The sequence below is a fragment of the Neobacillus novalis NBRC 102450 genome (genome assembly GCF_001591805.1).
In the GTDB taxonomy this organism is placed as follows: domain Bacteria; phylum Bacillota; class Bacilli; order Bacillales; family Cytobacillaceae; genus Neobacillus; species Neobacillus novalis.
On record NZ_BCVP01000007.1, the window covers coordinates 230,685 to 271,183 of the forward strand.

Annotated in this window: 36 protein-coding genes and 1 tRNA gene (1 of these 37 only partly in view); 9 read left to right on the plus strand and 28 right to left on the minus strand. The window is 39.9% G+C overall.

Going from position 1 to position 40,499, the window contains the following annotated elements; genetic code table 11:
* The 12 genes from BANVL01_RS05680 to BANVL01_RS05735 all read right to left on the minus strand — a co-directional run.
* Positions 1-92, minus strand: the beginning of a protein-coding gene (locus BANVL01_RS05680; RefSeq protein ID WP_066096862.1) for a LacI family DNA-binding transcriptional regulator. Its footprint begins 907 nt before the window's first position; only the first 92 of its 999 coding nucleotides appear in the window; it begins with the start codon at positions 90-92; the stop codon falls past the left edge of the window.
* A 19-nt stretch (positions 93-111) separates the two neighbouring features.
* A complete protein-coding gene (gene uxaC / locus BANVL01_RS05685; protein WP_066091044.1) occupies positions 112-1,518 on the minus strand; it encodes a glucuronate isomerase in 1,407 nt (468 codons plus the stop codon).
* Between the two features lie 166 nt (positions 1,519-1,684).
* Entirely contained in the window at positions 1,685-2,842 is a 1,158-nt protein-coding gene (locus BANVL01_RS05690; protein ID WP_066091047.1) for a response regulator transcription factor, read from the minus strand.
* On the minus strand, positions 2,835-4,637 hold the full coding sequence (locus tag BANVL01_RS05695; protein ID WP_066147735.1) for a sensor histidine kinase: 1,803 nt from the start codon (positions 4,635-4,637) through the stop codon (positions 2,835-2,837). The genes BANVL01_RS05690 and BANVL01_RS05695 overlap by 8 nt, the downstream gene beginning before the upstream one ends.
* A 187-nt stretch (positions 4,638-4,824) precedes the next feature.
* Positions 4,825-5,922 (minus strand): glycoside hydrolase family 88/105 protein, encoded by a 1,098-nt coding sequence (locus BANVL01_RS05700; protein WP_425311866.1) that lies wholly within the window; start codon positions 5,920-5,922, stop codon positions 4,825-4,827.
* Between the two features lie 147 nt (positions 5,923-6,069).
* A complete protein-coding gene (locus BANVL01_RS05705) occupies positions 6,070-7,410 on the minus strand; it encodes an ABC transporter substrate-binding protein (RefSeq protein ID WP_066091053.1) in 1,341 nt (446 codons plus the stop codon).
* A 46-nt stretch (positions 7,411-7,456) separates the two neighbouring features.
* Positions 7,457-8,293 carry a carbohydrate ABC transporter permease gene (locus BANVL01_RS05710; protein WP_235845490.1) on the minus strand — a complete coding sequence of 279 codons (837 nt, stop codon included), beginning with the start codon at positions 8,291-8,293 and terminating at the stop codon, positions 7,457-7,459.
* Position 8,294: 1 nt separating this feature from the next.
* Complete coding sequence (locus BANVL01_RS05715; RefSeq protein WP_066091056.1) at positions 8,295-9,242, minus strand: carbohydrate ABC transporter permease; 948 nt, start codon at positions 9,240-9,242, stop codon at positions 8,295-8,297.
* Positions 9,243-9,408: 166 nt separating this feature from the next.
* Entirely contained in the window at positions 9,409-12,126 is a 2,718-nt protein-coding gene (locus tag BANVL01_RS26555; RefSeq protein ID WP_066091059.1) for a fibronectin type III domain-containing protein, read from the minus strand.
* A 318-nt stretch (positions 12,127-12,444) separates the two neighbouring features.
* Positions 12,445-13,749, minus strand: coding sequence for a Gfo/Idh/MocA family protein (locus BANVL01_RS05725; RefSeq protein ID WP_066091062.1), 1,305 nt, complete (start codon positions 13,747-13,749; stop codon positions 12,445-12,447).
* A gap of 157 nt (positions 13,750-13,906) precedes the next feature.
* Positions 13,907-14,149 (minus strand): DUF2584 domain-containing protein, encoded by a 243-nt coding sequence (locus BANVL01_RS05730; protein WP_066091065.1) that lies wholly within the window; start codon positions 14,147-14,149, stop codon positions 13,907-13,909.
* 35 nt (positions 14,150-14,184) lie between these two features.
* Positions 14,185-14,973, minus strand: coding sequence for an alpha/beta hydrolase family protein (locus tag BANVL01_RS05735; protein ID WP_066091068.1), 789 nt, complete (start codon positions 14,971-14,973; stop codon positions 14,185-14,187).
* Positions 14,974-15,085: 112 nt separating this feature from the next.
* Between BANVL01_RS05735 and BANVL01_RS05740 the strand changes: the two genes are divergently transcribed.
* Genes BANVL01_RS05740 through BANVL01_RS05750 form a run of 3 tightly spaced genes read left to right on the plus strand, consistent with a single transcriptional unit; the run spans position 15,086 to position 17,689 of the window.
* Positions 15,086-16,102: an ABC transporter substrate-binding protein gene (locus BANVL01_RS05740; protein ID WP_066091071.1), complete on the plus strand. Its 1,017-nt coding sequence runs from the start codon at positions 15,086-15,088 to the stop codon at positions 16,100-16,102.
* A gap of 23 nt (positions 16,103-16,125) precedes the next feature.
* Positions 16,126-16,902: an ABC transporter ATP-binding protein gene (locus BANVL01_RS05745; protein WP_066091075.1), complete on the plus strand. Its 777-nt coding sequence runs from the start codon at positions 16,126-16,128 to the stop codon at positions 16,900-16,902.
* Positions 16,883-17,689, plus strand: a complete 807-nt coding sequence (locus BANVL01_RS05750; RefSeq protein ID WP_235845491.1) for an ABC transporter permease — start codon at positions 16,883-16,885, stop codon at positions 17,687-17,689. Before BANVL01_RS05745 ends, BANVL01_RS05750 begins: the two co-directional genes overlap by 20 nt.
* Before the next feature lie 21 nt (positions 17,690-17,710).
* Here the strand turns inward: BANVL01_RS05750 and ytkD are convergent, their stop codons facing one another.
* On the minus strand, positions 17,711-18,190 hold the full coding sequence (ytkD, locus tag BANVL01_RS05755) for an RNA deprotection pyrophosphohydrolase (RefSeq protein ID WP_066091078.1): 480 nt from the start codon (positions 18,188-18,190) through the stop codon (positions 17,711-17,713).
* A gap of 86 nt (positions 18,191-18,276) precedes the next feature.
* Positions 18,277-18,600 (minus strand): hydrolase, encoded by a 324-nt coding sequence (locus BANVL01_RS05760; RefSeq protein WP_066091081.1) that lies wholly within the window; start codon positions 18,598-18,600, stop codon positions 18,277-18,279.
* Positions 18,601-18,813: 213 nt separating this feature from the next.
* Here BANVL01_RS05760 and BANVL01_RS05765 point away from each other — a divergent pair, with 213 nt between their 5' ends.
* Positions 18,814-19,071: a DUF6154 family protein gene (locus BANVL01_RS05765; RefSeq protein ID WP_066091084.1), complete on the plus strand. Its 258-nt coding sequence runs from the start codon at positions 18,814-18,816 to the stop codon at positions 19,069-19,071.
* A gap of 115 nt (positions 19,072-19,186) precedes the next feature.
* The gene (gene ytzI / locus BANVL01_RS26560) at positions 19,187-19,357 is read left to right on the plus strand and encodes a YtzI protein (RefSeq protein ID WP_082804876.1); all 171 of its coding nucleotides are present in this window, start codon (positions 19,187-19,189) and stop codon (positions 19,355-19,357) included.
* A gap of 40 nt (positions 19,358-19,397) precedes the next feature.
* Here the strand turns inward: ytzI and BANVL01_RS05770 are convergent, their stop codons facing one another.
* A complete protein-coding gene (locus BANVL01_RS05770; RefSeq protein WP_024030136.1) occupies positions 19,398-19,871 on the minus strand; it encodes an S-ribosylhomocysteine lyase in 474 nt (157 codons plus the stop codon).
* Between the two features lie 141 nt (positions 19,872-20,012).
* Between BANVL01_RS05770 and yidD the strand changes: the two genes are divergently transcribed.
* Positions 20,013-20,258, plus strand: a complete 246-nt coding sequence (gene yidD, locus BANVL01_RS05775) for a membrane protein insertion efficiency factor YidD (RefSeq protein WP_066091088.1) — start codon at positions 20,013-20,015, stop codon at positions 20,256-20,258.
* Here the strand turns inward: yidD and BANVL01_RS05780 are convergent.
* Positions 20,233-20,805: a beta-class carbonic anhydrase gene (locus BANVL01_RS05780; protein WP_066091092.1), complete on the minus strand. Its 573-nt coding sequence runs from the start codon at positions 20,803-20,805 to the stop codon at positions 20,233-20,235. The two genes, yidD and BANVL01_RS05780, sit on opposite strands and share 26 nt — an antisense overlap.
* A gap of 204 nt (positions 20,806-21,009) precedes the next feature.
* Here BANVL01_RS05780 and BANVL01_RS05785 point away from each other — a divergent pair, with 204 nt between their 5' ends.
* Together BANVL01_RS05785 and BANVL01_RS26565 are read left to right on the plus strand one after the other, a co-directional pair.
* The gene (locus BANVL01_RS05785; RefSeq protein WP_066091095.1) at positions 21,010-21,951 is read left to right on the plus strand and encodes a metal ABC transporter solute-binding protein, Zn/Mn family; all 942 of its coding nucleotides are present in this window, start codon (positions 21,010-21,012) and stop codon (positions 21,949-21,951) included.
* A gap of 113 nt (positions 21,952-22,064) precedes the next feature.
* Positions 22,065-22,223, plus strand: a complete 159-nt coding sequence (locus tag BANVL01_RS26565; RefSeq protein ID WP_066091098.1) for a DUF1540 domain-containing protein — start codon at positions 22,065-22,067, stop codon at positions 22,221-22,223.
* Between the two features lie 232 nt (positions 22,224-22,455).
* Here the strand turns inward: BANVL01_RS26565 and menC are convergent, their stop codons facing one another.
* From menC to BANVL01_RS05815, 6 genes are all read right to left on the minus strand, one after another.
* Complete coding sequence (menC, locus tag BANVL01_RS05790; protein ID WP_066091101.1) at positions 22,456-23,562, minus strand: o-succinylbenzoate synthase; 1,107 nt, start codon at positions 23,560-23,562, stop codon at positions 22,456-22,458.
* Entirely contained in the window at positions 23,559-25,040 is a 1,482-nt protein-coding gene (locus BANVL01_RS05795) for an o-succinylbenzoate--CoA ligase (protein ID WP_066091104.1), read from the minus strand. Before BANVL01_RS05795 ends, menC begins: the two co-directional genes overlap by 4 nt.
* Before the next feature lie 68 nt (positions 25,041-25,108).
* The gene (menB, locus tag BANVL01_RS05800) at positions 25,109-25,927 is read right to left on the minus strand and encodes a 1,4-dihydroxy-2-naphthoyl-CoA synthase (RefSeq protein ID WP_066091108.1); all 819 of its coding nucleotides are present in this window, start codon (positions 25,925-25,927) and stop codon (positions 25,109-25,111) included.
* A gap of 14 nt (positions 25,928-25,941) precedes the next feature.
* Positions 25,942-26,748, minus strand: a complete 807-nt coding sequence (menH, locus tag BANVL01_RS05805; RefSeq protein WP_066091111.1) for a 2-succinyl-6-hydroxy-2,4-cyclohexadiene-1-carboxylate synthase — start codon at positions 26,746-26,748, stop codon at positions 25,942-25,944.
* Positions 26,749-28,497, minus strand: coding sequence for a 2-succinyl-5-enolpyruvyl-6-hydroxy-3-cyclohexene-1-carboxylic-acid synthase (menD, locus tag BANVL01_RS05810; RefSeq protein WP_066091114.1), 1,749 nt, complete (start codon positions 28,495-28,497; stop codon positions 26,749-26,751). It abuts the gene before it with no gap.
* 1 nt (position 28,498) lies between these two features.
* Positions 28,499-29,899 carry an isochorismate synthase gene (locus BANVL01_RS05815; protein WP_066091117.1) on the minus strand — a complete coding sequence of 467 codons (1,401 nt, stop codon included), beginning with the start codon at positions 29,897-29,899 and terminating at the stop codon, positions 28,499-28,501.
* Between the two features lie 345 nt (positions 29,900-30,244).
* Between BANVL01_RS05815 and BANVL01_RS05820 the strand changes: the two genes are divergently transcribed.
* Positions 30,245-31,183 (plus strand): 1,4-dihydroxy-2-naphthoate polyprenyltransferase, encoded by a 939-nt coding sequence (locus tag BANVL01_RS05820; protein WP_066091120.1) that lies wholly within the window; start codon positions 30,245-30,247, stop codon positions 31,181-31,183.
* Between the two features lie 35 nt (positions 31,184-31,218).
* Here the strand turns inward: BANVL01_RS05820 and BANVL01_RS05825 are convergent, their stop codons facing one another.
* The 6 genes from BANVL01_RS05825 to BANVL01_RS05850 all read right to left on the minus strand — a co-directional run bounded on the left by BANVL01_RS05825 (position 31,219) and on the right by BANVL01_RS05850 (position 40,489).
* Entirely contained in the window at positions 31,219-33,612 is a 2,394-nt protein-coding gene (locus BANVL01_RS05825) for a glycogen/starch/alpha-glucan phosphorylase (protein ID WP_066091123.1), read from the minus strand.
* Positions 33,602-35,053 (minus strand): glycogen synthase GlgA, encoded by a 1,452-nt coding sequence (gene glgA, locus BANVL01_RS05830; RefSeq protein ID WP_066091126.1) that lies wholly within the window; start codon positions 35,051-35,053, stop codon positions 33,602-33,604. The genes BANVL01_RS05825 and glgA overlap by 11 nt, the downstream gene beginning before the upstream one ends.
* The gene (locus tag BANVL01_RS05835) at positions 35,050-36,081 is read right to left on the minus strand and encodes a GlgC family sugar phosphate nucleotidyltransferase (protein WP_066091132.1); all 1,032 of its coding nucleotides are present in this window, start codon (positions 36,079-36,081) and stop codon (positions 35,050-35,052) included. Before BANVL01_RS05835 ends, glgA begins: the two co-directional genes overlap by 4 nt.
* Positions 36,082-36,119: 38 nt before the next feature.
* Positions 36,120-37,265: a glucose-1-phosphate adenylyltransferase gene (locus tag BANVL01_RS05840; protein ID WP_066091135.1), complete on the minus strand. Its 1,146-nt coding sequence runs from the start codon at positions 37,263-37,265 to the stop codon at positions 36,120-36,122.
* Complete coding sequence (glgB, locus tag BANVL01_RS05845; protein ID WP_066091138.1) at positions 37,195-39,156, minus strand: 1,4-alpha-glucan branching protein GlgB; 1,962 nt, start codon at positions 39,154-39,156, stop codon at positions 37,195-37,197. The genes BANVL01_RS05840 and glgB overlap by 71 nt, the downstream gene beginning before the upstream one ends.
* A gap of 1,261 nt (positions 39,157-40,417) precedes the next feature.
* A tRNA-Glu gene (locus tag BANVL01_RS05850) sits at positions 40,418-40,489 on the minus strand.
* Positions 40,490-40,499 lie beyond the last annotated feature (10 nt).

A 40,499-nucleotide genomic window follows, 5' to 3' on the forward strand; every position in this document is an offset into this window, starting at 1 on the left:
GGCTCTTTAATTAATGGGCTGTTGTTTAATGCCCTTGATACAGTTGTGTGTGATACATTTGCCAATTTGGCAATATCTTTAATGGTTACCATCGGTAAAGTTCCTTTTCTGCTATTGTGGAAATTGAAAGTATTCTTTTGCATTATTATAGGCAATTCCCTGAACGATGCTGCCTAATAGTTCGATATCTTGTGGAAATTCCCCGTTTTCGACCCATTCCCCGATTAGATTACAAACAAGTCTTCTAAAATACTCATGTCTTGTATAGGAAAGAAAACTTCTTGAATCTGTCAGCATGCCGATAAAACGACTAAAAAGACCGATACTGGACAACGCCTTCATCTGTTCAAGCATACCTTCTTTCGTATCATTAAACCACCATGCTGTACCAAATTGGATCTTACCCGGTGTTTTCCCGTCCTGGAAGCTATTAATAATACTTGCAATTACAGGATTATCATTCGGATTTAATGAATATAGAATCGTCTTTGGCAGTTTGTTTTCTTTCTCTAAAGCATCGAGAATTCTGCATAATGGTTTTGCAATTTGATCGTCGTTCATTGAGTCGTAGCCGGTGTCAGGACCTAGTTCCTTAAACATTCTGCTATTATTATTGCGGTTCGCGTTAATATGGAATTGCATCGCCCAGTCTAACTCTGCATATTTTTTACCCAAATAGATTAACGTGTACGTTTTAAATTTATTTTCATCGATTAAAGGAATTTTATTCCCTGTTAATCTTTCGCTAAAGATTCTCTCCACTTCATCCTGTGCAGTTTCCTCAAACACGATGGTATCAAGAGCGTGATCGGAAACCCTTCCGCCTGCGGAGTGGAAAAACTTCACTCTCGCCTCTAGTGCCTTTAGGAAATCAGCATAGCTGTTAATTGTTAATTCTGATGATGTTTCCAGCTGTTTTACCCAATCAAGAAAACCGTCACGATTAATTTCCAAGCCTTTGTCAGGTCTGAATCCCGGAACAACCTTTACATTAAAATCATCTTTTTCTCTTAATAATAAATGATATTCTAAGCTGTCAACTGGATCATCCGTCGTACAAACTACTTGGACATTTGATTTTTCAATTAAATCTCTCGCGCCAAAGCCTTCGCCATTCAATAATGCATTAGCTTTTTCCCAAATCTCCGGGGCACTCTTTTCATTCAATATATCATGGATACCGAAGAAACGCTGCAATTCTAAATGGGTCCAGTTATATAATGGATTGCCGATTGTCATTGGTACTGTTTTTGCCCAGGCAATAAATTTGTCATAATCGTCTGCATTTCCGGTTATGTATTCCTCGGAAATGCCGTTTGCCCGCAACGCTCTCCATTTATAATGGTCACCGTAAAGCCATGCCTCTGTAATATTTTTAAATCTTTTATTTTCATAGATTTCCTTTGGACTTAAATGGCAGTGATAATCAATGATCGGCATTTCCTTTGCATAATCATGGAATAACGTGATAGCGGTTTCATCCTTTAATAAAAAATTTTCACCCATAAATTTTTCCACAGTTTCATCATCCTTTATTTCAGTTTATCAATAATGTTCACGTTAACATTTCTAGATTCATTTTACCTTTTAATAGCTGTTTATTCAATATCAAAAAATTTTTAATGGCGCATATTTTTTAAAATAATAAATGGTCCTTGTACTAGGACCATTTACATTTGCCTATCTATATTAATTTCTTAAATTGGGCGGGTGAATAGCCGGTATACTTTTTAAAACAAATACTAAAATATTGCGGATTTGAGTACCCGGTTTTGGAAGCAACTTCATAGGTTTTTAAGTCGCTCTGGCGAATGAGTTCCATCGCTGCCTTCATCCGTGTTTCCACAAGAAAATCCCCAAAGTTAAATCCTTTTTCTACTTTAAAAAGGTTGCTTAAATAGGCAGGATTAACATGGATAGCCTCTGCTACCTTTTGTAAAGATATTTCCGCCAACTGGTAGTTGCTTTCAATAAAGGCAATTGCTTTATCTACCAGTGAGGACTTTTTGTTTTCATTTAGCTTATTCGCATTAACGGAGAGGTCGATTGCTATGTTTTTTACCATTTCAAAAATATCTGGAATCGTTTTCATTTCAAGGATTTCCGATTGATATTGTGAACTAGCTGGACTTTTGCCAGATCCTTTTAACCATTTAGCCGATTCATCCACAATAAGTCCAACCATCCTGATGGTCAACAACTGGACTTCTTGCAGTGAAGCACTGCTGTTTTTCAATAATTGGTTTTTTATACCTTCAAGATAATCATTCACTTTTGAGGATAATCCTAATTCGATTAGCTTGGTCAAATTTCCTTCCAAGAATGTTGGACCGTCCATTATTATGCCAAATAAGCTAAGCTCCTTTTTTAGTTCCTCATTTGTGAAATGGGTAACGGCTAATTTTTCAAGAAACTTTTTTTGATTAAAAGGGCTGCTTTCATTCATTCGCTTTTCTTTTTGCTCTTCCTGTTCCCACTCCTCCGCGGCTTCTTTAATTTTTTGGATTAAGCTTTCGGAATCCACCGGTTTTAACAAATAATCAAATGCCCTAATTTTAATTGCCTCATGGGCATATTGAAAATCTTCATATCCAGTCAGAAAGATAAATTTAATCTTTGGCATTTTATCTTTGCTCATCCGTGCCATTTCTAAGCCATCCATAAATGGCATTTTAATATCTGACACAACAATTTGTGGTCTTTCTTTTTCAATCAGCTCCAACCCTTTTTCGCCATCAGCTGCTTCACCTACTAATTGAAAGCCATGTTCTTCCCAGGGAATGACACTTGATAGCCCCCTGCGAATGATGCGGTCATCATCTACGATTGCAACCTTATACATTCGTTAGCCCCCCTTTTAGTTTAGGAAAAACGACCAAACAGTTTGTCCCAATATTTTCCCCACTTTCTAATACTAGTCCATATGGTTCACCGAAATGCATTTGCAGTCTTTCATGTACACTTCTTAGTCCAATCCCGATCGTAGGCTGACCCGATCTCTTTTCATATAACTCTTTCCTAACAGCTTGAAGTTTTTCAGTGCTCATTCCTGTACCATTGTCGATGACCTCAAGACAGATATTTTCCCCTGATTCATAGCCCTTGATGGTAATCTTGCCTTTTCCACGTGTTTGTTTTACTCCATGGTAGATCGCATTTTCAATTAATGGCTGCAGTGTGAGCTTAATAATTTTATAAGTTAGAATCGTTTCTCCTATTTCGATTTCATAGGAAAAATCATCGCCATATCTCATTTCCTGGATATATAAATAATTTTTTATATGTGTGATTTCTTCGTTTATTGTAATGATTTCCTGCCCCTGGCTAATGCTAATTCTGAAAAAGTTGGATAGGGCGGTAATCATTGAACTGGCATCCTTATTTAATCCCATATCACAAAGGCCTTTTATTGAATAAAGCGTGTTATATAAAAAGTGCGGATTTATTTGCGCATGTAGTATCGCAAACTCCAATTGCCGCTTTTCCTCCTGCTCCAACCTTATTTGATTTAGCAGGTCGTTTACCCTAACCATTAGATCCTCGATTGCAATATTCAGAAATTGGATTTCCTGTGGACCGCGATGATCATATTTTAATTCCAGGTGATTTTCGCTAATTAATTTGGTCTGATTCACCAAGGATGAAACCGGATTGGATATATACCTGGCAAAAAAGTTAGCAAGTAAGATGGCGATGCCTGTAAGTGTAATAATCACAACAATCGTTACATATTTTATATAGTTGGCCTTTTTTAAAATTTCATCTACCGGAAAAATCGCCGCAATCTTCCACTTATTAATTCCGATTGTATCGTATACGACCATCATTTTCTTGCCATCGATGTTTTGAAACTGATATTTCCCACTTTCCTCTTCTAAACCTCTTAGATAGGCAGCATTTTCTGCATCCAAACTATACTCGCCTGTTACATTCTTGGAGTTCATATATCCATCAGGACTAAGCAGTGTAATATAACCCTGTTCACCGATAAGGGATTTATTTAAAACCTTTTCGAAAAAGTCATTTCGCAAATTAAACAAAAGAACTCCGTTAGCCTTCGATTGATTGTTTCCTATCAGTTTAAACAAACTGACAACCTTGGCATTGCTTTGGAAAATATCATCTGTATGAACATTCTGCCAATAAAATCCTTCTCGATTGCCATTGTAGCGATTGTTATATTGACTATAGGGAAACTGATTGTTTTTTAAAGAATAATCACTTCGATACAACGAAAATGTTCCATGATGCATATCAACGAAAATCGAATCAATGACGGTGGTGTTATTTAAGTGAATAGTCTTAAGCAAATTACTCATATCAATATAATCAGTTGGCCTGATTTCAGCAGATTCTGAGTTTATGATCGATAAAGTTTGCGGATTATTTGAAAACGTTACCAATTGTTCGAACACATCTGACAGCCGATTTTCTAAATAAGCCTTAGTCTGAAAAACGGTATCATCAATATTTTTATAAGCATTTTCCTCGAGCTGTGCGGCAGCCAGCATATAAGATACCCAGCCCATAATTGCAATAAAAATAATAATAACAGGCAGAAATAAGGAGATGATTGTCGACCTTAAAGAAAATAGAAAATACTTTTTTATCAATATTTTGATTCGTTGTCTGAACATGGCAGCCTAACGACTCCTCTGGATGAAGAAAATTATTGTAGTCTTATAGTTTATAAGATACTAAAATATTGTTATCTGGTAAATAGATATATTTATGTATGGCTTAAAACTCCAAATAACCTAAAGACGGAAAACCCATAACAAGAACCTTGCATGGGTTTTCTCCAAGATGGAAATAATTATTTTCTTATTCGATTATATTAGCGACTGCCATACTTGCCAGAATAAAGGCACCTACTCCATGTAAATCATTTTCAGACACAGGTCGTGAAACATAGTAATCGTACACACCTGCTGAAGTGCCGATGCAGATGCCTTTCATTTTCCACGTATCATTGTCGCATTCAATCATCTCATCTAAAAGGCCTTGGTAGGCTTTGACAGCGATTGTTATATACTTTTTATCTACATAGCCATTTTCTACTGCTCTAGCAATCGTATAAACGAATAGACTGGAGCAAGAGGATTCTAGCCAATTGTCAGTTTGGTCTACCTTATCGACAATCTGATACCATAAGCCTGTCTTTTCATCTTGAAACTTGGCATAGCCGCTGATTAGTTTTTGCAGTGCTTCAATCAGAACTGTTCTTCCTTCATGATTCTCAGGAAGGATATCAAGAATATCAATTAATGCGGTGCCATACCAGCCAACAGACCGGCCCCAAAATTCCGGTGAACAGCCTGTTTCCGGATTTGCCCAAGGCATACTTCTAGTCTCATCCCAAGCATGGTATAACAGACCTGTTTCTTGATCCGTCATATACTTTCTCATCAAGCTTTCCTGGTATAATACCATGTCAACTAATTCAGGCTCGTTAAATGCTTGATCAAACATTAGGGCAAACGGCCCGGCCATGAATAAACCGTCAAGCCACATCTGATACGGATATTTATCTTTATGCCAAAAGCCGCCTTCTTTTGTTTGATTAAGGGTGGTATACAAGTTTCTTAGCTTAGTTGCTGCTTTTTTATAGCGTTCATCCTTCGTCTTCTTATATAACGGGAAAAGTAATATCCCTACCTGAATGGAATCCAGTTCATCTCTAGCAAACAGAAAATTGCCGTCGGCATCCACAAACGTATCGACATAGCCTTTAATATAATCAAAATATTCCTGTCCACCGTTTTTCTCCCAAACCCGTTGCATCCCGTAAAGGAACACACTTTGATGATAATGCCAGGTATTTGCCGGCGGTAGATTTGCTGGCGTAAATGTATTCATCAAGACCTGGCATGCCCGTTCTGCCATCGATATCGGAACTTCTGCACTTAATTGTGATAATATGGTTTCCTGGTTGTTTGTCATTTGGAGTCCCCCTGAATAATGATATTGTTGGTTTTTCTCACCTTAAGTGCCATAGATTAGAGGTCCTTATGGTAATAGCGAAGCCGTCTAGAAATGTATTTTCAAGACGGCTCGTCATTTTATATCTTATTTCTTAAAGTGTTCGTCGTATTGAGCTTGGGCTTTTTCCATTGCCTGTGCCCATTCATTTAAAAATTCTTCAATTGTCATTTTTCCGCTTAAAACAGCTTGTGTTCCAGGATCAACAACTGTATCCAAAATCGATCTGTATTCTGGGAGATAGAACGGCGGTTGGTATAGCACTGTGTCTTTATCATCATATACCTTGAACGCTGTTTGGATATGCGGTGATTCCTTAATCCAATCTTCTCCTAGTACTTCTGAGTTCGTAGGGATTTGTCCAACTTGTTGGTTCCAATAGCTTTGGCTATCTTTTGAATTTAAGAAACTTGCGAGTTTCCAAGCTGCATCCGGATGCTTCGTTCCTTTAAAAACACTAATTCCAATTGTATTTCCGCCTTCAGCGACATATTTTCCATCTGCAGTCTTCGGTAATGGAATGGCTTGGAATTGATCGGGCTGTAATGCCTTGCTATGCTCACCAAATGAACCGATATTATGTTGAACCATCGCAACTGCACCAGTATCGAATCCGGCAATCATTGCTTTATAATCGTTCGTAATATCACTTTGTGGTGTGAACTTTTTATATAATGCAAAGTATTTCTTTAAGAATTCAGCATGTTTTGGATCATTAATGGTGCTTTTTCCGTCTTTAATATAATCATTGATTCCTGAGTAAGCATACATCATCCGTTGTAATTGGAAAGAACCGCCGGCTCCGCCGCGAATCGTATAGCCGTATCGATTTTTATCTTTATCGGCCAGCTTTTCTACAGCACCAAAGAAGTCATCCCAATTTTCAGGAATTTGTACATTTGCTTCCTTAAACCAGTCTGGACGCACCCAAAGAATGTCTAGGTTTTGGGTATATGGAATTCCATATAACTTGTTATCTGCGACGATTTTCTTATTAAAGTCTAACGAACCTTTGTTGATTTTTTCCTTGTCTTCCCATTTATCAAAATAGGAGTCAAGTGGCAGTAATGCCTCACGTAAAGAAAACTCAGGCAGCCAGCTTGTCTGCACACTTGCAACGTCAGGAGTGTCATTTGCTGCGATTGCGGCGTCATACTTTTGTTTTGCGGAATCCTTTGGTAATCCCACATATTCAACCGTAATATTCGGATTTTTATCATGGAAACGTTTAATTAATTCTTCCCAAATAGGTGTCCGTTGTGGACCAGCATTTTCATCCCAAAAGGTTAATGTTACCTTTTCATTGGGATCATCTTTCTTTTCCTTAGCTCCAGCATTTGCATCCTTTGTGTCTTTACTACAGCCGGCTAGTAGTAATGAAGCAGCCATTGAGGTAGCAGCGACTGTTTTAAGTAACTTCTTATACAAATTAACTCCCCCTATATCTTTTTTTATTTTCTTAATAAACTGCCAATCATCCTTTTACTGCTCCACCTAAGCCGTTAACTAAATGCTTTTGGGCATAAGAGAATAGGATGACGGCAGGAATTAAAGCGATTACACTTCCCGCTGCTAAAGCACCGTAGTTAATATTGAACTCACCCATCATATAACTTAATCCAACTGGAAGGGTAAAACGTCCCTGTTGGTTGGTAAGCATTAATGCGAGTAAAAACTCATTCCAAGTATAAATGAAAGTAAATACCGAGGTCGCGACAATTCCTGGAACTAGTAATGGAAAAATGACGTAACGCAGTGCCTGCATACGATTGCAGCCATCAATCATCGCTGCTTCTTCAAGCTCACGCGGCACATTTGAGATAAAGCCATTCATCAAAACTGTTGTAAATGGAATCTCAACTGCAGCATAGGTGAGAATCAGTGAAAGCGGATGACTAATTAAGCCTAAGTGTTTAAATACGATAAATAACGGAATAATCAGCATCGATCTTGGGATAAACTGGGTGCATAATAACATTAGAAGGAATGCACGCTTCCCTTTAAAACGATATCTTGCTAGCGCATACCCAGAAAGAATGGACAGGATAATCACGATCACTACAGTACAAATACCTACAATTAAGCTATTTTTAAAGTACGTAGCAAACCCGACATTGGTCCAAGCTGAAACGAAATTTTCGATTGTTGGAGATGCAGGTACATATTGCAGTGGTCGTTTGAGTATATCTCCCTCATGCTTAAAGGCCGTATTAATTGTCCAATATAGAGGGAAGACAGTAAACATCAGCATGATTAAAATCGGTATATTAAAGGTAAATAATTTATCAAGTCTTTTTTGTGCCCCGTTCACGTTAGCCCTCCTCTCTTTCAAACCGTGTTATTTTCAAATACACAATCGCAAAGGTTAATAGAATTCCAAACGAGATGACAGTAAGTGCTGATCCATAACCGAAATTACTGCCGTGAATGGCCTGTTTGGCAATATACATCGTAAGAGTTGTTGTACTGCCTGCAGGTCCGCCGCCTGTTAGGTTAAAGATCAAATCAACATTGTTAAATTCCCAGATAACACGCAGAAGTGTCGTCAAAATAATCGTGTTTTTCAATTGTGGAATCGTGACAAAAATGAAGCTCTTCCATCGTCCTGCACCATCAACCCGTGCCGCCTCGTAAAGTTCTTCAGGTATACTTTGAAGTGAAGCAAGTAATGTAATGGCAAAGAAGGGAATTCCTCTCCATAATTCGGCAATAACAACGGAGATAAATGCTGTACTGTTATTGGCCAGCCATGCTTGGTTTTCATGGATAATCCCGAGTCTCATCAACATATCATTAATAACGCCCATATGTTCATTATACATAAGTGACCACATAACGGATGCGAGCACCCCTGAGATAGCCCAAGGTATAAAGGCTGCAGCCCTGACAAGTCCTCTAAATTTAAATGTCTTATTTAATAAAATCGCAGCAATCATACCAAAAATTAACTGGAGACCAACCTGTGACACGACCCATTTAAGCGTCGTCAATAGGCTTGGGAAAAAAAATTTATCCTCTGTAAAGATTTTGATAAAGTTATCAAACCCGGCAAAACTATCGTAAAAAGGAGCAGCCAGGTTGTAGTTTTGCAAACTGTAGTAGAAAACCGTTCCGATCGGATAAAACAGAAATGCAACTACCATAAGGGTTGAAGGTAAAATAAATAAGTAAGGAATCCACTTTTCAGTTTTAAATTTTTTTCTTGGTTTACTTTGCTCAGGGGAGATAACATTTAGGTCTAGTTTTTCTTGTAAGCGCATATTATTAATCCTCCTTTCTTTTCTCATTTTAATCGAAAACGCTTACATTAAGAATTCAAAATCTTTGGGTAAGTGTTTAATATTTTTATATATTTCTGTATCTTTTTACTCTTTTAGTCAATAAAAAGAGCTTCCCGAAAACTTGGGAAGCTCCTGAAACCACTATTTATTTCTTTTTAGCATTCTGCGGGCCTTTTGTTGTTATCGTTAAGCTTGGGCCGGTGCCTGTCCATTTACCGGCGGCATCACCAGCTTCAATCTTAAATGTATAGGTTGTATTAGGTTCCAAGCCCTCTACTCTGTAGCTTGTTCCTGCAACTGACTTTTCAGTATTGATTGGGGTAAATTTAACTTTCCCTTCCAACGGTTTTCCGTTCTGATAAATCCTATAGCCAATGATCGCTTTGTCATCACTTGCAGCTGTCCAGCTTAATTTTACACTTGTTTGCGTGATGGCTTGGGCTTTGACTTCACTTTTCGCTGCCCATATAGGCGCTCCTGTGTCATATACTGCTTTTGTAGTCAGCTGTAAAGCGGTATCATACATCGTTCCATTACCTGCTGCATCAACCGCTTTTATTTTTATAAGATAGCTAGTATCTGGCTTCAATCCGGTAACTGTATAAGCATTTACATTACCATCAGCCGTTCCTGCCAGTTGATTATTCACATAGATTTCATATCGCTGTATGCCGTATTGATCCGAAGCGGGCAGCCAATTAATTTTGGCCCATGAAGTCCCGAGACTGCCGGATACTGCACTAAGGGTGAGGATATTATCTCCAGTAGGTACAGAAGGAGCGACTTCATCCTTTGAACCGGTTGTTTTCACTTGTAAACGTGGTCCATTTTCCGTCCAATTTCCGGTGGCATCCGCAGCTTCTACTTTGAAGTTATAGGTTAATGCCGGAGAAAGCCCTGTTAGTTTAAACGTTTGAGTAGACCCGTTGACTGTTGCTAGAAGCGTTTCCCCATCATAGAGATTGTAGCTCTTAACGCCCGTCGCATCCTGAGCTCCTTCCCATTTTAATGTAATGGATACATCATCTGTATTCACTGCCTCCAATTTGCTATCTTTTGACCAAACAGGGGCACTACTTGCATCACTGGAAACCGGTGTTGCTGTTGTCTCACCTTTGAATGATAATCTAGTAGAATTAGTGATGGCCCATGGATTTTTTGTATTGTTAAATTTCACATTAGTAAATGAACTATTTTTTAAATAATTAATCTTAGTCGCCTTTGCATTCATAAATACTACATTTTCAAAATGGATGTTCTCATGAAATTGATCCGTTACGCCTTCCACTTTGATTGCTTCTTTTCCGGTACCATCTACGGTAATATTTTTAACGACAATATCCTTAAATTGCCCCTTTACTGCAGCTGGCTCCACTTCAATGGCAGCATTAGCATCCGAGTAAGCAGAAGTAAAGATAAACCCTTCTTTGGCAATATTCTTCATCGCATTGTCCCTGAAGACAATGTTTCTAGCACCGCCGCCATTATCCGGGTTTGTTTTGCAGCGAAGGCCAACCTCCGTTTTATAAAGGACATTATCTTCCGCCAAGATGTTTTCAATCCAGGCACCTGTATGGCTTCCAGTCACAACCGCCCCATGCCCTTCTCTGAAGTAATTATTAAATATCCAGGCATTTTTGGTGGAATCTTCGTGTTCGCTCGATGCTCCGAGTCCTGCAGCAAAATTCATCGCATCGTCCCCTGTATCGAAGACATTGTTAAATACAGTAAGGCCATCACCATGGGCAAATTCAATTCCATCCGCGTTATTCACATCATAGGTTAATAGCTTTACTCCATTAACAGTGACATTGTTGCTGTTTAAATTAACTAACGTATGATTGGACGGGTTAAGCGCCGTAAACCCATTGTAATAAACATTATTAACCCCTCTAAGAGTAATCAGGTTCGACCTCGTTGGATATGGCTTCTCACTCCCTAATTCTTCAGCCCGTTCTACTTGTACTTTTGCGAGAATACCATTTTCATAAACAGTAGTGGAACTGCTAGTTTGGGAAAGCGGAAAGCCGTCCGGGTCTGTGCCATTCTGTTTCCAGCCATTCCCGTCAATCGTTCCTTTTCCAACAATCCTTATATTTGAAAGACTGCCGTAATCATAGGTGTGCGCATTGATGAGAGAATAGAAGCGCTCGTCAGTGGAATAGTCATATAACAAATAGTGATATGGGTAGTCATCAGCATTTTCAGAGCCAAGCAGGGTGGCCCCTTCGGCAACCTCAAGGGTCATATTGCTTTTCAGCCAAATCGCCCCTGTTTTAAAAGTTCCTTCAGGGATTATCACCTTTCCGCCTGGTGTACATTCATCAATCGCCTTCTGAATTGCCTCAGTATTTAATGTTTTGCCATCACCGACGGCACCATAATCTTTAACATTGAACACTTTTGGCACCGCTGTTGTCGATTGGCTTACAGTATTGCTATCGTTGGATTCATTGCCATTTCTATCAACAGCCCTAACCGTAAATTGATAATTGGTTTTAGGCTTTAGATCTGTTGCTGTGAAATTGTGCATAACAACTTTCACATGCCCGCTATTGTTCGGATCTGCATAGAATTTGTCTATATGTGATTTAGCAGGGGAAATGGATTGATTATTGGCGCTGCCAATCTTTTTACCATCCATATATACATTGTAGTCAACAATGTTTTCATAGTCCGCTGGTTTCTCCCAGACCAATGTAATACTGTTTTCATCGTAGGCTAATGCAGGTACCTTAAGGTTTTGTGGTGCTGATATCTGCGTTTCTGCATTAGCTTTCATTACGAAACCGCTTACATTAAACAGTGAATTAAGCATGAGTAAAACAATTGATAAGATTGATAGATTCCTAATAAATCTCAACTAGTATTCCTCCCTAATTTATGATGCACTCAAATGAAATAGCAGCGTGGTTTTTTACCTTATCTTATTCCGCTTTGCTCATTCCCCCCTCGTGTGCATGTTAAAGTTCACCTGTTATTATATAAAAACGGAATCTTTTAAAAATATAAAATCTTTATATGTTTGTTAAATATTTTAAGTAATTTTTTCCTCATTATTCCAAATTGCCTACCTTTTTCCCGTATTTTACATTTTATCAATACTAAAATACTAAGGCGGAAAATGGGGGTCTTTAGACCAAAAATTCCCTGCTTCTTCAATTAGAAGCAGGGAAATAATTCATGAATATTTTATTTCAATTGTGGACCTAAGCAGTTCGTTTATTCGAAACGGCTTGTTCTCCTTGCATGACCTCCATACTGCTTCCCCTACCGCAATCGAATAGGCTCCGGCTTCTGCACCTGCGAGAATTTGATAGGACCTATTAGGATCCACGCCCAAGAAGAGATCTTCCTGCAGCAATGGGTCTCCTCCCCCGTGTGAGCCTTCATTTTGAACGACATGGATGGTCTCTTTCGCTCCGAATAAAGGATAATATTCTATCGTTTGTTCGGGGTATGGAAACGAAATGCGGCTTGGTTCATGGTATTCCGTTGTTTCAATTCTCCCTTTTGTTCCATTGATGGCAAGACGATATCCTTCATATGGAGCGGAAAAATTAACGGAATAGTTTAACAGCGCACCTTTATCGTATTTAACAATTGCTGAGTAAGTATCTTCAATTTCGATTTCATGATCAAAGATACAGGCGTCCGGGCGGTAATCCGTATAATTATCAGCTGACTTTTCAATATTATCCGCTTTAATATGATCATCTTTAACAGCGATATTATTTCTGCGGTTTGACCAGCGCATATAATACTGACAGTTATATTTTTCTTGACATGTACTACAGTGTCTATTATCTGCTACGCTAGGATTAAATTCTCCATCTTTGCCATAGTAATTTAATGCCCCATAAGCAAAGACTTCTTCCGGTTTCTGGTCTAGCCACCAATTGACCAAGTCGAAATGATGGGAAGATTTGTGGATTGACAAGCCACCGGAATACTCTCTGTTTCGATTCCATCTCTTAAAATAACTGGCCCCATGATACGTATCAATATACCAATTCAAGTCAACGGATGTAACTCGGCCGATTTTACCTTCTAAAATCAGTTCTTTTATTTTTCGATGGAATGCACCGTAGCGATAATTGAAAGCAACAATTACTTTTCCTTTGCTGCGTTGCTCTGCCTCCATCACCCTAACGGCATCATTCGCATTTGTTACCATCGGTTTCTCTGTAATGACGGTTAAGTCTTGTTCAAGGCCTTGCAAAATATAGTCAATATGGGTATCATCCCTGCTAGTAACGACGATTGTGTCAGCGTTTGTTTCCTTTATCATCTGATTAAATTGATCTGCATTATAGGACGGAATTGAAAACAATTCGGGAAAACTATCTTTACAAAGCTCAATTCGTCGATCATCTGTATCTAAAAGTCCCACAATTTTATTTTCATGAGCAAAATCAGTTAGGATTGGTTCAATAAACATTCCCAAGGCGCGATTACTTAGTCCGCAAACGACTATTCTTTTCATCCTTCATCCCCCAGCTCTTTTTCCTATTAATCACTTATAATTTAGCAAATTAATTAGAATTAGGGCTTATTTAGAAAAAACACACAAAAATATTACATTAAATTCAAAAGATTTTATATCGTAAACCAAAAGAAAAAGCAGGTTCAACTGCCCCTGCTTAATTCGTCGAATTTAATGAAATTAGTTGATAAGTTAGTGTCGTGCTGCTCTTCTGCCACTCGACTTTTTTAATTAATGCTGTACCGTTTGAATCACTATCCTTCGTTTTTCTAACTTCAATCGGAATTTCAATTGGATAAAGTCTGTATCCTTTTTTTTTCAATACAAAGAGATTTTCCTCTACCCTTGTCTCTCTTCCCTTCGTTACAATCATCGTATTGAGTTCAAGAGGCATACCCATAAAAAATCCGCTCCTCTGCTTATATTAACTCTATATTACCATCTTTTGTGCTGACTTTTCATCCACTTTGCTAAATCTTCAACGACTTTTCGATTTACTGCAGGTGGAAAATAATGCGTTAACTCCGCAAAATACCAACATTCAACCATTTTATCTAATGCCCTAAGTCTTCTTTCAAGCCGGTAAGCGTGCTCGACGGACACATTATCGTCGAGAGCGCCATGAATGATCAATACTGGAGCTGCTAACTTTTCCATCTCATAAAGGGGAGTCCTGTCGTGATAGCGCTCCGGATATTTGTCAGGCGTTCCACCGATTACTCTCTTCATCATTCTTCGTAAATCTTTCCGTTCCCTATAGGTCAGGCTCATGTCACTAACCCCGCCCCAGGTAACAATCGATGCCGCTTCTGGAAATTGAATCCCTGTTAAGAGTGCCATCACGCCACCGCGTGAAAAACCAAAGACATGAATATCGCGAACTTTTGGTAAAGACTTTAATAGTAAAAAGGCGGAAAACGCATCCTCCCTGTCCTCTCCGGCAAAATCCTCATTCCCTTCGCCGCCTTGATTGCCGCGATAATACGGAGCAAATACAATAAACCCTTCTGAGGCAAACTGAGCAATCCGCGCCGGCCGGACTTTCCCGACATTTTTGATCCCGCCTCTTAAATAAAGAAAGCCGTCAGATACTTCTTCATATTTAGGTTCTGCGAGCAGTCCTTTTACTTTTAATCCATTAGAAATATAGGTGATTTCCATCAATTCCACCGTTGGATTAGGGGAAGGAAATCGGTTAATAGCCACAATTTTTCCATCATTCATCTTATATCGATCCCTTTTAAAAAATTTTGTGGAACTGGGCATTCACACATTTTTTTTTGCTTCATACGATAATCTTAGAAATTTAGCCCAGATTTAAGGAGGTTCAGTTTTTATGAAAAAATCAGTAAAGTTCAGTTTTTCCTTCCTTCTAATTGCTATTCTGATGTTTTCCTTAGCTGCTTGCAACAGTAATGACGATACGAAAATAAAGAAATTACAAAAAGTTCGGATTGCTGAAGTAACGCGCTCTATTTTTTATGCCCCGCAATATGTTGCTCTGGCAAAAGGATTTTTTAAAGAGGAAGGTTTAGATGTTACACTAACGACGACTCCTGGCGGCGACAAAACAATGACGGCGCTGATCTCAGGGGGAGCCGATGTTGCCCTGGTCGGTTCTGAAACATCGATTTATGTATATGCGCAAGACTCTAATGATCCGGTCATCAATTTTGCCCAATTAACGCAAACAGACGGCACATTCCTTGTTTCCCGTGAAAAAATAGATAATTTTTCATGGGATTTGTTAAAAGGAACGACCTTCCTCGGTCAGCGTAAAGGCGGTATGCCGCAGATGGTCGGTGAATTTGTTTTAAAGAAGCATGGAATTGATCCACACAAGGATTTGAACCTAATCCAAAATATCGACTTCGCGAACATTGCAAACGCCTTTGCCTCCGGTTCAGGGGAATTCGTGCAATTATTTGAGCCAACGGCGAGCATTTTTGAAAAAGAAGGAAAAGGGCATATTGTCGCTTCTTTTGGAAAGGAATCAGGCCATGTTCCATATACAACCTTTATGGCAAAAGAAAGCTATATGAAAGCAAATAAGGATACGATTGAAAAATTCACAAGAGCTGTTTACAAGGCACAGCAATGGGTGGAGTCGCACAGTGCTGAAGAAATCGCCAAAGCAGTTGAACCGTATTTTCCGGATACAGACCCCCAAATCATGAGAACTGTTGTTGAGCGCTATAAGAGTCAAGGCTCATTCGCAACCGACCCCATTCTAGATGAAGAAGAATGGAATAACTTGCAAAATATCATGAAAGAAGCGGGCGAACTTCCAAAAGAAGTCGATCATAAAACGCTTGTTAATACCGAGATTGCCGAAAAAGTCATGAAAAAATAACTTGAAAGGGAGGCCGTCTTTTTATGAGTTTCTTAACCGTTCAAAAAATTCACCATACTTATTTCACCAAAGACACTTCTGCCACGGCCCTCTCCGATATTTCACTTGCGGTTGAGGAAGGGGAATTTGTCTCCATTCTCGGCCCAAGCGGCTGTGGAAAGACGACCCTGCTCTCCATCATTTCAAGCCTGCTGCCACCAACCCAAGGAACGGTTCTGTTAGAAAATAAACCGATTTCAACCGCCAAAAATGACATAGGCTATATGCTCCAGCAGGATTATTTGTTACCCTGGAAAACGATTGAAGAAAATATTTTGTTAGGTCTTAAATTATCAAAGCAGTTAAATGAAAAGACAAAATTAGCAGCACTCAGCTTATTAAAGCAAATTGGCTTGACCGGAGTCGAGAAACAGCTGCCAAAGCAATTATCAGGCGGGATGAGGCAGAGGGTCGCACTTGTTAGAACGCTCGCTACAGAACCTAAACTGTTGATGCTTGATGAGCCCTTTTCAGCTCTCGATTACCAAACAAAACTAAAGCTCGAAGATTTAGTTTCACAGACCTTAGATGAGTTTGGCAAAACAGCCATTCTAGTTACGCATGATATTGGCGAAGCCATTGCCATGAGCGACAGGGTCTTTTTATTCTCGCCGCGACCGGGAAGGCTCCATAAAACATTTCATATTCCCGAGGAGTTGCGGAAGGTACCCCCTTTTGAAGCAAGAAATCATGAACTATATTCGAGCATCTTTCAAACGATATGGAAGGAGTTGGAGTCTCTTGATCAGAGAAACGAATAAGGTAGACCTCCTTCATAAAAACTACCTTCAATCATTAAAAGTAGAAAAAAGATGGGTTCGGTTTTATCAAGGAATCATTTTCCTGCTCTTTTTTTCCAGCTGGGAGATTTCAAGTCAGAATCGCTGGATTGATCCGCTCATATTCAGTTCCCCGTCGAAAATATGGAACCTATTAATCGCTAAAATGCAGGATGGGTCGCTGGTAACCAATTTAGGCGTAACCTTAACAGAAACCGTATTTGGCTTTATTTTGGGTACCCTACTTGGAACGATATTGGCCGCTATCCTCTGGTGGTCGCCGATGATTTCAAAAATACTCGACCCCTATCTAGTCATCTTAAATGCGATGCCTAAAGTGGCATTAGGTCCGATATTGATTGTCGCGATGGGTCCTGGGTATCCCTCGATTATTGCAATGGGTGCGATTATTTCGATTATCATAACGACCATTGTGGTTTATACCTCCTTTAAGGAAGTTGACCCCAATTATGTAAAGGTGCTGCAAACGTTTGGAGCGACAAGGTTTCAATGCTTTAAAGAAGCGATTATGCCGGCGAGCTTTCCAACCATCATTTCAACCTTGAAGGTCAATGTCGGCCTATCATGGGTCGGTGTCATCGTTGGTGAATTCCTTGTATCGTCTAAAGGACTGGGATACATGATTATTTACGGCTTTCAGGTCTTTAATTTCACGCTCGTTTTCCTATCGCTTTTAGTTATCGCCGTTTTCGCCACGATAATGTACCAGCTCGTGGAACTTCTTGAAAAAAAACTAATCAAGGAATAGCAGTTTGGCGCGAGCTCCCTGCTATTCTTTTTCCTTTTGCAGTGTTTGAATGTGAGTAATACATTCCTCAACGACTCGGTCCTTCATAATGAAGCTGTATTCTTCCCCAAATCGCAATTGTAGAATATCGCCGTTGACGGTAACCGGGCCATTTGTTTCGTGATAACTACTTGTTTCATCTATCCTTTTTACCTTTCCCCAAAAAACAGACTTAACAAAGGGGCCCACCACGTCTTGAACTCTGTACTGCGCCAATAAGTTTAAATCAGCAAGAATAGCTCCGGTCTCTTCATAGGCCTCACGTCTTGCAGCCTCCTCAAGGGTTTCGCCAGGTTCCCTTTTGCCGCCAGGAAACTCTAGCCCTCTTTGTTTATGATTGGTTAAAAGCCATCCTTCTCCAAATTGGCAAATAACCAAAACATGTTTTGCTTCCTCTTCGAAGGCCCCTTGTGAAAATGACAGTTCCACCTTGTTTCCGTTATCATCTAAAAACCGTATCATTTCAATTCCTGCCTCATATTATTAATTCTTTTATTATAACGGAAAAAAGGAAAATCCTTAAATAATTTGGATTTTCCTTCTAGCCGTTAATCTCCATTCGGCAAAATATTCATATTTTCAATATGGCTTTTGGCTTCATCATCACCCAGCTTATGTAGCATGCCATATACTTGCTGTATTGTACTGTCGTACGCATCGTTTGAGCGGTCATGGTGATATTCAAGATAGGGTATATGGGCTCTGAAAAAGTTTTTCCACTCGGTCGAATAATTTTGATTAAACAACTCACGTAACTCGGTAATTTCTTCATCAGTTGCTTGTATTTTATAGCTCCATGTTGAACCTGTGGCACTTTGGGAGATTCCCCCAGTACCAACATCAATATAATAGGTCTTCTTCTGCTCTTCCATTATGTCATCCCCTTTTCTTTTTATTAATCCACAAACAGATAAAATTTATTCTTTTTCAAAATTCGACTCATTTTTTAGAAATGAATACGTTATAATAAACATACAATCGAGAAAACAGATTTTTCAGTTAATTCAAGATGTGAAATGGAGGGATTATTTAAGCTTTTTAAGGGAATGGAATAAGTATGAGTAAAAATTTAGGAGGTGATACAAATGAAATTAGTCGATGAATTATATGAAATGTACCGGAACAAGCTAACCGGCGATGAAGAGGATATTGATATGCTTGCCTTTGCCTTTTTAGAAGAGATGTCGCAAGAAGACCTGCTTGCATTAATCCAGGAAATGGATAAACAAGAACTTTATGACCTAATGGGTTTATACCTTATTGAAAGCTTAAAGGGGAAATTCGCTAAAGAGGAGTACGGCCAACAACGCACGAATACCTACTATCCTAGAAATATTCATTGATTTTACATACCAAAATAAGAGGAAGCTGAAAACAGCTTCCTTTTTTATGCCTTTTGTACTTAATATATGAGTTTTTCATGTTACAATGTAGTGGTAAAGGGGGCACTAGAAAATGTTGAATACGATATTAGTAATTAGTATTATTATTGTCATTGTCGTTTTGCTTCTCGCGGTTATTACCACTTCAAAAGCCTATACGTATAAACATACTGTTGATCCATTAGAAAATAACCCATATGTCGACCTAGAGTTGACAGAACAAGAACAAGACCAAAAGAAGGCGTAAAAAAATTCCTATTCTTAGCGAATAGGAATTTTCCATATTATTAGGCGAATACTTGTTTTAAATCGTCTTTGCTTTGCTCAAGCCAGAAACGCATTAATCGTTTCGCACCTTCTAAATCATGGAGCTTTGCTTGGCCGCATTGGCGCTCATTTGCCGCTGGAATTTCGGTAATTTCAACCGCATCCTTCATAGTATCCTCAAGCAGATCAATAATTTCCTCCACAGTCGGCTCGCCGCTGACTACTAGGTAATACCCAGTCTGGCAACCCATAGGCGAGATATCAATAATATCGAAGTGGTCATACTTCTCAGAATGGTTGCGCAAATTAAAGGCAAGCAGGTGCTCTAGTGTATGAATCACATCAGGCTTCATTGCCTGTTTATTTGGCTGGCAAAAACGGATATCATATTTATTCACAACGCCGTCACTTCCTACCTTATGGACACCGCAATGTCTTACATAAGGGGCTTTCACAGCATTATGATCTAAATCAAAGCTTTCAACTGAAGGCATGAATATCACTCCTTATTTCATCTATTCCCTATCATACTATAAATTCCGAGTTTTTTCATCCACTTAATCAATTTTACCAATTTAGACTAAAAAAAAATTATATGGTATCGTGTAAGTAATTAGTAAGAAGGAGATCATTCGATGTTGAAAAAAGTCTTTCTATCCATTATTCGTTTTTACCAGGTTGTTATTTCACCCTTAAAACCACCAACATGCCGATTTTATCCAACGTGTTCGCATTATGGCTTAGAAGCAGTTCAGCGCTTGGGTGCTTTAAAGGGAGGCTGGCTTACCATTAAGAGAATAGCAAAATGCCATCCTTTTCATCCAGGTGGTTTAGACCCGGTTCCTGAGAAAAAGCCTACGCCTGATAACCATCAACAATGAGATCAAGCTTTCCTGTTTTAGGGTCAATGACCAATCCATGTACCGGTACACCATTCGGCATTAACGGATGATGTTTAATAATGTTAACGCTTTGCTCTACACTTTCTGTCACATTATCAAATCCATGAAGCCACTGTTTAATGTCGATACCGGAATAATCTAGCGTATCAATCGTTTCTTCGGAAATGCCTCGTGCTTTCATACTCTCAATCACGGGCTCTGCTATTAAGCCGCTCATTCCACAATCATAATGAGCAATAACTAAAACTTCCTCTGCCTTCAATTGATATATCGCAATCAAAATACTCCGCATAATACTTCCAAAAGGGTGTGAAACAAGCGCTCCAGCATTTTTAATCAGCTTGGCATCACCATTTCCCAAGTTTAGAGCCTTTGGCAATAATTCCAGCAATCGTGTATCCATACAAGTGAGGATCACCATTCGTTTATTAGGAAATTTGGTTGTTTCATATTTCTCATATTCATGAGCTTCTACAAATTTCTTATTATGGTCTAGAATTTCATTTAATAATGTTAATTTGTTCATATAAAATTCCACCTTTCTTTTTCAGCATACATAAAAGACAATGTTTATTTCAAATTTTATACTTGCATTTTGGCGATTTTTTTTGTAAGATTACTAAGGAAATCGGAATCGTTCCGTATTACACATTCATTTCTTTTCTAAATATAAAAAATTTTTCGACTTTAAATCGTAATTAATCCGATTTAAAAACTTTAAGGAGCCTTTATGAAAAAAATTATTCTTTTTATTTTTTTACCATTGAGTCTGATATTATCCGCCTGTACAAATGATAAAGATTTGTCACATACAAATAAAGACCAGTTAACAATCTATACAACAGTGTTTCCTTTGCAATATTTTACTGAACGGATTGGCGGCAAATATGTCGACGTAAAAACAATCTATCCTCCAGGTGCCGATGAACATACCTTTGAACCATCTCAAAAGGATATGATGAACCTAGCAGATTCAGACTTATTTTTCTACATTGGGCTCGGACTTGAAGGCTTTGTAGAAAAAGCAAAAGGAACGTTGAAAAACGAAAATGTCTCCTTAGTGCCTACTGCCGATAAGCTGCAGTTACCAAAAGATGTTCATGCAGATGAAGAAGATGAAGATGGGCATGATGACCACCACCATGGGGATGTAAACCCGCATGTATGGCTTGATCCGCTTTATTCAAAGGAAATGGCGGCAGTTATTCGTGATCAATTAGTTAAAAAAATGCCACAAAACAAAGAACTTTTCACTGAAAACTATCAAAAACTTGCATCAGAATTAGATGAACTAAACGCTCATTATGAACAAACCATTACGAATGCAAAGCATAAAAAAATTATTGTTACTCATGCAGCGTTTGGCTATTGGGAACAGCGTTACGGGATTGAACAAATAAGTATTTCAGGGCTTTCGACGACAAATGAACCGACACAAAAGGAACTAGAAAAAATTATCTCTGTCGCTGACCATGAGGGCTTACACTATATTCTGTTCGAACAAAACGTGCAATCTAAACTGGGCAGGGTCGTTCAAAAAGAAATTAGTGCTAAAGCATTACCAATTCATAATCTCGCTGTATTATCCAAAGATGACATTAAAAATAAAGAAACTTATTTTTCTTTAATGAATAAAAATCTTGAGTCATTAAAAACAGCTTTAAATAACTAAATTTTGGTTTGTTAGCCAATTCTCACATCAGTTTCCTTTCATTTTCGGGCATGCTGTTATCGAAATCAGCAAATGCTATGTCTGTATTACCGAAACTTTAAGGAGTGATACGGATGGCACAAGATGTTTTATGTGAAGTGAATAACTGTACGTTTTGGGCTAATGGCAATAAGTGCAGTGCCGATAGAATCTACGTTGTCAGCCATACTGGACAGACGGCTGATTCAACTAAAGAAACCGATTGTCAAACTTTTGAAGCAAGTGATTTATAGAAGAAATGAACCAGGCATCTTATCCGCCTGGTTCTTTTTTTTGCTGTGTTAAAAGTGAATGTTGATTTCCGTTCCAGGCGCTTCGCTTTCCGCGGGGCGGGCGGTGAGCCTCCTCGGCGCTAAAGCGCCTGCGGGGTCTCACCTGTCCCGCTGATCCCGCAGGAGTCTCGCGCCTTCCACTCCAATCAACATTGTGATCAAAATCAACAATATTCTTTAACTCAGCCTTTTTTTAAAATACAAATTTCCTCTTGGATAATAGTGTTTCTTGAAGTCTTTTTTCATTTATTTCAAACCCGATACCCGGGGCCTTTGGTACGGTAATATTGCCATTTTCAACGGTTACGTCTGGAGCGATAATGTCTTCTTCCCAAAACCGGCTGGAGCCGGATATATCACCTGGAATGGAGAATCCAGGAAGTGAAGCGAGTGCAATATTATGAGCACGGGAAATGCCAAATTCAATCATCCCGCCGCACCAGACAGGAATTCTCTTTTCGTAGCAATAATCATGTATTCGTTTGGCTTCATACAGCCCGCCAACCCGGCCTACTTTAATATTAATCACCTTACAGCTCCCAAACTCAATTGCCTTTCTAGCATCATCAAAGCTACTGATGCTTTCATCTAGGCATATAGGCGTCTGGATTTCTTTTTGCAGCACAGCGTGTTCGATGATATCGTCATGTGCCAGCGGCTGCTCGATCATCATCAAGTTAAATTCATCAAGAGCCTTTAGATGGTCAATATCTTTTAATGTATAGGCCGAATTGGCATCTGCCATAAGCGGAAGGTCAGGATAATGGCGGCGAATTTCTGCGAGAAAAGAATAATCCTGATTTGGATTTATTTTCACTTTGACACGCTGATACCCCTCTTCGATATATTGTTCAATTTGCTGCAGTGCTTTGGCTGTTGAATCGGTTGCAACGACGACGCCAGACGCAATAATTTCGCGTGTGCCGCCAATCATTTTAGAAAGAGGCTCTGAGTGGCTCTTTGCATCCAAATCCCATAGGGCCGTTTCCAAGGCTGCCTTTGCCATATTGTTTCTCCTTATCGAACTGAAAAGATGTGACGCCTCCTCAGGACGATTAATTGGATGTTTTTGCAGCAAGGGAATCAAAATATCCTTTAACATATGCAAACTAGTTTCGACCGTTTCTTCGGTATACCATGGCGTAGAAAAAGCCACACCTTCGCCAAACCCTGAAAGGCCATCCGTGTTGGTTACCTTTACAATGATGCCCTCGCGGTCTTCCACGGTTCCTAAATGGGTTAGAAATGGGGACTTTAAGGGCATGCGAATCACATAAAGCTCAATTGATGCTATCTTCATTTATCAGCCACCCGCTCCCTCAGCTGTCTTCGCAGCAGTTTTTTCGCTGCATTTCTAGGAAGCTTTTCAATAAAGTAAAATGCCTTCGGCACTTTGTACTTTGCAAGTCTTTCTCGGCAAAATTCTTGGAGCTCATCCGCAGATACCGTATTGTTTTTTACGATAAAAGCAATCGGCACTTGCCCCCATTTCGGGTCATCAATACCTGTCACCCCTGCATCAGCAACTGCAGGATGAGCTAACAGCGTTGCTTCGATTTCAGCTGGATAAATGTTTTCTCCGCCGGAAATGATTAAATCAGAACGACGATCGAGGACATACAAAAACCCTTCCACATCTAAATAGCCTATATCTCCGGTGGAAAACCAGCCATCATGAAACTTTTCTTCCGTTGCTTCTGGACGATTTAAATAACCTGGTGTAACATTTGGTCCTTTTACGGTTATTTCACCAGCTTCCCCGGCTTCTGCTGGTAAGCCGTTATCACGGACAATTTTGAGCTGTGCAGGGAACAAAGGCTTTCCAGCGGAACCGAGCTTTGTTAGGCTATATTCTGGAGAAAGTGTTACGATTTGCGAGGAAGATTCAGTCATACCGTACGTTTGAAAAACTGGAATATCCTTCTCCACACATGCCTGTAATAATGGTAACGGTGCAGGACCACCACCTAACAGCATACAGCGGAAATGCTCCGGAAGCCTCCTGTCTTCAAGCTTTTCAACTATCCGTGAAAGCATTGTTCCAACCACTGACATGATAGTAACCTTTTTTCCGGCAATATCAGCAATCGTCTGTTCCACATCAAAGTGTTCATGAAGAACAATCGGCATCCCATAGATGACACTGCGCATGAGAATCGAAAACCCGCTAATGTGGAAAAGCGGAACCGAACAAAGCCAGGAATCACTCTCCATAAAGCCCAAATTTAATGCCGAGCCAACAGAACTCCACCAATGGTTTCCATAAGTCTGAAGAACACCTTTTGGGTTCCCGGTTGTGCCCGATGTATACATGATGGTACAGATTCCCGAAAGGCTAATTTCATCTTTAATAGCTGGCACTGCTGGTTCCATTTGAAAAAGCCGCTCTTTTGTAATGGTGTTCAAACCGGTAATTTGTTTGTGAATTTCAAGTTCGATTTCGGCAAAAGAATCTTCAAGGATCAGGGATGCTGCTTTCGAATCATTCAATTGCCAAACAAGTTCGGCAGGGGTTAAACGATTATTCAAGATGACCGCTTTGACCCCTAATAGCTGGAGGGAAAACAAAATGACCACGGTATCAAGATGATTTTTCAATAATACGCCCACAAACTGGTCTTGTTGAATACCAAAAGCCTGAATCTGGCCTGCTGCTTTAAGAGAGCGGTAATAAAGTTCTTTAAATGTTAATGTTTGTTCCTTAAAATAAACAGCTGTTCTTTCAGGGGTAAGAAAAGCTCTATTCTTTAAAAAATTCGGCATTGTTTCGTTTTGCATTTTGGCACCTTCTCTTTTATATAAAAACAGCCTGATGGATACCATCAAGCTGTCGTAAAAGCTTAAAATCAAGGAAAACGCGGGAATTGACCGAAATCAGGCTTACGCTTTTCTTTAAAGGAATCACGGCCTTCTTTTGCTTCTTCTGTTGTATAGTAAAGCAGTGTCGCATCGCCAGCCAATTGCTGCAGACCTGCTAAGCCGTCTGTATCTGCATTCATGGCTGCCTTCAAGAAACGAAGCGCAGTCGGGCTCTTCTCAAGAATTTCTTCACACCATTGGAGGGTTTCCTCTTCTACCTTTTCAAGAGGAACAACCGTGTTAACTAAGCCCATATCAAGCGCTTCCTGGGCACCGTACTGACGGCATAAGAACCAGATTTCACGCGCCTTTTTATGGCCGACAATTCTTGCCAGGTAACCTGAGCCGTAACCAGCATCGAAGCTGCCCACTTTTGGTCCTGTTTGGCCAAAAACAGCATTGTCCGCGGCAATCGTTAAGTCACAAACGATATGAAGGACGTGGCCGCCGCCAATCGCATACCCCTTAACCATGGCAATAACCGGCTTTGGAATAACACGAATTAAACGCTGCAGATCCAGAACATTAAGACGCGGGATTTGATCCTCACCAACATAGCCGCCATGACCGCGGACACTCTGGTCGCCACCGGAGCAAAATGCCTTTTCTCCAGCACCTGTTAACACAATAACCCCAACATTTGAATCATCACGTGCATATGCAAAAGCATCAATCAATTCCATAACCGTTTTTGGTGTAAAAGCATTATGTACATGCGGGCGGTTAATTGTGATTTTTGCAATTCCATTATACGTTTCATATAAAATTTCATCATATTTGCGTCCTGCAACCCATTCTACTGTCAAAATAAAAACCTCCTTTATTTATGTAAAAATCCACTTACTATTGTACCAAACTTTTGCCGTTCTTCCACATGAATTGCATGACCACTGTTTTCAACGGTAATCCAAGTGCCGTTTTTTAGATTTTTCAGCATTGCTTTGGCAATTCTGCAGAACTTTTCATCTTCTGCGCCTGTCACCAATAATACCTCACATTCCAGCTGCATTAAAGGGGCCCACCAAGAAGGCTGTGAGCCGGTTCCCATGCCAAGTAAACTATGGGCAAGTCCTACAGGAGAATTGGCCAACCGAGTAGCCCTAATTGATTCATTAATTTTCTTAGGAAGCCGCTTCATCGTTGAAAATAGGGGAATCTCTTCCCAATAATCCACAAACGGCTTAATGCCATTTTCACTAATAAATTTTGCTAATTCGGCATCTTTCATACGGCGAAATACTCTCTCTTCCTCTGTCATGAGGCCGGGAGAAGCACTTTCTAATACTAATTTTCGCACCCTGTCGGGAAACAAAACGGCAAAGGTAAGGGCCAGCCTGCCCCCCATCGAGTAACCAAGCAAATCCACTTGATGCACATCCAACTCATCAAGGATACTCTTTAAGTCATTCGCAGCGGATTCGATTTGATATCGATGAATCTCCTCCGGCGACTCGGTTTTTCCATGTCCGATAATATCAGGGACAATTAAATTCGAGTGCTGACCCCAGTCATGACAAAACGATGTCCATGTGGATGCATCACCGGTAAATCCATGCAGCAGTAAAAGTGGAAAACCATCACCGCAAACTTCGACATGATAGCGAATCCCGTTAATCCACGCTTCCATTTACTTTGCCCCATAGACAAAATTTGATATTTCCTGGGAAACGGAGCGCCAAAATTCGCGGTGCTCGTCTCGATTACTATCTCTTTTTGTCACAACTTCGAAAACATGGATTCCTGTACTTTCTATCGTGTTTTTCATTTCTATGTCTAAGTGGTCCCAATCTGTAATTTTTGTGAAATTTCCATCAAACATCCGAACAGCGTGCTCAAATTCAAGATTTAGCGGCGTACCAAACAAAAGCTCAAAGTTTTTAGGGTGTTCTGATTGTGGCAGAAAAGAGAAAATTCCGCCGCCATTATTGTTTACAAGAATGATATGGATATCAATATTGTATAGCTTAGCTGCAATGAGTCCATTTAAATCATGGAAAAAGGTTAGGTCTCCGAGAACCAGATATAAGGATTTCGAATATAAAGCAGCTCCTAAGGCGGTTGAAACCGTACCATCTATCCCATTGGCCCCCCTGTTTGCCATGACCTTAATTGATTTCTCATTATTGAGGAAAAAACTATCCAAATCGCGGATTGGCATACTATTTCCCACAAACAGGGTTGCCCCCTCTGGCAGCATATCCGCCAATTGATAGAACAATTTACCTTCACTTAATTCGGTTAAGTCTTTAACAAGAGACATATTTTCTTTTGTAAGCTGGTTGACCCTTTGCCAATCCTGCAAAAATCCGGATGGAGAGTTGGTATCTAGCAAGCTTAACAGCTGTTCGCAAAAGATGGTCTCATTGCAAAAAATCATTTCTGTGGATAATGCTGACGGGTCACGCCAGCCGCCGCCGCCATCAATAACAAATTGCTCTGCACCGTGGTTTTCTTTTAAGAAAATCGTTAACGCTTTCGAAATGGGCATCGCCCCGAATCGTAAAACAACATCCGGCTGTAGAAAGGTTTTCGCGTCTTCATTTCTTAAAAAAGTATCATAGGTGTCAATTATATTTACCTTACTGTGGCTGCCGCTTCTAAGTTGTGATAAAGGGTCCGCTAAAATCGGAAAGTTTAAAGCCTGGGAAAGCCTAGTTACAGCCATTGTAAATCGATTATCGGCCGTGTTACCACAAACGATAATACCTCTTTCTTTACCCTTTATCTTTTCAGCAATGTCTTGAAAATGGTTATGTTCTAATGTTAAGTCTCCGTTTTGCACCTTTACATATCCTTTTGGCCGTTCCTCCAGCTGGAAGAGTTCCTCATCCAGTTTTGGAATGAGCGGTTCGCGGAATGGAAAATTCAAATGAACAGGTCCGGCGGGAGCCTGTGCGGCAATGGCTGCTGCCCGTGCACAAACGGTCCGGACATAGCGGATTATCTCCCTATTTCCCTCTGGTAACGCCATTTCGGCAAACCATTTTACATGCTGCCCATATAAATGGATTTGATTTATCGCCTGCGGTGCACCTACTTCTCTTAGTTCATGGGGCCGGTCAGCCGTCAAAACCACGAGCGGGACCCTGGAGGAATGCGCCTCGACAATCGCTGGAAAATAGTTCGCTGCAGCTGTACCTGAAGTACAAAGAATGGCAGCTGGCCTGTTTGTCGCCTTGGCAATTCCTAAGGCGAAAAAAGCAGCGGAACGTTCATCCACATGGATATGGACTTTTAACTCAGGATGTTCGGCCATCACCATTGCCATCGGAGTAGATCTCGATCCTGGACTGACAACAACATCGGTAATTCCTGAAGAATAAAGCTCTGCCACAAAGGCAGCAATATAAGCGGTTAATGATTCTTGATGACTCATATTATTTTCCTCCAAGAGCTCGAAGCATCGGTGTAAACTTCAAACTCGTCTCTAAATATTCACTTTCTGCTTCCGAATCGGCAACGACACCACAGCCGGCAAACAATGATGCCTCTTCCCCCTGCAAGAGCCCGGAACGGATAGAAACAGCAAATTCACCATTGCGCCGATAATCTGCCCAGCCTAATGGTGCTGCATAAAAACCACGGTCAAGCAGTTCTACCTGGCGGATTTTTTCAACGGCTGCCTCTTTAGGGAGCCCGCCGAGAGCAGGTGTCGGATGAAGTCTTTCCACCAATAACATTAGTGAAGTATCTTTATGGCACTTACCGATGACTGGTGTATAAAGGTGCTGAATATCCCTTATTTTCATAAGCTGCGGCTTATCAGGCAAGATTATTTCATGGCATGATTCTTCTAAAGCTTCCTTAATCATTTCTACTACGTACTGATGTTCAATAAGGTTCTTCTGGTCCGTTAATAATTTCTCCCCTAAAAGCCTATCTTCCTGTTCCGTCTCCCCGCGGGAAATAGAACCGGCAAGACAAGTAGAAAAAATTTCATTCCCCTGCTTTTTAACAAGTCTCTCTGGAGAAGCCCCAATAAAACAATCGCCATTTGATTCAAAGGCAAAGATAAAGCTTTCTTGCTGCTGTGAGAATAAACGATCAAGTACATTCTCAGCCTCAATTTGTCCGTCAAAAATGAGCCGGAGCTCTCTGGCAAGGACTACCTTTTTTAAGGGGCCGTTTGTTAATTCTTTCACAACCCCATCAACAGACTCTTTCCATTTTTCCGGCATAATTTCATTGGTCCTTATTAGAGACGTCGACTTTGCTCGATAATTAGTGGTTATAGAATGCAGAATCAAATTTCTCTCTTCGATTATCTTACTAAATAAGGATAGATCATCATGGGAGGTACAAATGGCATTGGTTGTTAAATAAGCCTGCCCTCTAATGATACTCAATAAATATTTGGGTATATGGAACAAAGAATCGGCAAATTTGGACCAGAGCTCTGTTTTTTCTTTTAATGGATCAAAGGAAAATCCACCAAACATAACAGGACCAACAGCGATTTCAGTATATGTATTAAAAATGAGACTATCCTTTAAAAATTTCTCCCACTCTTTTTCAACATGAAAAAAGCGGTCAGTAACCTGATCCGACTGAATTTGTTTAGAAATTCCAAGTCCAACAAGGACAATTTCATCTGTTGGATCTTTCCAAAAAAAACGTTCCCCACAAAAGCGTTCTTTTCCTGCCTTAAAAAAGGCCAAAGGATTAACCGTGTCAATTTTATGAACTTCACTTACCAAAATAGGCCTGCCTAGTTCTTTTGCACGCTTAACAGCCAAAGCACCTCTTTCGTTTATTTCTGTTTCTTGAATGGTAACCAAACAAATCCCTCCAAAACAGCCGAAATGACTGTTATCCATTCATTTTATTGCTTATCTTAAGTTACTACCTTCATTGTAATGAAGTCAATAATAGTTGTCACTATCTATCCTTATTATATATCAAATCTTCACCTTGTGTTGACAAATGAACTTTTCAGTATTTTCATTATTATTATTTTCCCTCGAACCATTCAATAATAATCAGGCAGGGATTATCTTCTAATTTTGATAGCAAAAATCAATTGACACTAGTACGGGAATTCCATACACTAAGGGTTGGGCAATGACCTTTATCCTATTAAAATGAAATATTATATAGAAATTTTTAAAAAGGGAGAGAACAATATGCAGCCTAATTTACAGCAAAGTTCGAAACCTGCTGTTGAGTCAAATCGCGGTGTTCAAGTTTGGTGGCAAATGACGCGTCCCCACACGTTAACCGCTGCCTTCGTACCAGTATTACTTGGTACCGCATTAGCTCTTCGGAACGGGAAAATTCATTTCGGGCTTTTTCTTGCAATGCTGATCGCCAGTTTATTAATTCAAGCAGCAACCAATATGTTTAATGAATATTTCGATTTCAAACGCGGCCTTGACACTGAACACTCAGTCGGAATTGGCGGGACCATTGTCCGTGACGGAATCAAGCCAAAGACAGTTATCAATCTTGCTTTTGGCTTTTACGGTATCGCCTTATTATTAGGGATCTATATTTGTGCAAACAGCAGCTGGTGGCTCGCCATTGTTGGCCTAGTTTGTATGGCTGTTGGCTATTTTTATACCGGTGGGCCATTTCCGATTGCCTATACACCATTTGGTGAAATTTTTTCCGGTTTCTTTATGGGAATGCTGATTATCTTAATTTCATTCTTCATTCAAACGGGAACAGTTGAGCGCACAAGTATTCTTGTATCGATTCCGAGTATGATTTTGGTTGGTATGATTATGTTGTCTAATAATATCCGTGACCTCGATGGTGACAAAGAAAATGGCCGGAAAACAGTTGCTATTTTATTAGGAAAAAAGCAGGCCATTAACTTACTAGCAGGAATGTTCATTTTCTCTTATTTATGGGTTCTTGCCCTTATTATCAGCGGTGTGACGCCCGTTTGGACAGCCATCGTGATCCTAAGTGCACCAAAAGCAATTAAAGCGACAAAAGGTTTTATTGGAAACAGCTTACCAATCCAAATGGCACCTGCGATGAAAGCAACAGCGCAAACTAATACGATTTTTGGATTTTTACTCGCAATTGGAATTTTCATTGGACACTTTGTATCATAAGAAAAAGGCTTCTGCCATGTGGCAGGAGCCTTTTCTTATAAGGGTTTTATTCCCCATATGTCATCCGCATATTCCTGAATGGTGCGGTCACTTGAGAAATAACCGGCGTTCGCAATATTCACTAACGACTTTTGCTGCCATATGCGCTGATTCTTATATGTTTCCCCAATTTTCTCCTGAATGTCGGCATAGGAGGCAAAATCCTTCAGGACAAAATATTGATCATTCTCCTCCAAAAGGGAATCAAAGATTGGTTCGAATTCATTATACACCCCTGGGAAAAATCCATTCACAAGCTGGTCAACAGCTTGACGGATCCGATTATCATGATGATAGTATTCAACCGATTGGTATCCACCATGTTGATAATAGTGAAGAACTTCCTCTGCCGTTAACCCAAAAGTAAAAATATTTTTATCCCCGACCAACTCACGAATCTCAATATTTGCGCCATCTAATGTCCCCGCCGTCAGGGCACCGTTAATCATAAATTTCATGTTGCCCGTTCCCGAGGCTTCCTTACTAGCCGTGGAAATCTGCTCACTCACATCTGCTGCCGGAAAGATTTTTTCAGCAAGTGAGACACGATAATTCTCAAGGAAAATTACTTTCAGTTTGTCGTTCACTACTGGGTCATTATTAATTTTTTCAGCAGCGGTATTGATTAATTTGATAATTTTTTTGGCGTAATAATAACCAGGTGAAGCTTTAGCTCCAAAAATAAACACCCTTGGCACAAGCGAAAAACTTGAATCTTCCTTTATCCGATTATATAAGTGCATGATGTGTAAAACATTTAGCAGCTGGCGTTTATAGGCATGAAGCCGTTTCACCTGGACATCAAAAATCGCACCAGTGTCCACAGCTGTACCAGTCTTATCAAAGATGATCTTAGCCAGGGTTTGCTTATTTTCCTGTTTTATTTTTAACAGCTTTTCCAAAAATGCGGCATCATTTTGATAATTCAGAAGCTGATTCAAGTCGGTGGCTGAATAGGTCCAGTCGGGCCCAATCGTTTCCGTAATAAGGGAGGATAAGTTCGGATTTGCTTTTAACAGCCAGCGCCGGTGAGCGATCCCATTGGTTTTATTATTAAATTTCTCGGGAAAAAGCTGAAAGAAAGGTTTCATCTCCCGTTTCTTTAAAATCTCCGTATGCAGCTTTGCAACACCATTGACACTAAAGCTGCCGACAATAGCCAGATGAGCCATTTTGACATATTCATCAGCAAGAATCGCAAGTCTCGCAATCCGCTCCCAATCACCTGGCGTCTGATCCCACAGCTGTTGGCAGAATCGCTCATTAATTTCTTCAACAATCAGATAAATACGCGGCAATAGCGGGCGGAAAATGCGAATCGGCCATTTTTCTAATGCCTCTGATAAGGTTGTATGATTCGTATAAGAAATCGTATGTGTCGTAATCTGCCAGGCCTGTTCCCATTCAAACCCCTCCACATCGATTAGGATTCTCATCAGCTCTGGAATCGCAAGGACTGGGTGGGTATCATTGATGTGAATACAAACATGTTCATGGAGCTTGTTCAAGCTGCAGTGCTGTTTTCGGTAGTTTTTTAAGATTGATTGAATACTTGCCGACACTAAAAAATATTGCTGTTTAAGCCTTAAAATTTTCCCTTCATCGTGGGTATCATCCGGGTATAAAAACTCGGAAATTGCTTCTGTTTCCCGCTTATATTTTAAGATATCCTCATGGAATGGAAACTGGGACGGCTCCGCGTTCCAAAGTCTTAACGTATTAACGGTTTTTGCTTGAAACCCGAGTACTGGCATGTCGTGTGGGACAGCAGTGACCGTCTCTGCATTCAGATGATGAAAGACGAGTCGGCCGTTTTCCTGCTTTGCTTCCACCTTGCCCCAAAACGGAATTTTCACAGCACAATCCGCCTTGCGGATCTCCCAGACATTGCCGCTCCGCAGCCATTGCTCAGGCAGTTCGACTTGATAGCCATCGACAATTTTCTGCTCAAATAAGCCATGCTTATAACGAATACCGTGTCCGTGTCCAGGAAGTTTCAGCGAAGCTAGTGAATCTAAAAAACAGGCGGCCAGCCTTCCTAGGCCGCCGTTTCCTAAGCCTGCATCTGCTTCTAATTCCTCAAGCTCCCCCAAATCAATCCCCAGTTCCTGAAGACCAGCCTGCACCGTTTCTTCCACACCGAGGTTGATTAAATTTTGTCTTAAGAGTTTACCTAATAAATATTCAATCGAAAGGTAGTAAACTTGCTTTCCCTTTGCCGCGAGATATTTTTCATTGGTTGTAATCCAATCATGGCTAACAAATTCACGAATCATCTGGCCAAGAGTTTGATAATAGTCTCTTAACGTGGTTTCCGAAAAGCTCCTCCCAGATAACATCTCAAGCCTTTTTAGAAAATTCCCCTTAAATTCGGCTGTACTAGAAAACATGGGTTTCACTCCTCGAGATGAGTTCCGCATATAGCTGGTTATAGCGAAAAGCAGACTGTACCCAGCTATAATCCATCTCCATTGCTTGTTTTACAATCGATTCCCAAGTATCGGTATCATGGTAAAAACTTATTGCCCTTTGAATGGTCGCGAGCATTTCATGGGCATTGAAGTTTCGAAAGGAAAATCCATTTCCTTCGCCAGTAAATTCATTCCAGGCCTTTACCGTATCGTTTAAGCCGCCCGTCTCACGAACAATTGGAATTGCTCCGTATTTCATCGCAATCAACTGGCTGAGACCGCATGGCTCAAATAGGGATGGCATTAAGAACATATCTGCCGCTGCATATAGCTTATGTGCGAGTTCCTCATTAAAACCAGTATGAACCTTTAACTTCTCCGGGTAAATGCGGGCAGCCTGCCTTAAATGTTCTTCATTTTCAAAATCACCGGTACCTAAGATAATCACCTGTAAGTCCTCCTGCAATATTTCCCGGAGGACGCATTTAACTAAATCAAGCCCCTTTTGCTTTGTAAGCCTGGAAATCATCACTAATAAAGGAGTGCCTGGCTTTTGCCGCAAACCAAACTGTTTTTGAACTTCTCGTTTATTAATAAGCTTATTGCGCTGATCATCAGCTGAAAAGGGTTGATAGATCAATGGGTCTCCAGCTGGATTATAGAAGTCCTCATCGATTCCATTTAAAATTCCAACAATATCCTCATTTCTTTCTCTTAATAAACCCTCTAATTTTTCCCCGTAAACTTCAGTTTGTATTTCCTCTTTATAGGTCGGACTCACCGTCGTAATTTTATCAGCAGCGACAAGCGCTCCCTTCATAAAATTGATATTCCCGAAAAACTCTAAATGGCCTGGGTGAAAGGATTGATGATCCATCCCTAACAAATCTCCCAACACCTCTTTCGGAAAAACGCCTTGGAATTGCAGATTATGAATCGTAAATACCGTCCGCATTAGACCGTAGCCTTTTCTCTTGTAATACTCCGTCCTTAATAGATAGGGTATCATGGCGGTGTGCCAGTCATGGCAGTGGAGCACATCTGGGAAAAAGTCCAGCTCCGCCAGTGCTTCTAAGACGGCTCGATTAAAAAAAGCAAATCTTTCTCCATCATCAAAAAAGCCGTATAACTGTTCACGTTTAAAATAGTATTCATTATCGACAAAATAATAGGTAACCCCCTGATGTGTAAGCTCCTCGATACCGCAATATTGATTTCTCCAACCGACAGGAACAAAGAATTCTTTGAGCTTCTTCATTTCTTTCTTATAGTCATCAGAAATGGTTCCGTACTTAGGAAGAATGACCCTGACATCTGTTCCTAGACTTCTTAATTCTTTGGGAAGCGAACCGGCAACATCGGCAAGTCCCCCCGATTTTGCAAATGGCCCGCATTCTGAAACGGCAAATAATACTTTCACGAGTTCATCAACGCTCCTTGCTTTGTCCCCTTACGAATCACATAAGGTGAACGGGTTGTTCCGGTTAATTGAGTTCCGGCATCCACTTTCACATCTTTATCTAAGATTACCGAATCTAAATAACAATTTTCCTCAATTTGGCACTTTTGCATAATAATGCAGTTCTTAATAACTGCTCCCTTGCCTATCTTTACGCCGCGGGAAACAATGCTATTTTCCACCGTCCCGAAAATTTTGCACCCATTGGCAACCATCGCATTTTTTACACTTGAGCTTTTACTATATTTGGTTGGCGGCTCATCCTTTACCTTTGTAAAGATTGGCTGTTCTTTGATAAACAATTGCTTCCAAATATTGGATTCGAGCAGCTTCATACTAGTAGAAAAATAGTTTTCAATCGAATCTATCATCACGGTATAACCGTTATAATCATAGTGACAAATGGAATAATCGTTTTGAATAGCCGTTACAACATCCTTCATACAGGTATATCCTGTTTCATGTCTTGTTTCAATAAGTTTAATTAGTAAGGAGGTTTTGATTAAATACATTTCCATCGATCTGCCATCCTGGTGATGGATTTCGGTTATATCACATTTTGCCTGACTATGCCAATTTAATATGGGTCTAAAATCCATATTAAAAATCGTGTAACAGTTGGCGATAATCGAATACTCTTGTGTACTGCGATAAAAATAGTCCATATTGGCTGCAAAATGTTCAAACGATCCTATTTTATTGCCATCGTTATCGACAATCGGAGATGGGAAAAAGAAAAGGCCGTCCCTCTTGCGATTCAGATCCCAGTTTTTCCCCGAACCTAAATGATCCATTAGCGAGCGGTACTGCATTTTGGGAAAAATGGCCACACTGCGGATTCCTGAATTCACCATATTTGATAGAACAAAATCAATAATGCGGTACCGCCCCGCAAAAGGCAATGCGGCAAGTGATCGATGTGTTAAAAGATCTTCCAAATCCTCATGATAAGTAGTGGCATCAATAACGCCTAAAAGCTTTCTTTTCACTCCAAATTCCCTCCTGTTTTCCAACTAAAGACTATTATTTAATAGGCAGTGTAAAACTCGCTTAACATTTCTTCCGTAACAAGAATAATTTCATCATCAAAAGAGCGAATCACAGTCCCGTCTGGTACCTTTACCTCACACGGTACAATAGCTTTTTCAATTAAACAGTTTTTTCCTATCGTGGCATCCGGCATAATGACCGACTCTTTAATCATGCTGCCTTTTCCGACCGTTACGCCTTGAAATAATACTGATTTTTCGATGTCCCCTTCGATGGTAGAGCCTTCATTAATCAAAGATTCTTTAACAATGGCATCCGTAGAAATATACTGCGGCGGCTGATTCGGATTAACAGAATAAATTCTCCAGTCATGATCAAACAAATCTAACTCACATTCTTCATTTAATAAATCCATGTTCGCTTCCCAAAGACTTTGAACCGTACCGACATCCTTCCAATATCCTTTAAAAGGATAGGCGAACAATTTCTTATTTTCCTCAAGCAGCATCGGAATCACATCTTTCCCAAAATCGTGGCTCGATTCAGGATTGCGATCATCCATTTCTAAATATTCCTTCAGTATATTCCAACTAAAAATATAAATACCCATAGATGCTAGATTGTTTTTCGGATTGCTGGGCTTTTCCTCAAACTCTACTATTCTTAAATCCTCATTGGTATTCATAATCCCAAACCGGCTTGCTTCCACCCAGGGAACCTCAATTAAGGAAATCGTGACATCGGCCCTTTTTTCAATATGATATTCAAGCATGCTCTCGTAATTCATTTTGTATATATGATCACCTGAAAGGATTAATACATAATCAGGCTGGTATTGCTTTAAATAATTCATGTTCTGATAGATTGCACTAGCCGTTCCGGTATACCACTTTACTTCCGAAGATTCACTATATGGCGGTAAAACAGTTACCCCGCCATCTTTACGGTCAAGATCCCAGGCGCTCCCTATTCCAATATAAGTGTTTAACACCAGCGGCTGGTATTGAGTTAGAACCCCTACCGTATCGATACCTGAATTGGCACAATTACTTAACGTAAAATCGATAATTCTATATTTTCCCCCAAAGGGGACAGCCGGCTTCGCCAGATCCTTAGTCAGCGAATTTAGCCTGCTTCCTTTCCCCCCTGCTAACAGCATGGCTACGCACTTTTTCTTTGCCATTTCCTTTTCTCTCCTTTCGTTTATTAACGGGTCTGATTATTTGAAAACCAAATGGGGGAATGGATAAATTAAGTGAAAAAGGCTGGCCATGAAATGGCTCTTCCAACGCCAATATCGTTTTTTTATTTATCAATCCCGTCCCGCCGTATTCTTCTTGATCACTAGTAAAAATTTCTCGATATTCACCCGATTTAGGGACTCCAATCCTATAAACCGGATAGCTAATAGCTGTAAAGTTGCAAATAATGATGAGGTTATCCGCTTCTTTCTTCCCTTTTCGGATAAATGAGAAAATTGATTGCTTGCTGTTGTTGGCGTCAATCCACTCAAATCCATCCTGCAAATGATCCAATTCATATAGTGCCTTTGAACGGTTATACAGTTTAATCAATACTTTTACATATGCATTTAAATTGTGGTGCATGTCATAATCCATTAAGTTCCAATCAAGCTGTTCCTTATCCTTCCATTCGGAAAACTGGCCAAATTCAAAGCCCATAAATAGAAGTTTCTTTCCTGGATGGGCAAACATATAACCAAGTAACAACCTAAGCTGGGCAAATTTTTCCTGATAATCTCCCGGCATTTTATCTAGGAGCGACTTCTTCCCATGAACCACTTCATCGTGGGAAAATGGCAGCATAAAGTTTTCTAAATAGGTATATAAAAGTGAAAACGTGACTTTTGTATGAACCTCTGAGCGTGAGAATGGCGGAGTTTCTGCATATTCCAGCATGTCATTCATCCAGCCCATATTCCATTTGTAATCAAACCCAAGCCCGCCGTACTGAACGGGTACTGTTACTTGAGGGAAGTCGGTTGAATCCTCTCCTATCATTAAAAAATGCGGATCATATTCATGGACTTCCTTATTTAATTTTTGTAAAAAGTTAATTCCAAATGGATTTTCGCGTTTGTGTCCAGAAGAATTCGACCAATAAATGATATTAGCAACGGCATCCATCCGAAACCCATCAATATGGAAATAATCTATCCAAAAAAGTGCGTTTGAGATAAGGAAGCTTTGTACCTCTCCCTTTCCAAGGTCAAAGTTTGCAGTCCCCCATACTACATTTTCTCTATCACCAGCATGGCTGTAAGAATAAATATGTGTTCCATCAAAGCGGTATAAACCATGCGCATCCTTGCAAAAATGACCAGGAACCCAATCAAGGATAATTCCAATCCCATGCTGATGACATTGGTCAATAAGGTATCGAAAGTCGTCAGGTGTACCATACCTGGATGTGGTTGAAAAGTAACCTGTCCCTTGGTATCCCCACGAATCGTCGAGCGGGTGCTCGACAAGCGGCAATAATTCTATATGGGTAAAGCCATGCTCCACTACATATGGAATAAGTTCTGTGGCCAATTCTTTATAGGTAAGAAAGCTGCCGTCAGGTTTTTTTCGCCAGGATCCAAGATGGATTTCATAAATAACTGCAGGCTCTGATAAGAGGTTCCGTTTTTCCCTTCGCTTCATCCAATGGTCGTCTTCCCACTCATAACCGTTTAACGAATAAACAACTGAAGCAGTATTTGGCCTTAATTCCGAATAAAATGCAAACGGATCTGCTTTTAACAATCGATCCCCTGCTTGTGAGAAAATTTCATACTTATAAAGACTTCCTACTAGTTCTTGGTTTAAAACTAGGATCCATACTCCTTCATCATTAACCTTTTTTAATTCATATCCTTTACCATTCCAGTTATTAAAATCGCCCGTAAGCCGTACCTGGCTGGCATTCGGGGCCCATACGCAAAAACGTGTATAAACCTTGTCGGAATCCTTAAAGATATGAGCGCCAAAAAGCTGATGACTTTGAAAAAAATTCCCCTCGTGAAATAAGTGCAGCTGATAATCAGTCGGAAATAACGTGTTCACTGTCATGGCTCTCCTCATCCTCAATGAAAATATGTATTTCAAAGACCAATTATAAGTGCAAATGAAGCATATTCCTCGAAAAACTTTTTTATCTTTTCTGACAACAACTGATGAAAGATGTTATAATGAGGGATTTTTCAGCATATTTCAGCACAGAACGACACAAAATCCTGCAACATTCGACAGGAATCTTTAAAGTTTTTTATTATTTTTTTTAATAATTTGAGCAAAAAAATTATTTGATTATTAACAAAAGAATAGTCTGAAATTAGAACAATTATGGAGAATGTAAGCGGTACCAATATATTTAGGAAAATAGTTGAAGGAAATATAATATCTTAAAATAATGATTTTTCCATGAAAACACCCAGCTGATAGATAAAGAGTGAGGATAAATCTGGGACAATCAAAACGTGAACAAGAAAAACGGTGTGTTGCTGCCGTTTCTTTGTTAAACGGCACTTGAAACGTCTTAGAGTGCCCGTACTTGTCTTTTTCCCTTATTCACTGGCACTGCGAACCTCTTAGAGTGCCCTTAAAATGTTCCATTTTGATGTGCTTTTCTTAAAATACATTCCAAAATGAAAGTCGTATTGGCATGGTTATTGGAATATAAAGTAAAACTCGCCAGAGTAAATGGCAAGTTTCTTTATTAGGAATACAAAAACCTTATTTATATAAAATGTTACTTACTTGTGATACGGTTCACCGTAACACATCAAAATGAGGTTCTTTTGCATTTTTCAGCTAAAACTCATCCCCTTTTAAATAAGATGCCTTGTCCTTAATCGAGTAACCAGCAAAATAAAATAAGCGGAGATTTTCCTGTTAAATGCAGATTGGAGCTCATTTTGGGGTAAATAAGGGGAGATTTTCCGATTATATCAAGCAAAATCCCCCATTTTCGAGTTTTTTGAGTCAATAGGCGGAATCTCTCCGTCTATTTAAGCCTTTTTTAATAATAATTACCAATTAAGCGGAATTTTTCCGTCTATATATCAGCTCAGGTGCTTAACCTGATCCCCCAATCGATAAGTGCGGACCTTCTTGATTCTAGATGCGAGAATCAGCAGCTTTTTATCGCCCAGCATATAAAGATCAATAAAATTGGCACTCAAAACGGCACTGCAAATGACAGAGGTTTAGACCCTTTTTTCCTTTCTCGGGCACAATTAATTTTTTTGTGACCGGTGGACTCTTTTTTCCTTGATATAATTCCTAATAGAACACAAAAAAACTGATGAAAATTATCATCAGTTTTTTTGTATGACCCCTACGGGATTCGAACCCGTGTTACCGCCGTGAAAGGGCGGTGTCTTAACCGCTTGACCAAGGGGCCGTAAAATTTT

What these genes read in the sequence shown, in the direction of transcription:
- BANVL01_RS05730 (WP_066091065.1), bottom strand. Translation starts at nt 14,149, where the DNA reads ATGGGTATGCCTCTTGAACTCAATACGATGATTGTAACGAAGGGAAGA.
- BANVL01_RS05825 (WP_066091123.1), bottom strand. Translation starts at nt 33,612, where the DNA reads ATGTTTTCTAGTACAGCCGAATTTAAGGGGAATTTTCTAAAAAGGCTT.
- BANVL01_RS05780 (WP_066091092.1), bottom strand. Translation starts at nt 20,805, where the DNA reads ATGAACAAATTAACATTATTAAATGAAATTCTAGACCATAATAAGAAA.
- glgB (WP_066091138.1), bottom strand. Translation starts at nt 39,156, where the DNA reads ATGACAGTGAACACGTTATTTCCGACTGATTATCAGCTGCACTTATTT.
- BANVL01_RS05765 (WP_066091084.1), top strand. Translation starts at nt 18,814, where the DNA reads ATGAAATTAGTCGATGAATTATATGAAATGTACCGGAACAAGCTAACC.
- BANVL01_RS05745 (WP_066091075.1), top strand. Translation starts at nt 16,126, where the DNA reads ATGAGTTTCTTAACCGTTCAAAAAATTCACCATACTTATTTCACCAAA.
- BANVL01_RS05820 (WP_066091120.1), top strand. Translation starts at nt 30,245, where the DNA reads ATGCAGCCTAATTTACAGCAAAGTTCGAAACCTGCTGTTGAGTCAAAT.
- BANVL01_RS05725 (WP_066091062.1), bottom strand. Translation starts at nt 13,749, where the DNA reads ATGAAAAGAATAGTCGTTTGCGGACTAAGTAATCGCGCCTTGGGAATG.
- BANVL01_RS05740 (WP_066091071.1), top strand. Translation starts at nt 15,086, where the DNA reads ATGAAAAAATCAGTAAAGTTCAGTTTTTCCTTCCTTCTAATTGCTATT.
- BANVL01_RS05715 (WP_066091056.1), bottom strand. Translation starts at nt 9,242, where the DNA reads ATGCGCTTACAAGAAAAACTAGACCTAAATGTTATCTCCCCTGAGCAA.
- BANVL01_RS05760 (WP_066091081.1), bottom strand. Translation starts at nt 18,600, where the DNA reads ATGGAAGAGCAGAAGAAGACCTATTATATTGATGTTGGTACTGGGGGA.
- yidD (WP_066091088.1), top strand. Translation starts at nt 20,013, where the DNA reads ATGTTGAAAAAAGTCTTTCTATCCATTATTCGTTTTTACCAGGTTGTT.
- BANVL01_RS05840 (WP_066091135.1), bottom strand. Translation starts at nt 37,265, where the DNA reads ATGGCAAAGAAAAAGTGCGTAGCCATGCTGTTAGCAGGGGGGAAAGGA.
- BANVL01_RS26565 (WP_066091098.1), top strand. Translation starts at nt 22,065, where the DNA reads ATGGCACAAGATGTTTTATGTGAAGTGAATAACTGTACGTTTTGGGCT.
- BANVL01_RS05695 (WP_066147735.1), bottom strand. Translation starts at nt 4,637, where the DNA reads ATGTTCAGACAACGAATCAAAATATTGATAAAAAAGTATTTTCTATTT.
- BANVL01_RS05795 (WP_066091104.1), bottom strand. Translation starts at nt 25,040, where the DNA reads ATGCAAAACGAAACAATGCCGAATTTTTTAAAGAATAGAGCTTTTCTT.
- BANVL01_RS05770 (WP_024030136.1), bottom strand. Translation starts at nt 19,871, where the DNA reads ATGCCTTCAGTTGAAAGCTTTGATTTAGATCATAATGCTGTGAAAGCC.
- ytkD (WP_066091078.1), bottom strand. Translation starts at nt 18,190, where the DNA reads ATGATACGGTTTTTAGATGATAACGGAAACAAGGTGGAACTGTCATTT.
- menD (WP_066091114.1), bottom strand. Translation starts at nt 28,497, where the DNA reads ATGAGTCATCAAGAATCATTAACCGCTTATATTGCTGCCTTTGTGGCA.
- BANVL01_RS05690 (WP_066091047.1), bottom strand. Translation starts at nt 2,842, where the DNA reads ATGTATAAGGTTGCAATCGTAGATGATGACCGCATCATTCGCAGGGGG.
- menH (WP_066091111.1), bottom strand. Translation starts at nt 26,748, where the DNA reads ATGGAAGCGTGGATTAACGGGATTCGCTATCATGTCGAAGTTTGCGGT.
- menC (WP_066091101.1), bottom strand. Translation starts at nt 23,562, where the DNA reads ATGAAGATAGCATCAATTGAGCTTTATGTGATTCGCATGCCCTTAAAG.
- BANVL01_RS05735 (WP_066091068.1), bottom strand. Translation starts at nt 14,973, where the DNA reads ATGAATGATGGAAAAATTGTGGCTATTAACCGATTTCCTTCCCCTAAT.
- BANVL01_RS05785 (WP_066091095.1), top strand. Translation starts at nt 21,010, where the DNA reads ATGAAAAAAATTATTCTTTTTATTTTTTTACCATTGAGTCTGATATTA.